The 57,671-nt window shown below is 71.0% G+C and carries 45 protein-coding genes; 25 read left to right on the top strand and 20 right to left on the bottom strand.

What is annotated here, in order from left to right; all coding sequences use genetic code 11:
* Window positions 1-260 precede the first annotated feature (260 nt).
* Window positions 261-1,739: an RICIN domain-containing protein gene (locus ACWDRB_RS26290; protein WP_449897771.1), complete on the top strand. Its 1,479-nt coding sequence runs from the start codon at window positions 261-263 to the stop codon at window positions 1,737-1,739.
* Window positions 1,740-1,804: 65 nt separating this feature from the next.
* Window positions 1,805-3,247, top strand: a complete 1,443-nt coding sequence (locus ACWDRB_RS26285; RefSeq protein ID WP_449897769.1) for a pectinesterase family protein — start codon at window positions 1,805-1,807, stop codon at window positions 3,245-3,247.
* On the opposite strand, the gene ACWDRB_RS26280 is transcribed toward ACWDRB_RS26285, so the two are convergent.
* The 4 genes from ACWDRB_RS26280 to ACWDRB_RS26265 form a co-directional block, all read right to left on the bottom strand.
* Window positions 3,244-3,969, bottom strand: a complete 726-nt coding sequence (locus ACWDRB_RS26280) for a FadR/GntR family transcriptional regulator (protein ID WP_449897767.1) — start codon at window positions 3,967-3,969, stop codon at window positions 3,244-3,246. The two genes, ACWDRB_RS26285 and ACWDRB_RS26280, sit on opposite strands and share 4 nt — an antisense overlap.
* Window positions 3,970-4,017: 48 nt before the next feature.
* On the bottom strand, window positions 4,018-5,217 hold the full coding sequence (locus ACWDRB_RS26275; protein ID WP_449897765.1) for an ROK family transcriptional regulator: 1,200 nt from the start codon (window positions 5,215-5,217) through the stop codon (window positions 4,018-4,020).
* Between the two features lie 73 nt (window positions 5,218-5,290).
* Window positions 5,291-6,634: a cellulase family glycosylhydrolase gene (locus tag ACWDRB_RS26270; RefSeq protein WP_449897762.1), complete on the bottom strand. Its 1,344-nt coding sequence runs from the start codon at window positions 6,632-6,634 to the stop codon at window positions 5,291-5,293.
* Window positions 6,635-6,828: 194 nt separating this feature from the next.
* Window positions 6,829-7,461, bottom strand: a complete 633-nt coding sequence (locus ACWDRB_RS26265) for a TetR/AcrR family transcriptional regulator (RefSeq protein WP_449897759.1) — start codon at window positions 7,459-7,461, stop codon at window positions 6,829-6,831.
* A gap of 85 nt (window positions 7,462-7,546) precedes the next feature.
* Between ACWDRB_RS26265 and ACWDRB_RS26260 the strand changes: the two genes are divergently transcribed.
* On the top strand, window positions 7,547-8,737 hold the full coding sequence (locus ACWDRB_RS26260) for a family 1 glycosylhydrolase (protein WP_449897757.1): 1,191 nt from the start codon (window positions 7,547-7,549) through the stop codon (window positions 8,735-8,737).
* Window positions 8,737-10,497: a beta-glucuronidase gene (gene uidA, locus ACWDRB_RS26255; RefSeq protein WP_449897754.1), complete on the top strand. Its 1,761-nt coding sequence runs from the start codon at window positions 8,737-8,739 to the stop codon at window positions 10,495-10,497. Before ACWDRB_RS26260 ends, uidA begins: the two co-directional genes overlap by 1 nt.
* Window positions 10,498-10,500: 3 nt before the next feature.
* Here the strand turns inward: uidA and ACWDRB_RS26250 are convergent, their stop codons facing one another.
* The 4 genes from ACWDRB_RS26250 to ACWDRB_RS26235 form a co-directional block, all read right to left on the bottom strand.
* On the bottom strand, window positions 10,501-11,739 hold the full coding sequence (locus ACWDRB_RS26250; protein ID WP_449897751.1) for an NAD(P)/FAD-dependent oxidoreductase: 1,239 nt from the start codon (window positions 11,737-11,739) through the stop codon (window positions 10,501-10,503).
* Window positions 11,740-11,803: 64 nt separating this feature from the next.
* Window positions 11,804-13,174: an FAD-dependent oxidoreductase gene (locus ACWDRB_RS26245; protein WP_449897748.1), complete on the bottom strand. Its 1,371-nt coding sequence runs from the start codon at window positions 13,172-13,174 to the stop codon at window positions 11,804-11,806.
* Window positions 13,171-14,601 (bottom strand): FGGY family carbohydrate kinase, encoded by a 1,431-nt coding sequence (locus ACWDRB_RS26240; RefSeq protein WP_449897746.1) that lies wholly within the window; start codon window positions 14,599-14,601, stop codon window positions 13,171-13,173. Before ACWDRB_RS26240 ends, ACWDRB_RS26245 begins: the two co-directional genes overlap by 4 nt.
* 2 nt (window positions 14,602-14,603) lie before the next feature.
* Complete coding sequence (locus ACWDRB_RS26235) at window positions 14,604-16,100, bottom strand: amino acid permease (protein WP_449897743.1); 1,497 nt, start codon at window positions 16,098-16,100, stop codon at window positions 14,604-14,606.
* 74 nt (window positions 16,101-16,174) lie between these two features.
* On the opposite strand from ACWDRB_RS26235, the gene ACWDRB_RS26230 reads away from it, so the two are divergent.
* Entirely contained in the window at window positions 16,175-16,894 is a 720-nt protein-coding gene (locus ACWDRB_RS26230; protein WP_355209846.1) for a GntR family transcriptional regulator, read from the top strand.
* A 7-nt stretch (window positions 16,895-16,901) separates the two neighbouring features.
* Here ACWDRB_RS26230 and ACWDRB_RS26225 read toward each other — a convergent pair whose 3' ends face one another.
* The 3 genes from ACWDRB_RS26225 to ACWDRB_RS26215 are packed head-to-tail and all read right to left on the bottom strand — an operon-like array spanning window position 16,902 to window position 21,661.
* Window positions 16,902-17,723, bottom strand: coding sequence for an SDR family NAD(P)-dependent oxidoreductase (locus ACWDRB_RS26225; RefSeq protein ID WP_449897739.1), 822 nt, complete (start codon window positions 17,721-17,723; stop codon window positions 16,902-16,904).
* A 12-nt stretch (window positions 17,724-17,735) separates the two neighbouring features.
* Window positions 17,736-20,375 carry a family 78 glycoside hydrolase catalytic domain gene (locus ACWDRB_RS26220; RefSeq protein ID WP_449897737.1) on the bottom strand — a complete coding sequence of 880 codons (2,640 nt, stop codon included), beginning with the start codon at window positions 20,373-20,375 and terminating at the stop codon, window positions 17,736-17,738.
* 2 nt (window positions 20,376-20,377) lie between these two features.
* Window positions 20,378-21,661, bottom strand: coding sequence for an MFS transporter (locus ACWDRB_RS26215; RefSeq protein WP_449897734.1), 1,284 nt, complete (start codon window positions 21,659-21,661; stop codon window positions 20,378-20,380).
* A 164-nt stretch (window positions 21,662-21,825) separates the two neighbouring features.
* On the opposite strand from ACWDRB_RS26215, the gene ACWDRB_RS26210 reads away from it, so the two are divergent.
* The 9 genes from ACWDRB_RS26210 (at window position 21,826) to ACWDRB_RS26170 (ending at window position 32,697) form a co-directional block, all read left to right on the top strand.
* Entirely contained in the window at window positions 21,826-22,803 is a 978-nt protein-coding gene (locus ACWDRB_RS26210; RefSeq protein WP_449897732.1) for a LacI family DNA-binding transcriptional regulator, read from the top strand.
* Between the two features lie 133 nt (window positions 22,804-22,936).
* Window positions 22,937-24,397 carry a serine/threonine-protein kinase gene (locus ACWDRB_RS26205; protein ID WP_449897729.1) on the top strand — a complete coding sequence of 487 codons (1,461 nt, stop codon included), beginning with the start codon at window positions 22,937-22,939 and terminating at the stop codon, window positions 24,395-24,397.
* Window positions 24,398-24,560: 163 nt separating this feature from the next.
* On the top strand, window positions 24,561-25,106 hold the full coding sequence (locus tag ACWDRB_RS26200; RefSeq protein ID WP_397375072.1) for a PadR family transcriptional regulator: 546 nt from the start codon (window positions 24,561-24,563) through the stop codon (window positions 25,104-25,106).
* A gap of 30 nt (window positions 25,107-25,136) precedes the next feature.
* Window positions 25,137-26,459, top strand: a complete 1,323-nt coding sequence (locus ACWDRB_RS26195) for an FAD-dependent oxidoreductase (protein WP_449897726.1) — start codon at window positions 25,137-25,139, stop codon at window positions 26,457-26,459.
* 101 nt (window positions 26,460-26,560) lie between these two features.
* Window positions 26,561-28,603, top strand: a complete 2,043-nt coding sequence (locus ACWDRB_RS26190) for a GxGYxYP domain-containing protein (RefSeq protein WP_449897723.1) — start codon at window positions 26,561-26,563, stop codon at window positions 28,601-28,603.
* A 141-nt stretch (window positions 28,604-28,744) separates the two neighbouring features.
* Window positions 28,745-29,827 (top strand): cellulose-binding domain-containing protein, encoded by a 1,083-nt coding sequence (locus ACWDRB_RS26185; RefSeq protein WP_449897721.1) that lies wholly within the window; start codon window positions 28,745-28,747, stop codon window positions 29,825-29,827.
* A gap of 297 nt (window positions 29,828-30,124) precedes the next feature.
* Complete coding sequence (locus ACWDRB_RS26180) at window positions 30,125-30,964, top strand: universal stress protein (RefSeq protein ID WP_449897718.1); 840 nt, start codon at window positions 30,125-30,127, stop codon at window positions 30,962-30,964.
* Window positions 30,965-31,012: 48 nt separating this feature from the next.
* Entirely contained in the window at window positions 31,013-32,110 is a 1,098-nt protein-coding gene (locus ACWDRB_RS26175) for a carboxylate-amine ligase (RefSeq protein ID WP_449897715.1), read from the top strand.
* A 101-nt stretch (window positions 32,111-32,211) separates the two neighbouring features.
* The gene (locus ACWDRB_RS26170) at window positions 32,212-32,697 is read left to right on the top strand and encodes a CBS domain-containing protein (RefSeq protein ID WP_449897712.1); all 486 of its coding nucleotides are present in this window, start codon (window positions 32,212-32,214) and stop codon (window positions 32,695-32,697) included.
* 26 nt (window positions 32,698-32,723) lie between these two features.
* Here ACWDRB_RS26170 and ACWDRB_RS26165 read toward each other — a convergent pair whose 3' ends face one another.
* Window positions 32,724-33,365, bottom strand: coding sequence for a response regulator transcription factor (locus tag ACWDRB_RS26165; RefSeq protein WP_449897710.1), 642 nt, complete (start codon window positions 33,363-33,365; stop codon window positions 32,724-32,726).
* A gap of 96 nt (window positions 33,366-33,461) precedes the next feature.
* Between ACWDRB_RS26165 and ACWDRB_RS26160 the strand changes: the two genes are divergently transcribed.
* Both ACWDRB_RS26160 and ACWDRB_RS26155 read left to right on the top strand, forming a co-directional pair.
* The gene (locus tag ACWDRB_RS26160; RefSeq protein WP_449897706.1) at window positions 33,462-35,132 is read left to right on the top strand and encodes a GAF domain-containing protein; all 1,671 of its coding nucleotides are present in this window, start codon (window positions 33,462-33,464) and stop codon (window positions 35,130-35,132) included.
* 116 nt (window positions 35,133-35,248) lie between these two features.
* Window positions 35,249-35,890, top strand: a complete 642-nt coding sequence (locus ACWDRB_RS26155) for a DUF305 domain-containing protein (protein WP_449897705.1) — start codon at window positions 35,249-35,251, stop codon at window positions 35,888-35,890.
* A 324-nt stretch (window positions 35,891-36,214) separates the two neighbouring features.
* Here the strand turns inward: ACWDRB_RS26155 and ACWDRB_RS26150 are convergent, their stop codons facing one another.
* On the bottom strand, window positions 36,215-36,622 hold the full coding sequence (locus ACWDRB_RS26150) for a pyridoxamine 5'-phosphate oxidase family protein (RefSeq protein WP_350727597.1): 408 nt from the start codon (window positions 36,620-36,622) through the stop codon (window positions 36,215-36,217).
* A gap of 163 nt (window positions 36,623-36,785) precedes the next feature.
* Here ACWDRB_RS26150 and ACWDRB_RS26145 point away from each other — a divergent pair, with 163 nt between their 5' ends.
* The gene (locus tag ACWDRB_RS26145) at window positions 36,786-37,763 is read left to right on the top strand and encodes an Acg family FMN-binding oxidoreductase (RefSeq protein WP_350727598.1); all 978 of its coding nucleotides are present in this window, start codon (window positions 36,786-36,788) and stop codon (window positions 37,761-37,763) included.
* Between the two features lie 3 nt (window positions 37,764-37,766).
* On the opposite strand, the gene ACWDRB_RS26140 is transcribed toward ACWDRB_RS26145, so the two are convergent.
* Window positions 37,767-39,104, bottom strand: coding sequence for an MFS transporter (locus ACWDRB_RS26140; protein ID WP_449897702.1), 1,338 nt, complete (start codon window positions 39,102-39,104; stop codon window positions 37,767-37,769).
* 327 nt (window positions 39,105-39,431) lie between these two features.
* Here ACWDRB_RS26140 and ACWDRB_RS26135 point away from each other — a divergent pair, with 327 nt between their 5' ends.
* The 5 genes from ACWDRB_RS26135 (at window position 39,432) to ACWDRB_RS26115 (ending at window position 46,612) form a co-directional block, all read left to right on the top strand.
* Window positions 39,432-40,496, top strand: coding sequence for a LacI family DNA-binding transcriptional regulator (locus ACWDRB_RS26135; RefSeq protein WP_363984685.1), 1,065 nt, complete (start codon window positions 39,432-39,434; stop codon window positions 40,494-40,496).
* 204 nt (window positions 40,497-40,700) lie between these two features.
* Window positions 40,701-42,758 (top strand): hydantoinase/oxoprolinase family protein, encoded by a 2,058-nt coding sequence (locus tag ACWDRB_RS26130; protein WP_449897698.1) that lies wholly within the window; start codon window positions 40,701-40,703, stop codon window positions 42,756-42,758.
* 14 nt (window positions 42,759-42,772) lie between these two features.
* Window positions 42,773-44,422 (top strand): hydantoinase B/oxoprolinase family protein, encoded by a 1,650-nt coding sequence (locus tag ACWDRB_RS26125; protein WP_449897695.1) that lies wholly within the window; start codon window positions 42,773-42,775, stop codon window positions 44,420-44,422.
* Window positions 44,423-44,429: 7 nt separating this feature from the next.
* Window positions 44,430-45,476: a Gfo/Idh/MocA family protein gene (locus tag ACWDRB_RS26120; protein WP_449897693.1), complete on the top strand. Its 1,047-nt coding sequence runs from the start codon at window positions 44,430-44,432 to the stop codon at window positions 45,474-45,476.
* Between the two features lie 8 nt (window positions 45,477-45,484).
* Window positions 45,485-46,612 (top strand): NAD(P)/FAD-dependent oxidoreductase, encoded by a 1,128-nt coding sequence (locus ACWDRB_RS26115; protein WP_449897691.1) that lies wholly within the window; start codon window positions 45,485-45,487, stop codon window positions 46,610-46,612.
* Window positions 46,613-46,669: 57 nt separating this feature from the next.
* On the opposite strand, the gene ACWDRB_RS26110 is transcribed toward ACWDRB_RS26115, so the two are convergent.
* Window positions 46,670-48,439, bottom strand: coding sequence for a DUF1996 domain-containing protein (locus ACWDRB_RS26110; protein ID WP_449897689.1), 1,770 nt, complete (start codon window positions 48,437-48,439; stop codon window positions 46,670-46,672).
* A gap of 259 nt (window positions 48,440-48,698) precedes the next feature.
* Complete coding sequence (locus ACWDRB_RS26105) at window positions 48,699-49,730, bottom strand: hypothetical protein (protein ID WP_350727601.1); 1,032 nt, start codon at window positions 49,728-49,730, stop codon at window positions 48,699-48,701.
* A gap of 198 nt (window positions 49,731-49,928) precedes the next feature.
* Between ACWDRB_RS26105 and ACWDRB_RS26100 the strand changes: the two genes are divergently transcribed.
* Window positions 49,929-51,002, top strand: a complete 1,074-nt coding sequence (locus ACWDRB_RS26100) for a Gfo/Idh/MocA family protein (RefSeq protein ID WP_449897685.1) — start codon at window positions 49,929-49,931, stop codon at window positions 51,000-51,002.
* Between the two features lie 80 nt (window positions 51,003-51,082).
* Here ACWDRB_RS26100 and ACWDRB_RS26095 read toward each other — a convergent pair whose 3' ends face one another.
* From ACWDRB_RS26095 to ACWDRB_RS26080, 4 genes are read right to left on the bottom strand one after another with little or no spacing between them, the layout of a single operon-like run.
* A complete protein-coding gene (locus ACWDRB_RS26095; RefSeq protein ID WP_449897682.1) occupies window positions 51,083-51,982 on the bottom strand; it encodes a carbohydrate ABC transporter permease in 900 nt (299 codons plus the stop codon).
* An 8-nt stretch (window positions 51,983-51,990) separates the two neighbouring features.
* Window positions 51,991-52,878 (bottom strand): carbohydrate ABC transporter permease, encoded by an 888-nt coding sequence (locus ACWDRB_RS26090; RefSeq protein ID WP_449897680.1) that lies wholly within the window; start codon window positions 52,876-52,878, stop codon window positions 51,991-51,993.
* Between the two features lie 2 nt (window positions 52,879-52,880).
* The gene (locus tag ACWDRB_RS26085; RefSeq protein WP_449897677.1) at window positions 52,881-54,356 is read right to left on the bottom strand and encodes an ABC transporter substrate-binding protein; all 1,476 of its coding nucleotides are present in this window, start codon (window positions 54,354-54,356) and stop codon (window positions 52,881-52,883) included.
* A 24-nt stretch (window positions 54,357-54,380) separates the two neighbouring features.
* On the bottom strand, window positions 54,381-55,637 hold the full coding sequence (locus ACWDRB_RS26080) for an alpha-L-fucosidase (RefSeq protein WP_449897675.1): 1,257 nt from the start codon (window positions 55,635-55,637) through the stop codon (window positions 54,381-54,383).
* Between the two features lie 419 nt (window positions 55,638-56,056).
* On the opposite strand from ACWDRB_RS26080, the gene ACWDRB_RS26075 reads away from it, so the two are divergent.
* Both ACWDRB_RS26075 and deoC read left to right on the top strand, forming a co-directional pair.
* The gene (locus ACWDRB_RS26075) at window positions 56,057-57,097 is read left to right on the top strand and encodes a LacI family DNA-binding transcriptional regulator (RefSeq protein ID WP_350727607.1); all 1,041 of its coding nucleotides are present in this window, start codon (window positions 56,057-56,059) and stop codon (window positions 57,095-57,097) included.
* Window positions 57,094-57,671 (top strand): 2-deoxyribose-5-phosphate aldolase (deoC, locus tag ACWDRB_RS26070; RefSeq protein WP_449897673.1); only part of this gene is annotated, 578 nt, incomplete at its 3' end. The genes ACWDRB_RS26075 and deoC, both read left to right, overlap by 4 nt.

Raw genomic sequence — 57,671 nt, 5'->3', positions numbered from 1 at the left:
AAATTTTTCGGATGACGGCCCGCCGCCTTTCGCCCCGGGTCATGCAATGACCAGCGAAAAACGCCGCAAGGGCGGGCTGACCGGCCGTCAGGGGCTCTGAAAACGGGGGCTCGACCAGCTTCCTCCTGTTTGTTTCATGGATTGACGTAATCAGAAACGCGGTCGTAACCTCAGCGCACTGACGCGGAGGGCGGCGATTTAGTGAAGCGCGCTGATTCGTCCGATGCGGAGATTCCTCTCGACCTTCGAGGATGCGATCAATGAATCTGCTCACAACCATCAAAGGCCGCACCCGATCGATCGGCGTCCCCATGGCCGCCGTCCTGGTCACCGCCACCGCGCTGGTGACGTCCGCGGGACCGGCGCAGGCGGCGGCCCCGGCCGACGGCGCCGTGTACACCCTGGCGTCGGCGTCGAGCGGCAAGTGCGTCGATGTGACGGGCGCCTCGGCCGACAACGGCGCCCTGCTCGTCCAGACCGCCTGCGTCCCCACCGCCGCCGATCAGCAGTTCAAGGCGGTGGCGCGGGGGAGCGCGTTCAATCTGGTCAACAGTGGCAGCACCCGGTGTGTCGACGTGCCGGGCGGGTCCACGGTCTCCGGTACGCAGTTGCAGCAGTGGGGTTGCGGCGACGGCAGCAAGACCAACCAGCAGTGGACCTTCACGCCTTCCTCCGCCGCGTCCGGCAAGTACCTGGTGAAGAGCGTCGCGACCGGCCTGTGCGTGAGCAACAAGGACGGCTCCACGGCGGGCAACAACCCGATCGTGCAGGAGATCTGCTCCGACGTCGCCCGCATGCAGTGGTCCGTCAACTCCACCTCGTCCGGCGACCGGGTCTGGTCCAACAACGCCGACGGGTTCGCCGCCACCAGCGGCAGCGGCCTGTCGACCACCACCGGAGGCGCGGCCGGCGCCACGGTGACCGTCACCACCTATGCCGACCTGGTGAAGTACGCCACCGCCGCCGACCCGTACGTCATCAAGGTCAACGGCGCCATCACCGTCACGCCGTACGGCACCGAGATCAAGGTCGCCTCCAACAAGACCATCGTCGGCGTCGGCACCAGGGGCCACATCGTCAACGGCGGCTTCTTCCTCGGCACCGGCGTCAGCAACGTCATCATCCGGAACCTGACCATCCGCGACACCCGCATGGCCGACGACGACCCCGACGACAAGCTGTACGACTACGACGGCATCCAGATGGACACCGCCCACCACATCTGGATCGACCACAACACGATCACCCGGATGAACGACGGGCTGATCGACAGCCGCAAGGACACCAGCTACCTCACCGTGTCCTGGAACGTCCTGTCGGAGAACAACAAGGCGTTCGGCATCGGCTGGACCGACAACGTCACGGCGCGGATGACGATCCACCACAACTGGATCCACGACAACAACCAGCGCAACCCCAGCACCGACAACGTCGCCTACGCCCACCTGTACAACAACTACCTGCAGAACATCACCGGCTACGGCAACTACTCGCGCGGCGCCACCAAGATGGTCCTCGAGAACAGCTACTACGACAACGTCAAGGACCCCTACTACAGGGACGACGCCGCCGAGCTCCGCCAGAGCGGCAGCATCGTGGTCAACTCGACGGGCCAGCGGGAGACCGGCGGCTCCGCCTTCACGCCGTCCTCCTTCTACTCCTACACGCTGGACCCCGCGGCGCAGGTCCCGGCGCTCCTTCGCACCTACGCGGGCCCGCAGGCCAACATCGGCCTGTGATCGACACCCCGGGCCGGCGCCAGAGCCGGCCCGGGGCACCCCCCCACCTCAGGAAAGGACCGACCATGCGCCACGGCATCCAGGCACCGTCACGCGCCGCGAAGATCGCGGTCGTCCTGGCGATGCCCGTCACCGTTCTGACCCTCTCCACCGGAGTGAGTTCGGCCGCCGCGGCCCCGGCCGACGGCGGCGTCTACACGCTGGCGTCGGGGTCGAGCGGCAAGTGCGTCGATGTGACGGGCGCTTCGGCCGACAACGGCGCCCTGCTCGTCCAGACCGCCTGCGCCGCCTCCGCGCTCGATCAGCAGTTCAGGGCGGTGGGGCGGGGGAGCGCGTTCAATCTGGTCAACGGCGGCAGCGGCCGGTGCGTCGACGTGCCCGGGGCTTCGACGGTCTCCGGCACGCAGTTGCAGCAGTGGGGCTGCGGCGACGGCAGCAAGACCAACCAGCAGTGGACCCTCACGCCCTCGACGGCCGCCTCCGGCAAGTACCTGGTGAAGAGCGTCGCGACCGGCCTGTGCGTGAGCAACAAGGACGGCTCCACCGCGGGCAACAACCCGATCGTCCAGGAGACCTGCTCCGACGTCGCCCGCATGCAGTGGACCTTCAACTCCACCTCCGGATCGGCCACCCCGACGGTGGCGTCCGACGGCACCGGCCGCTACCGGACCGTGCAGGCGGCGATCGACGCGGTGCCGGCCGGCAACAGCAGCCAGGTGGTGATCACCATCAAGCCGGGCACCTACCGGGAGATCGTCGTCGTCAACAAGCCGTACGTGACGCTGCAGGGCCTGGGCTCGTCCCCGTCGGACACCCTCATCGTGAACAACCACTCGGCCTACACCCACGGCACCTCCGGCAGCTACACCGCGCTGATCTCGGCACGTGACGCCGCCGCCACCAACCTGACGATCTCCAACGACCTCGACGAGAGCACCGTCCCCAGCGGCGCGCAGGCCGTCGCGCTGCGGCTGGACGGCGACCGCACCACGCTGACGAACGTCCGCATCCTGGGCGACCAGGACACCTTCCTCGTCAACGACTCGGCCCGCGCGTACGTCAAGAACTCCTACGTGGAAGGGACCGTCGACTTCATCTTCGGCGGCGGCACGATCGTCTTCCACAGCTGCGACATCTACGAGAAGCGAAGCACGGGCGGCCCCGTCACCGCGGCCAGCACGGCGGCGGCCAAGACGTACGGCTTCCTGTTCTACAAGTCGCGCATCACCGGCGCCACGAACAACACGACCACCCTCGGACGGCCGTGGCGGCCCGACGCGCAGGTGCTCTACCGGGAGTCGACGCTGAGCGCGGCGATCGCGACCGCGCAGCCGTGGACGGACATGTCATCGAACTCCTGGAAGAACGCCCGCTTCCTCGAATATCGGAACAACGGCGCCGGCGCGACCACCAACGCCAACCGCCCGCAGCTCAGCGACGCGCAGGCGGCGAACTACACCCCCCAGAAGTACCTGGCCGGCGGCGACGGCTGGAACCCCGCCGGCTAGTGCTGGTGACCGCCCTGTTCGGCGTGGATCTTCTTGGCGATGTCGACGTCCGCGATCGAGCGCTCGATGAGCGCTCGCATCGCGGTCTCGGCCGCCTTCGGTCGCTGCCGGCGGACGGCCAGCAGGACCTCGGCGTGCTTGTCGGCGGACTCGCTGGTGAGGTTCGCGTGCACGAACTGGTCGCGCAGCCGCAACCCGGCCTCGATCGCGGTCGCCATCCGGGCCATCAGCTCGTTGTGCGCCGCGCGCAACATGGCGTGGTGGAAGGCCAGGTCGGCCTCGACCTGGTCGCCGGTAGGCCGGCCGGCGGCCTCGCGCATGGCGGTCAGAGCGTCCTCGAGCGCGGCCAGGTCCCGGTCGGTACGCCGTAGCGCGGCCATGCGCGCCACCGCGGGCTCGATCGTCAGGCGCACTTCGCCCAGCTCGTCGAGGAACACCTCGTCGACCTGGGCGGCGAAGCGCCAGCGCAGCACGTCGGCGTCGAGCAGCGACCACTGCTCGCGCGGCGCGACGAACGTGCCGCGCCGGGGCCGCGCGCCCACCAGACCCTTGGCGGCGAGCACGCGCAGCGCCTCCCGCACCGCCGTCCGGCTCACCCCGAACCGCTCCTGCAGCGCCACCACGTCGAGGTCCTCGTCGGGGGCGATGACGCCGTTGACGATGGCCGTGCCGAGACTGACGACCACGCGGTCGTGGGCGCCGACCCTTCCGATCTCCTCCATGCCGGAATCATGCCATGGCCGGGCCGCCTGCAACAAAAAGTAATCATATTAATGAAGATGAGCCAGCTCCAGGACGGCCAGCTCGCCCTGCAGGACGAGCACGGCCCCGCCGATCGCGGCCGCGTCCGAGCCGCTAACCGAGGAGACCACCCGCACCGGGTGCGCGCGCCGGGCGAAGGTGCGCCGCCGCACCTCCTCCTGGACGACCGACTGGTAGATCGGGCCCGCCGCGGCGAGGCTGGGCCCGGCGAGCACGATCGTGTCGAGGTCGAACAGGCTCGCCATGGTGACGGCGGCGGTGCCCAGGTGGCGGGCGGAGCGCTCGATGAGGGTACGCGCCTCCGGGTCTCCGGCCAGCGCCGCGGTCGCGATGCGGCCGAACGCGGCCATGACGTCGGTGTCGGCGGGGTCGAGCCCCAGCCGCCGGCCGAGGCTGGATGCCTCCAGCGCCTGCCTGATCACCGCGGTGGGGTCGGCGTAGTTGCCGAGGCAGCCGTAGTTGCCGCAGCCGCACGGCCCCCCGTCAAGGTCGACCGTGATGTGGCCGATCTCGACGCCGTTGGAGGAGCTGCCCCGGTACAGCTCGCCGTCCACGACGACGCCCCCGCCGATGCCGCTGGCCATGTAGACGCAGCCGAACGCGGGTGTGTCCACCGCCCCCAGCCAGTACTCCCCGATCGCCGCGGCCGCCGCGTCGTTGTCGAGCAGCACCGGCAGGCCCAGCATCTCCGACAGGCGCGGCGCGACCGGGTATCCGAACCATTCGGCGGTCGGCTGGTGGGTCAGCAGCACGCCCGCCCGCCGGTCCTGCGGCCCGTACGTCGCCAGCCCCACCCCGAGCACCTTCCCGCGATCGACCCCGGCGGTGTCGAGCAGGGCGTTCACGCGCGAGGCCACCAGCGAGAGGCCCTGCCCGGGAGGCAGCAGGGCCGTGCCGGGGAACGAGGTCCGCGCGACGGGCCGGCCCGTCAGGTCGGCGAGGACGACGACGCAGGTGTTGCGTTCGAACAGGACGCCCACCGCGTACCGGGCCCGCGGGTTGAGCTGCAGCAGCGTCCGGGGTTTGCCGCCGGTGGACGCCCCGCGCCCGACCTCCACGACCAGCCCGTGATCCATGAGCTCGCGGACCACCTGGGTGATGGTCGCCGGCGTGACCCCGGACTCGGCGGCGAGCTCGATCCGGCTGATGGTGCGCGCCGCCCGGATGCGGTTGAGCACGATCCCGCGGGTTCTCGGCCTCCCGGCCACTCGGTCTCCCTTACTTCGGGTGCCAAAGAAAGCCGGGCCCGGGCCGGTGCGTCCGGCCCGGGCCGTCGTTCCGTCAGCGGGCGGCGCAGGACGGCGTGGGGACGCTGTTGCTGCCGTTCCACGAGCCCAGGAACCCGAAGGTCGTACTGGCTCCGGCGCCGAGGCTGCCGTTGTAGCTCATGTTGCGGGCGGTCACGTTGGGCCCGCTGTTGCTGACCGTCGCGTTCCAGGCGTTGGTGACGGTCTGGCCGTTGGCGAAGGCCCACGTCACCGTCCAGCCGCTGATCGCCGAGCTGCCCGCGGTGACCCGGACCTCGGCCTGGAAGCCGCCGCCCCACTGGCCGGTCACCTGGTAGGTGGCCGAGCAGGCGCCGGAGGGAGGCGTGGGGGTGGGGGTTGGGGTGGGAGTGGGAGTGGGAGTGGGCGACGGGGTGCCGGACGAGCCGCCGTAGATCGTGGCCTCCTTGGCGGTCGCCTTGATGCCGTTGGCGCCGTTGAAGATCCGCTGGCCCCACGTGGTGAGCTGGCTCGGGTTGAAGCCGGTCGCCATGTCGAGGATCGGGTCGGTGTTGCCGCTCCAGGACCAGCCGAGATAGCCGAGGCCGCGCGACTGCGCCTCGGCCAGGATCGTCTCGTGGTCGACCTCGCTGGAACTGAAGCGCCAGCCGAACTCGCCGATGACCAGCGGCCACCCGTTCGCCTGGAACCGGTTGAGGTAGTCGACGATACTGGCGGCGGTGTTGAAGACGGCGTACATGTGGATCGACAGCACGGTGTTGTGCTGGGTGTCGGCGTTCAGAATCGTCTGGGCGTTGTCGCGCATGACGTACTGCCAGTCCTGGCCCCAGTTGGGGGCGTCGACCATGAGCAGGTGCTCGAAGCCGTTGCTGCGCATCTTCTTGATCGCGTTCGCGGTGGCGGCGGTCCACTGGGCGGCGTTGGTGTTGCCGATCGGCTCGTTGCCGATGTTGATGACGACGTAGTTCTCCTGGCCGACGAGCGCGCTCTTCTGGCTGATCCAGTAGTCGGCCGCCTCGTCGAGCGAGGCGGCGGCGCCCTCCTCGCCGTACCCGGTGGTGTCGTGCACCTCCAGCACGCAGATCAGCTTGTTCTGCTTGCACAGGGAGATGACGTTGGCGACGTCGGTGGACGGGCCCCACCGCTTGCCGCTGCCGAGCACGACGCGCACGGTGTTGGCGCCGAGCGCCTTGATGTTGGCGAACGAGCCGGTCTGGCTGGTGTACCAGACGTGGGGGTGATTGACGCCCCGCATGATGAATTCCCGGCCGTTGGCCTCGACGATCTTCGTGCCGCTGACGTGCAGGCCCGCGGCCGCGGACGCGGACTGGACGTACACCAAGACCGACGCGACGGCCGCGAGTACGGCGGCGCCGAGGGCGAGAAGCCTTCTTCTCATGACCTACCTCGTGGTCGGGCCCCGGCCATCCGGGGCGGGAAGCGCCCCACACGCTATAGAGCCGCCGAAGGCCGGAGAAGCAGGGGAGATCACGCCCGCCCCGCGCGAAGTGCCGATCCACGCCCCTGCCTGCGACGACCGGCTCGGGGGAGGTGAGGGATCACCTGAAAGTTTCAGCCGTTAAATAAGTCTGCTCACGACAGGGCCGCGCGGGGCAGCCCCGGAATGACCGAGAGGAAGAACTCGCGGATGGCGGATTCGACCTTCACGGAGTCGCGGTCGAAGAGCCACTGCGCCTGCAGGCCGTTGATGAGGGAGATGGTCATGGTGGCCAGCGTCTCGGGGTCGATCACCGGGCGCAGCCCGTCGCGTTCGGCCAGGGCGGTGAAGGTGTCGGCGTAGAAGCGGCGCAGATTGCGGTAGCGGTCGGCGTAGTAGGCGTGCGCGGGATGGTCGGGAGAGGTCGCCTCGCCCGACACGACGCAGTGCAGCTCCATGAGCCCCGGCTGGAGCTCGTTGTCGACGATGACGGCGATCATGCCTTTCAGGGTCTCGACGGGGTCGGCGGCCGGGTCCAGCACCTTGGCCGCCTCCAGGAACTCGGTGCCGCGCTCGTCACGCAGCTCCAGCACCCCGAGGAGCAGGTCTTCCTTGCGGGGGAAGTGGTGCAGCAGCCCAGTGTGGCTGATGCCGGCGCGCTTGGCGATGTCCTTCATGGTGGCGCCGTAGAAGCCGGTCTCGCCGAACGCGTCCACGCAGGCCTCGAGGACGCGCCGGCGCACCGCCGCCGTCTTCGCGTACGGGCCGCGGTTGCCGGATGCCATCATGGACGCCCCTCCAAATTAGTATCGCGATTCGGTTTTCATGCTAGCGTGTCGCCGACACCCATGGTCTCGAGCAAGGAACTCCACCATGCCCCAGCTCCCCTCCGGTTTCCTCTGGGGTGCGGCGACCGCGCCGCACCAGGTGGAAGGCAACAACGTCAACAGCGACTGGTGGGCCCTCGAGCGGCAGATGCCGGGCATGCAGCGCAGCGGCGACGCGGTCGACAGCTACCACCGCTTCGCCGAGGACATGCGCCTGCTGGCCGAGGCCGGGCTCAACGCCTACCGCTTCGGCATCGAGTGGGCCCGCATCGAGCCGGTCCCCGGGGAGTTCAGCCGAGCCGAGCTCGCCCACTACCGCCGGATGATCGACACCGCCCTCGACCTGGGTCTCACCCCTGTCATCACCCTGCACCACTTCACGAACCCGCGCTGGTTCAGCTGGCTCGCCGAGGACGCCACCCGGCGTTTCCAGACGTACGTGCGGGAGGCCACGAGCATCCTCGACGGCGTCGAGTGGGTGTGCACGATGAACGAGCCCAACATGCTCGCCCTCATGATCGGGATGGCCCGGGACGCGCAGGCCATCCAGCGGTCGACCGAGGAGTGGATGAGCCCCACCGTCGAGGGCGCCGCGCGGCCGGTGCTCCCCGACCCCGACCCGGAGATCGGCGAGCGGCTGGCCGAGGCGCACCACGCGGCCCGCGCGGTCGTGAAGCAGCACACCGGGGCGGCCGTCGGCTGGACGGTGGCCTGCCAGGCGCTCACCCCGACCCCGGGCAACGAGGACAAACTGCGCGAGGTGCGCCGCGTCCGTGAGGACCTCTACCTGGAGGCCGCCCGCGGCGACGACTTCATCGGCGTGCAGTCCTACTCCAGCCAGGCCGTCGACGAGAACGGCGTCGTCCCGCACCCGCAACACCCGGACAACACGATGACCGGCAACGCCTACCGGCCCGACGCCATCGGCATCGCCGTCCGGCACGCCTGGGAGACGGCCGGCCGCACGCCGATCCTCGTCACCGAGAACGGCATCGCCACCCCGGACGACACGCGGCGGATCGCCTACACCTCCGAGGCGCTCGGTCACCTGTTCGACGCCATGGATGACGGCATCGACGTGCGCGGCTACCTCCACTGGACCGCGCTGGACAACTTCGAGTGGGGCCACTGGGAGCCGACCTTCGGCCTCATCGCCGTCGACCGCACGACGTTCGAGCGCCACCCCAAGCCGAGCCTGGCCTGGCTGGGCGGGGTCGCCCGCCGAGGGGAGATCTGATGCTGAAGCCGCGCTCCACCCCCACCCGCGAGCTGGTCGGTCTCGACGGGCTCTGGCGGTTCGCCCTCGACGGCGGCCCCGGCCCGCTCGACACCACGCTGGAGGCGGCGGTCCCGGCCAGCTACAACGACCTGTTCACCGACAGCGCGATCCGCGACCATGTGGGCTGGGCCTGGTACCAGCGGCAGGTGCGGGTGCCGCGCGGCTGGGCCGGCGAGCGCGTCGTCCTGCGCGTCGACGCCGCCACCCACCAGGGCCGGGTCTACGTCGACGACGTCCTGGTGGCCGAGCACGTGGGCGGCTACACGCCCTTCGAGGCCGACATCACCGAGCACGTACGCGCCGGCCAGGAGTTCCGCCTCACCATCGGGGTCAACAACGAGCTGACCGACACGACGATCCCGCCCGGCACGATCACCGTCACCGCCGACGGGCGGCGCCGGCAGACGTACCTGCACGACTTCTACAACTACGCGGGCCTGGCCCGCTCGGTGTGGCTCTGCAGCCGTCCCGCCGTCCACGTCGAGGACATCACCGTCGTCACCGCCATGGACGGGACGGTGGAGTACACGGTCCGGACCAGCGCGCCCGCCCGGGTCCGCGTCCGCGTCCTGGACGCCACCGGCGCCCAGGTCGCCACGGCCGACGGCGCGAACGGCATCCTGCGCATCGAGGACGTGCGGCTGTGGCGGCCCGGCGCGGCCTACCTCTACGACCTGGTCGCCGAGATCCTGGACGGTGAGCAGGTCGTCGACAGCTACCCCGAGCCGTTCGGCGTGCGGACGGTGGAGGTGCGCGGCACCGAGTTCCTCATCAACGGCGAGCCGTTCTACTTCACCGGCTTCGGCAAGCACGAGGACACGCCGGTGCGCGGCAAGGGCCACGACAACGCCTATCTCGTGCACGACTTCCAGCTCATGGACTGGATCGGCGCCAACTCCTTCCGCACCTCGCACTACCCGTACGCGGAGGAGGTGATGGAGTTCGCCGACCGGCACGGCATCGTCGTCATCGACGAGACCGCCGCCGTGGGCCTCAACCTCGCCGTCGCGTCCGGGCTCACCGGCGCCCCGCCCCGGCCCACCTTCTCGCCGGACACGTTCGGCGAGGCCACCCGCGAGGCGCACGCCCAGGCGATCCGCGAGCTGGTCGCCCGCGACAAGAACCATCCCAGCGTCGTCATGTGGTGCATCGCCAACGAGCCGGCCTCCAACGAGGAGGGCGCGCGCGAGTACTTCGAGCCGCTGGTGGAGCTCACCCGCGAGCTCGACCCCACCCGCCCGGTGAGCTACGCGGCGGTGCTCTTCGCCACGCACGACAACGACCGCATCGCCGACCTCTTCGACGTGCTGTGCGTCAACCGCTACTACGGCTGGTACGTCGCCACCGGCGACCTCGCCACGGCCGAGACCTACCTGGAGCACGACCTGCGCGGCTGGGCCGACAGGTTCGGCAAGCCGATCATGATGAGCGAGTACGGCGCCGACACCATGCCCGGCCTGCACTCGGTGTGGGACACGCCGTGGACCGAGGAGTACCAGCAGGCCTACCTCGAGATGAACCACCGCGTGTTCGACCGGATCGAGGCGTTCGTCGGCGAGCACGTGTGGAACTTCGCCGACTTCCAGACCTCCCACGGCATCCACCGCGTGGACGGCAACAAGAAGGGCGTCTTCACCCGCGACCGCAGGCCCAAGGCCGCCGCCCACGCGCTGCGGGCCCGCTGGAGGTCGCTCGCCGGCCGCAAACCACAGGGATAGCGGTCACTCCAAGGCGAGGCGCACCGGGCCGCCCGCGGGGTCGGCGCTCGCCACCAGGGAGAAGGGGACGCGGAAGACCCGGCCGGGAGCGGCCGGCCACGGGAGCCGGGTACGGCCGAGGACGTGTCCGTCCTGGGTGGCGGTGACCCGCGGAAGCGTCCGGAAGGCGTCCGCCCACAGCAGGAGCCTGCCACGGGAGGGCGGCGGCCCGCCGGGGCGGACGAGCTGCGGCGCGACCCAGCGCAGAGGCGCCTCGGCCACCAGCGGCACCCCGCCGGCGGGGGCGGGGTCCCCGGCCAGGTGCCGCAGGACGGCCGCGGCCACGTGGCGGCCGTCGAGCGCGGCGACGTCGGCCGTGTCGACCGGGTGCAGGAGGTTCCCGGCCGCGAACACCCCGGGCAGGCTCGTCGCCAGGGAGGTGTCCACGCGCGGCCCGAGCGTGGCCGCGTCCATCTCCAGGCCGCCCGTACGGGCCAGCTCGTGGTCGGGGATCCAGTCGCCGGTGGTGATCACCGTGTCGCAGGGGACGCGGCGGCGTCGCCCGGTGCCGAGGTCCTCGATGTCGACCGAGGTCACGCGGCCCTTGCCGTTGACGGCGACGACCCGGGTGCGGGCCCGGACGAGCACGCCGAAGGCCAGCCGTCCCGGGAGGTGGAAGGCCGCGTAGGCTTCGGGCCGGTCGTACTCGCTGGTCATCAGCACCGTGCGGCAGCCCGCCTCGCGCAGGGTCAGGACCGCCGACCAGCTGACCAGCTCGGCGCCGACGACCACGGCGCGCCGCCCGACCTCGCGGTGGTGCAGGTGGACGAGGTTCTGCAGCTGGCCGGTGGTGTAGACGCCGTCGGGACGGTCGCCGGGGATGAGCCGGGCCGGGCGGGGCCGCTCCCGGGCTCCGGTCGCCAGGACCACCGCGTCGGCCCGGACGAGGCGGCGGCCGTTCGGCGAGGTCACCTCCAGGGTCCGCGGTCCGGCCCAGCCGGTGACCATGGCCTCGGTCTCCAGCCGGGCTCCGGCGTCGCGGGCGTGGCGGGTCAGCCGGCGCGCGTACGCGGGGCCGGAGATGAATCTGCGCAGGTCGCGCAGGCCGTAGCCGGGGTGGTCGCTGTGCCGGGGGATGCCGCCGGTCTCCGGCTCGCGTTCCAGGACCAGGACGTCGCCGTCCACGGACGGGGCGAGCGTGGCGGCGGCGGTGAGCCCGGCCGGACCTCCGCCGATCACGGCCACCCGTACGCGCTCGGTCACAGGTCCTCCTTCGTCGGACCTGCGACCAGGTCGCTGTGCTGTCTCGTTCCCTCGCTTCGCTCGGTCACAGTGCTCCCCCTTCGAAGATCTCGCGTACCCGGGCTCCGCAGTAGAAGCCCTGGCAGCGTCCGTTCATGGCTCTGGTGCGGCGGCGCAGGCCTTCCACCCCGGCGGGCGGGATCACCGACGCCAGGGCGTCGCGGATCTCGCCCTTCGTCACCCGCTCGCAGAAGCACACGACCCGGCCGTACTCGGGGTCGGCGGCGATCGCGGCGGCGTCCTGATAGGGGCGTGGGAAGGCCTCGCCCAGGTTGGGCATGTGAGGCGGCGCGGGCAGCGCGGTGCGCTCGGCCAGGTCGAGATGGCTTTTGAGCAGGTCCGCGACGTGCTCGGCGATCGCCATGCCGGCGGTCAGGCCGGTGGAGCGGATGCCGCCGACCAGGAGATAGCGCTGCCCGGCGTCGAGGTCGATCAGGTAGTCGTCGCGTCCGATCGAGGCGCGCAGGCCCGCGTAGGTCGCGGTGACCTCCTCCGCCATCAGCCGGGGCATGAGCTCGGCGCCCTTCTCGCGCAGGAACTCCAGCCCCGCCTCGGAGGTGCCGGTGGCGGCCCGGTCCGTCAGGTCCTCGGCGGTCGGGCCGACCATGACGTTGCCGTAGATGGTGGGGCTGACGAGCACGCCCTTGCCCGCCGACGACGGCACCGGCAGCACGATGCAGGGCGCCAGCGGCCGCGCGAGCTTGTCGAAGACCAGCAGCTCGCCGCGGCGCGGTGTGACGGTGAAGCGGTCGTGGCCGAAGAGGGCGTCGAGCGCGTCGGCGCCCAGCCCGGCGGCGTTGACCACCCAGCGGGCGGAGAGCTCGCCCCCCGTGGTGACCAGCCGGGTGGTGACCAGCCCGGGGTGGACCACGGTGACGCGGTGGCCGCGCAGCAGCGTCACGCCGCGGTTGACGGCGTCGGTGGCCAGGGCGAGGTTCGTGGTCCAGGTGCAGATGATGGACTCGCCGGGCACCGTCAGCCCGCCGAGCGCGCCCGCGCCGAGGGCGGGGACCCTGCGGTAGACCTCGGCGGCGTCGACGATCTCGCAGGCGGTGTAGCCGTTGCGCTCGGCCTTGGCCCGCAGCTCCGGCAGCGCGTCGAGCTGCTCCGGCGTCCAGGCCACGAGCAGCGCCCCGGTGCGCTCGACCGGGATGCCGGTGGCCTCGGCGTACCGGCCGAGCAGGTCGTAGCCGCGGGCGACCAGGCGGGACTCCAGGGTGCCGGGCTTGGCGTCGAAGCCGGTGTGCAGGATGGCGGTGTTGGCCTTGCTGGTGCCGTCGCCCACGTCGTCGCGCGCCTCCACCAGCGCCACCGACAGCGCGGTGCCGCCCAGCAGGCGCGCGATGGCCGCGCCGACGATGCCGCCGCCGATCACAGCCACGTCGTAGGTGTTCACGAATTCTCCTTCGACGACAGAGTGGCCCGGGCGGCGGCCTGCCACCGCTCCAGGTACGCGGCCGCTCGGTCCGCGGGCCAGGCGGGCTCGTAGACGGCCGACGGCCGCCAGCCGCCGACCGCCGCGGCGGCGTCCAGGGCCGGGTCGAGGGCCATCAGCGCGCACGCGGCGGCGCCGAGCGGGGTCGCGTGCGGCGACGGGTAGACCTCCACGGGGAGCTGGGCGAGGTCGGCCTGCGTCTGCATGAGGACGCGCGAGCGGGTCAGGCCGCCGTCCACGCGCAGCCGGGACAGCGGCGCGCCGAGATCCGCCCCCACCAGCGCGGTCAGCTCGGCGACCTGCGCGGCGATCCCTTCCAGCAGCGCCCGTACGAGGTGCCCGCGGCCGGTGCTGAGCGTCATGCCGGTGAACGAGGCGGTGGCGCCGGCGTCCCACCACGGCGCGGCCAGCCCGGCGAGCGCGGGCACGCACAGCACCCCGTCGCCGGAGGGCGCCGCGACGGCGTCGAGCTGGTCCGCGCCGGAGACGAGGCCGAGGTCGGCGAGCCAGCGCACGGCCGAGGCCGCCGTGTAGACCTGGCCGTCCACGCAGTAGCGCGTCTCGCCGCGCAGCCGCCAGGCGATCGACGTGGCCAGACCCGACGCCGAGCGCGCCGGGGACGTCCCGAGCTGGGCGAGCAGGAAGGCGCCCGTGCCGTACGTGCACTTGGCGGTGCCCGCCTCCAGGCACGCCTCGGCCAGCAGCGCGGCCTGCTGATCGACGATCAGCCCGGTCACCGGGACCTCCGGGCCGAAAGCGGTGGTCGTGCCGACGACGGCGTCGCCGGCGACGATCTCGGGGAGCCGTTCGGAGCCGAGCCCGAACAGCTCCAGCAGCTCGCCGTTCCACCGCGCGTCCTCCAGCCCGAGCAGGAGGGAGCGGCTGGCGGTGGAGGCGTCGGTGACGAAAGCGCCGCACAGCCGGTGCACCAGCCAGGTGTCGGTGGTCGTCACGACACCCTCGGTGGTCAGCGCCTCGCGGATCCAGCGCATCTTCGGCGCCGAGAAGTACGGGTCGAGCACGAGGCCGGTCAGCGCGGCCACCCGGCCGGCATGCCCGGCCCGCGCGGCGCACAGCGGCTCGGCACGGCGGTCCTGCCAGACGATGGCGGGCGTGAGCGGTTCGCCGGTGACGGGATCCCAGGCCAGCACGGTCTCGCCCTGGTTGGCCAGGGCGACCGCGTCCAGCGGCACGCCCGCCGCGGCGGCCGCGCGCCGCCCGGCGGTCAGAACGGAGTCGAGCAGGGCACACGGGTCCTGCTCGACGCCGCCGCCCTCCAGGTAACGCGGGCGCAGGGCCTCCTCGGCGATCGCCAGGACGGCGCCACCGGCGTCCACGACGATGGCCTTGGTCCCTGAAGTGCCCTGGTCGATCGCGAGGACGTGCATCGTCAGATCTGCTCCTTCTGCGCGAAAGCGCCGTCGATCGAGTGCATGTCGGGCATGTCCAGCGCCCGGCGGCCACGGGTCGCCAGCAGCGTCACGAGGTAGGCGGCGCCGATCACGACCATCACCAGAACGTAGAGCCAAGCGTCGCGGAAGGAGGCATCGCGGAAGAGCGACAGCTCGAACACCAGCCACACGACCGACACCGCCAGGACGGGCTTCTCCCAGGCGCCGAGGTCGAACTTGCCGTTGGCCGGCAGGTGCCGCCGCTTGGCGAGGTAGAGCGCGACGGTCGCGGCGTAGATGACGGCGGGCAGCAGCGTGGCCGCGCCGAACAGGGTGAACAGCGCGTCCTCCGAGAAGGCCGAGAACAGGCCCAGGATCACCTCGGCGAGCGCCACGTAGAACACCGTCGCCCGCAGCGGGGTGCCGAAGCGCGGCGAGACCCGCTGCCAGTGCCGCCAGCCCGGGAACCGCTCGTCGCGGGACATCGCCCAGGTCAGGCGGGTGCCGGTCATCATGATGACCAGGCCGCAGGCGAAGATCGCCAGCACGACCAGCAGCAGCAGGAGCGTGGCGACGACCGGCCCGAGGGTCTGCTTGATGACGTCGGCGATCGGGGTGCCGGACGCGGCGAGCGCCACCGGGTCACCGGCCGCGAGCGTGACCGCGACCAGGAACAGGAAGCCCAGGACGCCGGAGGCCAGGACCGCCTGCCACATGGCCCGCGGGACCACCCGCTCGGGGTCGGTGGTCTCCTCGGCGAGGTTGGCCGCCGACTCGAACCCGACGATGGTGAACGCGCCGAGCAGGAAGCCCAGCACCCACGGCCCGGCCGAGGTCAGGTCGCCGAAGCTCCAGTATCCCTCGGCGGGCACGGCGCCCCTGCTCCACAGGTTGCCGAAGTCCATGTCGTTGCGGACCGCGGCCACGACGAGCAGCAGCACGGTCAGCAGCACCATGCCGGCGAGCTCGGCCGACACGGCGGTGTTGTTGACCTTCTCGGACCACCGGGTGGAGCCGCCGACGAGCGCGGCCTGACCGAGCAGGATCACCGCGGTGACCGCCCAGGTGATGCCGCCGCTCGCCGTGTAGTCCAGCAGCACGGGCAGGACCGTCGAGGCCACCGTGTAGTCCACGGCCACGACGACGACGGCCAGGAACATGAACGAGATCCAGCCGATGATCCACCCGAGCACCGGGTTGGCCAGGCGGGAGGTCCACTGGTAGGCGTACCCGGTCACCGGGATCCGGGAGGCCAGCGAGCCGATGACGAACGCCACCGCGAGCTGGCCGACCACCGCGATCGGCCAGGTCCAGATGCCGAGCGGCCCGGAGGAGCCCAGCACCGACCCGTAGGTGGTGAAGATGCCGGTCGCGATCGAGACGAACGCGAAGGCCACGGCGAACGAGGCGAACCTGCCGGTCCGCCGCTCGAAGGACTGTTCGTAGCCGAACCGGGCCAGCTCGTCGCTGTCGGTACGCGCTGTGTGGTTTCTCATCGCAACCTCCCTCTTGGTATATACCATGTGGTGTAGACCGCAAGGTATCGTCCAAGTGGGCTAAGGTGTCAAGCATGGGTTCACCCCGTTACGTGACGATCGCCGCGGAGCTGCGCGACCGGATCACCGGCGAGAAGCTCGGCCCGCACACCCTCATGCCGTCGGAACGGGAGCTCAGCGAGACCTTCGGCGTCAGCCGGATGACCGCCCGGCAGGCCCTGGCGCTGCTGGAGAAGGAGGGATACGTCTACCGGCGGCCGCCGCGGGGCACGTTCGTGGCCGAGCCGCGGGTGCCGTTCCACATCGGCAGCTTCTCCGACGAGATCATCCTGGCCGGGCGGCGGCCGTCGGCGCAGCTCATCTGGGCCGAGGAGCGCCCCCCGACCCCTTCGGCCCGGGAGGCGCTCGACCTGGCCGGTGACGAGACCGTGCACGCCCTGCACCGGCTGCGCTTCGCCGACGACGAGCCGATCGCGCTGGAGACCACCTACTTCCCCAGCGCGATCACGCCCGGCCTGCTGGAGCGGCCCCTCACCGGCTCGCTCTGGCACATCCTGCGCGCCCACTATCGCGTCGTGCCGGCCGACGCCTCCGCCGTCATCGAGTCCATCGTCATCGACGACGCCTCCTGCGCCCGGCTGCGGGTCCGCAGCGCCTCCAGCGGGATCCTCCTGACCCGCCGCACCTACACGGCCGAGGGGCGCTGCATCGAGTTCGCGCGCGACGTGTACCGGGCCGATCGCGCGTCGTTCAAGGTGGAGGCGCGGATCCCGGTACCCGTCGAAGGCGGCTGAACGCGCGTCAGGCGGTGTCGCCGCCGTCGGCCAGCAGCGTGCTGCCCGTCATGAAGGCCGACAGGTCCGACGCGCAGAACAGGACGACGCGCGCGATGTCGTCGGGGACGCCGATCCGGCCGATCGGGCCGTTCAGCATGAGGTCGGTCGGCGGGAGGTCGCCGGCCGGCACGGTGGCGGGCATGGTGGCCGCCGCCATCATGTTGCCCTCCGTGGGGACGTAGCTCGGCGCCACCCCGAGCACGCGGATGCCCAGCGGCGCGAGTTCGAGGGCCAGCTCGCGCGTGAGACCGCGAGCGGCGTGCTTGGAACCGACGTAGGCGGCCAGGCCGGGCGCGCTCGCGCGGAAACCCGCGGTCGAGATGATGTTCACGATGGCACCGCCGGTACCGGCCGCCGCCATCCGCCGCGCCGCCTCACGCGCGCCGACGAAGACGCCGCGGGCGTTGACCGCGAACACCTGGTCCCAGGTCTCCTCGCTCATCTCCAGCAGCGGGACACTCGGGAAGATCCCGGCATTGTTCACCCAGATCTCCAGGCCGCCGAGCTCGGCGACCGCGATATCGGCCACCGCGGCCACGGACGCCGCGTCGGTGACGTCCATGGCGGCGCCCACCGCGCGTACCCCGTGGCGCTCGGCGAGCTGCTTGGCGGCGGTCACGGCGAGCTCTTCGTCGATGTCGCCGATCAACAGGTCGGCGCCGGCCTCGGCCAGGCGCAGCGCGATCGCCCTGCCCAGCCCGCGACCGCCGCCGGTCACGACCGCGCGCCGCCCTCGCAGGGAGACGAGCTCGGCCAGGGACTTGCCCGACACATCGGCAATGGACATGAATGAACTCCTTCAGTTGATGGGACGTCGTTGGGAGAAACTCCCCGGGCCGGTGTGGAACGTGCTGCCGTCCGGGAAGCGGATCCGCGCCTCGGAGCCCCCGGGCACGTCGACTGCGATGGTCAGGTGGCCGTCCTCGACGCGCCAGCCGACGGCGATCCGCCCCCGCGGGCCGTCGAAGGTGCCCGTGGCCCAGGTGATCGCCTCGTCGAGCACCGGCGCGACCTCGAAGGACTCCCAGCCGGCCGAGCCCGGCGCCTGCCGAAGTCCGAGGGTGTGGGTGTGCAGGAAGCCGATGACCGCGCCCTTGCTGTAGTGGTTGAGCGACGCCGTGGCCGTGCCGTCCCCGGACACCCCGTCCCAGTCCTCCCAGATGGTCGTCGCGCCCCGGTCGAGCATGCCCAGCCACGAGGGGGACGAGCGCTGGTACAGCACCCGGTAGGCGACGCCGGGGTGGCCGGAGTCGGCCAGGACGGGCAGCAGGTCCGCCGTCGAGAGGAAGCCCGTGCCGAGGTGGCCGCCGGCCGCGTCGATCAGGCCGACGAGGTGTCGGGCCGCCCGCTCGCGCAGCTCCTCGGGCACGAGCTCGAAGGCCAGGGCACGTACGTAGCTCGCCTGCGTGCCGGCCTTCGTCCGGCCCTCGGTGTCCAGGAACTCCGTCTGCCAGGCCCGGCGTACCCGCTCCGCCGTCTCGCGGTAGCGGGCCGCGTCGCCGGCGTGCCCCAGCACCTGCGCCACGTCGGCGAGGGTACGGACGGAGCGGAACAGGTACGCGGTGCCCACCTCGCCCTTGTCCGCCAGGTACCACGCCATGGGATCGCTCATCACGGGATCGACGAGGGACCCGTCTGCCGCGCGTTTCTTCGGCTCCAGCCATTCCCCCCAGTGGAAGGAGCCGTCCCAGACGAACTCCTCGTGCGCGAGCGGCTCGGCCGAGCGTTCGACGCGGGAGGGATGCCGGGCGTCGCGCGCGGTCGCCAGCGCCCATTCGACCCACCGGCGCATCGCCGGCCAGTTCTCGGCGAGGGCGGCCGTGTCCCCGTAGGTCGTGTAGAGCACCCACGGGACCAGGACGATCGCGTCGCCCCATCCCGCCGAGCCGGTGATCCCGTTCGCCATGGGCTCGTCGTGGACCTTCAGCCGGTTGGCGTCGGGTGAGGAGTTCACCACGCGGCCGTCGTCGAGCTGGTCGTCGCGGACGGAGCGCAGCCACTTGCGGCTGAAGCCATCGACGTCGTACAGGCGCGCGGCGGTCGGCGCGAAGATCTGGTAGTCGCCCGTCCAGCCCAGGCGCTCGCGCGTGGGGCAGTCCGTCGGGAGGTCCACGGCGTTGCCGCGGAAGCTCCAGCGCGCCACCTCGTGCAGCCGGTTGAGATCGTCGTCGCTGCAGGCGAACGTCGCCGTCGGGCGCAGATCGGTGTGCACGACCCGCATGACGATGCTCGCCGGGTCCACGGCGCGGGAGACGCGCGCGTACCGGAAGCCGTGCACGGTGTGCCGGGGCTCGAACACCTCGCCGGGCCGTCCTGCGGAGACGACCTCGTCGCGCTGCACGAACGGGATCGCGGCTTCGCCCGGCCGCCGGCTGTCCAGATGCGTCGTCGTCAGGTCCCCGGTCGCGTCCAGGTGCTCGCCGTAGTCGATCACGGTACGGGTGCCGGCCGGGCCCAGGTCGGCGAGGGCGATCCAGCCGGAGGCGTTCTGGCCGAAGTCCACGATCCACGTGCCGTCGCCGTGCCGGGTCACCGAACGCGGGGCGATCCGCTCCACCCGGCGCACCGGCGGGGCCGGTGACCAGCTGATCGGCGGCGCGGTGACCGCGTCCACCAGGACGGGCCGGGCGGCGCCGGGCGGAGACGTGAAGTCGGTCGTCTGGCCGTTCATCAGGTCGGCCGCGAGGACGGCGCCGCGGCGCGAGGTCCAGTCCGCGCCCGTGACGGCGACCGCCTCGGTGCCGTCGGCGTAGCGGACGTGGAGCTGGAGCCGCGCCGCGGTGGTCGTGCCCCACGAGTCGCGCTTGCGCCAGGTGCCGGCGCTGCCCCGGTACCAGCCGTCCGACAGCAGGATCTCCAGGTCGTTGCCGCCGCCGCGCAGCAGCGCCGTGACGTCCGCGGCCTGGGCGTACAGCGTGTCCCCGTACGAGGTGGAGCCAGGCGACAGCTCCGCCGTCCCCACCCGCGTGCCGTTGACGAACGCCTCGTAGACGCCGAGCGCGGTGGCGTAGAGCCGGGCCTGGGCGATGTCGCCGCGCAGGTCCACGCTGCCGGCCAGGACGTAGGCCGGACGGGAGCCGTCGCCGTCCTCCTGCGGGGAGATCCAGCGCGCCGACCAGTCCCGGTCCAGCAGGCCCGACTCGAACGCGTGCCAGGATGACCAGCCCGAGGACCGCCCGCCGCGACGCGTTCGGACCCGCCAGGCCACGGACTGCCGGCTGCGCAGCGGCGGCAGCGGCCACTCGACGAAGAGGTGCCGGGCGGAGACGACGTTCTCCACGCTCCGCTCGACGCCGTCGACGCGGAGCTGGAGGTCGTAGCCGTCCTGCCCGCTCCAGGTCAGCGGCGGCTTCCAGGACAGCGCCGGCCGCTCCTCGGCGACCGGAAACCGATCACCGCCACTGGCGATCCGCAGGTCGTACGGCGTGTGCTCGCTCATCCTCATCGCACCGACCGCACCCGCGTGAACACCAGCGACCCGCCGACGAGCGCCAGCACCGCGCCGGTGAGGTAGAGCAGCGTGTAGTTCTTGTCGCCGCCGCTCGCGCCGATGCCGATGACGAACGGGGCGATGAGCGGCGCGATCGCGCTCGGGAGCTTGTGGGCGAACGACACCACGGCCATGTACCGCCCGGCCTCCTCCCGGCTCGGCAGCACCGCGAGCACGATCGCCTGGTCGACCGCGCTGAAGAACGCGATCGCGAGCTGCATCAGCACGGACCCGATCATCAGCACCGGGAAGGAGTACGCGAAGGCCTCCACCAGCGCGCCCGCCACGAAGAACAGCGCGCCGACGAGGGCGAACAGTTTGCGCCGCCGCAGCTTGTCCGACAGGAAGCCGCCGCCGATCGCGCCGAGGGCCGCCGCGGCGACGCCGAGGACCCCGATGACGGCCGCCGCCCCGGCGACCTCCCGCACCGGCAGGTCCAGGCGCTGGGCGTAGAAGAACGTGGTGAACGTCGTGTTGCAGTACAGCCCCATGAAGAACATCAGGCGCCCCAGCCAGTTCCAGCCGAAGTCCGGGTACTTGCGGGGGTTGAACACGTAGCTGGACGCCAGCGTCCGCACCGACACCGGGGTCGTGTGTACGGCGCCGCGCGTGTCGTCCTCCTTGCCCACGACGAGGAAGACCCCGAGCAGCACCGCGCCGACGACGCCGGGCAGGACGAAGACGAGGAACGTGTTGCCCGTCACGGCGGTGGTGATCCCGATGCCGACGATGGGGGCGATCTGGCCGGTCAGCCCGGTGAGGCCGCCGATCTTGCCGCGCTGGGCCTCGGGGATGCGGTCGGCCTGCACGTTGAGGATCGCCTGCGAGGCGGTCGCCCAGCCCAGCATCGCGAGGATCCAGCCGGCTCCCACGAGCAGCAGGCTCGGCGCGACCGCGATGCCGACCAGCGCCGCCAGGCCCAGGACCAGGCCGGCGAGCAGGAAGGGGCGGCGGCGGCCGAGGCGGCTGCGGGTCCGGTCGCTCCAGACACCGAGCAGGGGACTGAGCACGAGATAGATGGTCTGGGCGGTGCCCGTGACGTACCCGAGCACCTCCTCGTGTCCGGGGGCGAGCTCGTCGATCCGCACCGCCAGCGAGAACGACAGCGGGACCACGAAGGCCATGGAGATGCCGAAGTTGGCGGCCATCATCCAGAAGATGTAGCTCGCCCTCGCCCTCGGCAGATCGTCGGGGGTCCGGGTTTCGAGCGGTCCGAGGGAGGGGGGAGTGGCCATGGACACCGTTCCCAAGCAGTAAGGGCCAAAAAGTGCAGCTCATTACTTAAGCGCATCAGTAACCTACCGTTGACCGCCGCACGGCTCGCAAGACGTCTCCCCGTAACAAGTACGCAACGGAGGCGCCCGTCACACAGGTGGCCGGAATCTCCTACGATGCCGACATGAGACGCCAAGCGAAGCGGGTCACCAGCGCCGATGTCGCCCGAGCAGCCGGCGTCTCCGCCGCGACCGTGAGCTACGTGCTCAACGACACCCCGGGGCAGTCGATCCCGGAGGAGACCAGGCGCCGCGTCCTGGACGCGGTCAAGCAGCTCGACTACCGCCCGCGCGGCTCGGCCCGCTCCCTGGCCGCGGGACGCAGCGACGTCGTGCTGCTGTCCATCCCGCACCTGTCGATCGGCCCCGGCATCAACCGCTTCGTCGAGCAGTTCGCCGCCTCCCTGGCCGATTCCGGCCTGACCCTGGTCACCCACCTGGCCGGAGCGCCGGGGCGGCCGCTGCCCGACGTCTGCGCGGCGATCGACGCCTCGGTGGTCGCCAGCCTCGACCCGCTCGACGACGAGACCGCGCAGGCCCTGCGCCGGGCGGGCGCGGACCTCGTCTTCACCACCGAGGTCGAGGCCCACCCCACCATGCGGCTCATGGGCCGCCTCCAGGCCGGGCACCTCATCGACCTGGGCCATCGCCGCCTCGGCTACGCCATGCCCGAGCACCCGCTGCTCCGCAGGATCGCCGACGACCGGCTGGCCGGGGTCGCAGAGGCCTGCGCGCACGCCGGCATCGACCCGCCGACGGCGCTCGACACCAAGCTCGACGGCGCCGCCATGGCCCGCGCCGCCAGGCGCTGGCGGCGAGAGTCCGTGACCGCCGTGTGCGCCTACAACGACGAGGTCGCGATCGCCCTCCTCATGGGCATGCGCCGCGCCGGGCTCACCGCCCCCGGCGATCTGGCGGTCATCGGCACCGACGACATTCCTCTCGCCCAGGCGGCCGACCCGCCGCTCAGCACGATCGCCTTCGACCTGGAGAAGGTGGGCCGCTCCCTGGCCGACGCGGTCGTGGCCAACCTGTCGGGCCGCAAGCCGCGCCTGACGCCGGCCTCGTTGTCCCCGCACGTCATTCACCGCGCCTCCACCTGAAACCTCCGGGAGCACCGCGCTCGGGCCGATCTTCGCTTACTGTGCATCTCGGGGGAAACGCTGCGGGAGAATGGCCGGGCCAGCGCGCACGGAAGCGCGGCGTACCGGGGGAAAACGGAGGATGACGTCGGGAATGAGCACGCAGACGCACGAGCATCTCGGCCCATACCGGGTGATCGGGAAGATCGGCGAGGGCGGCATGGGGGTGGCCCACCTCGGTCTGGACGGCGCGGGCCGCGAGGTCGCGATCAAGGTGCTGCACCCGCACGTGGCCGCCGACCTCAAGTCGCGCGACCGGCTGCTCCGCGAGGTGGAGACGATGCGGCGGGTGCGCAGCCGCTACGTGGCCGAGGTGATCGACGCCGAGCTGGCGGGCAACCGGCCCTACGTGGTGACCCGCTTCGCCGCGGGCCGCACGCTGGAGGACACCGTGCTCACCGACGGCCCGCTGGAGGCGCGCGAGGTCGTCAAGCTCGCCCATGGGCTGTGCCAGGCGCTGGTGGACATCCACGCGGCCGACGTGATCCATCGTGACCTCAAGCCGTCCAACGTCATGCTGGTCGACGGCGAGCCGCTGGTCATCGACTTCGGCATCGCGCATCTGGTGGACGCGGCCCGGCTGACGCAGACCGGGATGTTCGTCGGCACGCCGGGCTACCTGGCGCCGGAGATCATCCGTGACTCGCAGATCACCCAGGCGGCCGACGTGCACGCGCTGGCCTCGACGGTGTTCTTCGCGGCCACGGGGCTGCCGCCGTTCGGGACGGGGACGTTCGAGGCGATCTGCTTCAACACCATGGAAGGGCGGGCGCAGATCGACAAGGCGCCGGCGTGGCTGCGGGGCTGGCTGAGCCGGGCGATGCAGGTCGATCCGGCGGCGCGGCCCGGCGCGGGGGAGCTGCTGCGGCTGGCCAGGGCGCTCGATCCGGCGGCCCGCCCGGACCGGACCAAGCGGATCGCGAGCGGCACGCTCACCATGGACATCGTCGCCGACCTGCTCCCGCCGGTCGAATACGCCCCGAGCCGCCAGGAGGAGCGGCCGCCGCCCTACGTGCCCGCCCCGGCTCCGACCGTCCACGACGACCGGCCGCGGGAGCCCCGCCCGGCCCCGCCTCCCGCGGAGCCCTTCGAGCTCAAGCGGTTCCTGGCCGGCAGCGGGTTCGTCGGGGTGCTGGTGCTCGTGACGCTGGTGGCGGCGACCGTCGTCATGCCTGTCGCCGTGGGTCTGGTGGCGGCGGCCCTCTCGCTGGCGTTGCGCGCCGGCGATCACTTCTTCGCCGAGACCCGGCCGCCGTTCGGCAGGGCCGCGCTCGTCGCGGTGGGCCACCTGTTCCTGTCGCTGGCGTTCGGCACCGTCGTCGCGACCCTCCTGCACCTGTCCGGCCGGTTGGGCACCAGCCACGCGGAGTCCCTGGCCGCCGGCGCGTTCACGCTGGGACTGTTCGTGCTGCCCGGCGCGGGCGTGGTGCGGCAGGTCGCCGCGCGCACCCTCGCCCGCCTGCTGCCCGGCCGCAACGCGACCGTGGTGACGGTGGCCGTGATGGGACCGGTCGCGCTGACCTCGGTGATCGTGGCCCTGGTCCAGGGGCTGTAAGGACAGACCGCCCGGTCAGTGGCGGTCGCAGAGGGGCGCGGGCGATCAGGTCGCCCGCCGCCTTCGGGCTCGCGCCCGCCGTCACCCTCGCCTGCGAGTCGGGCCTCCTCGACCGTCGCTGACCGACTTGCGTCGCAATGGGTGCTCGTGTTTGAGTACTCATATGCGAGCAACACGCCTTTTCATTCTCGGCGCCCTGGCCGACGGCGGCCCCATGCACGGGCACAAGATCCGGGCCGCCGCTCAGCTGGACCGGGTGGAGCTGTGGGCGGACGTCAAGCCCGGCTCGTTGTACGGCGCGCTGCGCCGGATGGCGGACGAAGGCGTCGTCGAGGTGGTCCGCACCGAGCAGGAAGGCAACCTGCCCGCCCGCACGGTCTACGGCATCACCGGCAAGGGCCGGACCGAGCTGGTCTCGCTGATCAGGTCCGTCCTCGAGGACACGAAGTTCCGGCCGGACGCGATCCAGCTGGTGCTCCTGCACAGCGGCGAGATCGGCCCCGACGAGCTGCGCACGGCCGTCCAGCGACGCCGTGACGCCTTCGCCGCGCAGCTCGACTTCTGGCGCAACCTGCGCGCCGAGGCCGACCCGCACCTGACCAGGCTGGAGGCCGTCGCCTTCGACTACACCCTGATGCAGCTCGAGATGGAGCTGACCTGGCACGACCGCCTGCTCGCGGAGCTCGCGAACCCCGCCGGGCAGCCCTGACGCGCCCGCTACCAGAAAGGTGAGAAACTCATGCCTCCTCGGCGTTTGCACGTCGCCGTCATCGGCGGCGGGATCGGCGGGCTCTGCCTGGCGCAGGGCCTGAAGCGAGCCGGCGTGGACGTCACCGTGTACGAACGGGACCGCACGGCCGACTCGCGCCTCCAGGGCTTCCGCCTGAACATCGATCCGGCCGGGAGCGTCGCCCTGCACGCCTGCCTGCCGCCCGCCCTGTGGGAGGTGCTGGTGGCCACCGCGGGCGACCCGGGGCCAGGGATCGGCTTCCTCGACGAACGGATGCGCACGCTCGTCCGCATCGGCCAGGACGGCCGGGACCGCGACCCGCTGGACCCCGCGACTGGCCGGCACGCGGTCAGCCGCATCACCCTGCGCAAGCTGCTGCTGGCCGGACTGGACGACGTCGTCCGCTTCGGCAAGGAGTTCACCGGCTTCGCCCGGGCGGACGGCGGGACGGTCACGGCGAAGTTCGCCGACGGCACCACCGCGACCGCCGACGTGCTCGTCGCGGCCGACGGCGTCAACTCCCGGGTGTGGGCGCAGCTCCATCCGGCGGCCGGCCGCACCACGCTGCCGGCGACGGCCGTCGCCGGCAAGCTCTTCCTCACGGAGGACAACCGGCGATGGCTGCCGGAGCGGCTGCTCGCCGGCATGAACGTCTTCTGGCCACGCCGGGACTTCCTGTTCACCGCGATCTTCCGCAGGCGCGAGGACCCTGCGGCGATCACCGCCAGGCTCGGCGACCGGGTACGCGCGCTCGGGCTGGAGCCGGAGCGGCTGCTGGCGGACGCGCACGACGACGACTACGTGCTGTGGGCGTTCATCGCGCACCGGGACTCCCTCCCGGCGGACTTCACGCCGCAGGCCCAGGCCGACCCGGCCGCGGTGCGGGAGATGCTGGCCCGGCGGACCGCCGGCTGGCATCCCGACCTGCGCCGGCTGCTCGCCGACTCGACCCCGGACACCCTCTACCAGACCGAGTTCAGCGCCGCCGAGCCGCTCCGACCGTGGGAGACGGGCAACGTCACCGGGCTCGGGGACGCCGTCCACCACATGCCCCCGGTCGGCGGGCTCGGCGGCAACGCGGCGCTGCGCGACGCGCACCGGCTCTGCGCCGCGCTCACCGCGGCCGACCGCGGCGAGCAGCCGTTGCCGCAGGCGTTGCGCGCCTACGAGGCGGACATGCTGCGCCACGGGTTCGACACCGTCCGCGAGGTCGTCCGCAACACCGACGCCGCGCTCGAGCGCAGCCCGCTGAAGCGGTCGGCGACCCGGTGGTTCTTCCGCGCCTGCGGAGCCGTCCCGCCGCTCGGGCGGGCGGTGTTCGGGGAGCGCTGAGGTGGTTTACACCATGGACAACATCACGTCACGTTGTTACGTTCGAGGGCAGTTGACAGCGGTGTCAATCCTTGTCCCCCCACGAGGAGCGGAGATCGTTGATGGTGTCACGACGCAGTTTCCTGCGGGCGAACGGCGTGGTCCTGGCGGCCGGCGGCCTCGGCCTCACCTTCCAGGACCCCGCCGCCGCGCGAACCCTCCCCACCGTCCAGGGCCCCGCCGCGGCGCGAACCCTCCCCGCCTTCCTGCCGAACTTCGGCCGTCCCACCCACCTCGACTTCGCCGACCTCACCACCCTCCACGGAGACGACCAGCTGCTCCTGACCACCCTCCAGGGCGTCGTCAACCGCCGCCGGCCGCGCCTCTACTTCAACTACGACGCCGCCGGACACGACCAGCGCTGGCTGTCCGGCACCGGCGCGGCGGTCACCCGTCACGACCGCCCCCTCGACCTGGTCGCCCGCTACCGCGCCGAGGTGCGCGGCGCGATCCTGCACGACCCGGACGTCCCCGACTCCGTCAACGTCGCCACCACCTTGGCCGGTCTGGAGGACGCCGTCGCCGCGACCGCCGAGCAGGCCGCCGCGCACGGCCTGCGTACCGTCGTGGACCTGCGCGGCCGCTTCGACCCGGCCGACGTCCTGACCACGTACCGCTGGCAGCTCGACCACCTGTTCCCGCGCTGCACCCACACCCTGCTCGCCGGGCTCCCGCCCACCAGGACCGTGCGGGTGGACGGCGTGCGGTGGCGCGAGCTCGCGCGGGAGACCGAGCGCGTCCGCGACTCCTCCAACCGGGCGGTGCGCACGTTCGACCTGAGCCAGGAGCTGCCGACCGCCCAGGACGGCGTCTACCTGCGCTTCCAGGACTCGCTCGGTGACGACGGCTGGGGCGCGTCCGTGGGCTCGGTGAAGGTGACCGCGGACGGGACGCAGATCGCGGCGTTCACGCCCGGCACGGAGGCCGAGGCCCCCTACCTCTTCGACGGCCTCAACTCCGCCATCGGCGGCGACGACAACCGCTTCGCCGACGGCGGCAACTACTTCATCTACCGCTTCACCGCCCCGCCCGGCGCCCGGCAACTGCTGGTCGAGGTGGACCTGTGGAACCAGTACCTGGTCACTGCCGCGACGACCGCGCCCACCCGGGTCGAGCCGTTCCCCTACTTCCGCGACTACGCGGTGGCCACCCGGGCCATGGTCTTCTGGCTGCCGCCCAGCGGCGCCACCGGTGAGCTGCTCGACGAGATCTTCGGCCGGGTGGAGCCCGCCACGCCGTACGCGGGCTGGTTCTCCAACGACGTGGCGGGCGAGTGGGGCGGCGTCGACCGGGCCTCGCAGCACGGCGTCGAGGTGGTCCCCGCCGACTACTACATGAACGCCACCGTCCACGCCGGGGTCTCCGCCAGGATCTCCGACCGGGTACGTCCGCGACCGCCGGCCAGGTTACGCGCTCGCGTCTATCTCACGCTCACGGTCGGCGAGGGCGACAACATCCAGTACTGCCAGCGCCGGATGCGCGAGATCTGGGACGACCCCAAGCGCGGCGGCGTGCCGGTCAACTGGACGGTCAGCCCGCTGCTGGCCGACATCGGGCCCGCGCTGCTGGCGTACTACCAGCGCACGGCCACCGCCAACGACCTGCTCGTGGCCGGCCCGTCCGGCGCCGGCTACACCTACCCGGGGTCCTGGCCGGCGGCGGCGCTGGCCGCGTACACGCGGCTCACCGGCCGATTCCTGCGCCGTACCGGCATGGATCTCGTCTACGCCTACAACCACCGCAAGCCCGAGGGCGACGGCTGGGCGGCCTTCGACGAGCGCATCGTCGCCGCCTACCGGCGCGACACCCCGGTGCGCGGCATCATCCAGTCGTGGGAGACCGGCGACCTGCTGATCCACCCGGCGGGCCTGCCCGTGATCGGGAACTTCTCGCCGCAGGGCAAGGCGCAGGAGTACCGGGACACGCTGGTGCGGCGGATCGAGGGATGGGACGGGGGAGCGCCGCTGTTCATCGCCGGCGCGGTCAACGCCTGGAACTGGACGCCGGCCGACATCGCCGAGCTCGCGGGGCTCCTGGGGGATCCGTTCGAGATCGTCCGCGGCGACACGTTCTTCGCGCTGCTGCGCGAACATCTGTCGGCCTGAAACTTTCAGAGTCCCAAAAGCATTTCCCCACGTCCGTAGCAGCCTTCCGCCGACGTTCATTGACAGCCTCGGTATGGATCATCACCGTACTCGTTGTTAAGGTTCACATTTTTCGGGCTCCCCCTCACACGGAGAAAGCGGATGCACTTACGAGGATTACGCAGGGGCCTCATCGCCGGGGTCCTGGCCGTCTGCATGGCCGGCGCCGCGGTGGCGAGCACGATCACGGCGCACGCGGCCGCGGCCGGCTGCCAGGTCACCTACACCCTGGGCTCGCAGTGGGCCGGCGGCTTCAGCGCCAACGTCGCGATCAAGAACCTCGGTGATCCACTCACGAGCTGGACCCTGCGCTGGAGCTTCGCCGCCTCGCAGACGGTCAGCCAGGCCTGGAACGCCGTCGTGACGCAGAACGGCAGCGCGGTGACCGCCGCCAACGCCGGCTGGAACGGCTCCCTGCCGACGAACGGCAGCGCCTCGTTCGGGTTCAACGGCACGTGGAACAACTCCACCAATCCGGTGCCGGCCAGTTTCACCCTCAACGGCGTCACCTGCACGGGCACCGTGACCCCCACCCCCACCCCCACCCCCACCGTGACTCCCACGGTGACCCCGACCGTGACCCCGACGTCGGGCCCGCCGCCGTCGCGGACCGTGCGGGTCTACTGGCTCAAGCCTTCGGACGTGGCCTACGACCAGCGCTACCCGGACGGCATCGCGAAGGTCATGCAGGAGGCGCAGCGCTTCTTCAAGCAGCAGCTGGGCAAGACGTTCACGCTGAACAACCCGGTCGTCGAGGTCGTCAACGGCGACCAGCCGCGGACCTGGTACGAGAACACGCCGAACTGCGGCGAGAAGTACTGGTGGACGGTGTGCAACATGCAGGCCGAGCTGCGCCGTAAGCTCGGTCTCGGCGCGCCGGACAACCGCTGGGTCAACGTCGGCGAGATCAGCGCCGAAGGCGACGGCGCCGGTGGCGGCGGCGGCAACGGTTGGGTGATCCTCAGCGGACACGACGCCGACGGCGCCGCGGGGATCAACGGCGCGATGAACCGGTGGTACGGCGGAATGGTGCACGAGCTGGGGCACGCGTTCGGCCTGCCCGACGCCACCTCCACCGACGGGACGTGCATGTCGGCGACCTTCTACTCCTACCCGAACTGCATCTTCAACCAGACACAGAAGAACGCCATGCTGAACGGCCCCTACGGCAGCTTCCTCACCTGACCGGCGATGGGCGGCGTGATCAGCGATCACGCCGCCCATCGGCGCGCTCCGATCGCCGGCCTGGTCGTACGAGGCCGACGATCGCGGCCGTGGTCGTCGCGCTGCCCGTCCTCGCCGCCGCTCTCGGCGGGCTCTTCGCGCGCGAGCCGGCCGGCAGCGCGCCAGGCCCCTAAAAGGCCCCTTGACGAGCCCTTTCACGGCCGTCGGACACCGGGTCGTTGGCCCTGCCCATGAGGGACTTATGGCCCTGGGGCGGCGAGGTGGCGTGCGGTGCGATGGGGGGAGAGGGGGGACAACATGATCATTGCAGGTGTCGACGGATCGCGGGCGTCGTGCGCGGCGGTGGCCTGGGCGGTGGATGACGCGAAGCGCAGGCACGAGCCGCTGCGCGTCGTGCACGCCGTGAACCGCGATTCGTACCGGTTTTCGAGGTTCCACGCCGCTCCCGAGCCGGACGTGCTCGACCGCATGGCGCAGACGATGGTGACCGAGGCGGCCGAGCTGGCGGGGGAGCGCCAGCTGGACGTCGAGGTGTCGACCGAGGTCGTCGAGGGGCCCGCGGCGGTGGCCCTGCGGGAGCAGGCCAAGGACGCGACCGAGATCGTCATCGGCAGCCGGGGGCTGGGCGGGTTCGAGGGGGCCCTGCTCGGCTCCGTGAGCTTGCACGTGGCCGGTCAGGCGCACTGCCCGGTGGTCGTGGTGCGGCCCGAGCAGGAGTCCGTACGCGGTGAGGTGGTGGTCGGCGTCGACGATTCGCCGGAGTGCGAGCCCGCGCTCGAGTTCGCCTTCCGCCAGGCCGAGCTGCGCGGCAGCCCGCTGCGCGCGCTCCACGCCTGGCAGCCGCCGGTGCAGTTGTACGCGCCACAGGTCAACTACGACCCCGACGACGTCACCGCGGCCGCCAACCAGGTCGTCGCCGCCCGGATCGCCCGATTCCGGGAGGCGTACCCGGGGGTGGAGGTGGTCGAGGACGTGCGGCGCGCCCACCCGGTCGACGCTCTGGTGACCGCTTCGGCCAAGGCCGCGCTGGTGGTGATCGGCTCGCACGGGCGCGGAGTCATCCGCTCGGCGCTGCTGGGCTCGGTCAGCCACGCGATGCTGCACCACGCCCGCTGCGCCGTCGCCGTGGTGCGGTAGGGAAGGGATCGATCGCCCCGTACGCAGGTTGCTTCCGGGGAGGCTGCGATGAGAGCGGATGGCACCGCCACCCCTGTGGTCCGGATGCTGACGGTGGGCGTGGAGGAGGAGTTCCTGCTGCTGGATCATGCCGAAGGCGGCCCGGCCCTGGCCGCGCCGGCGGTCCTGGCGCTGCTCGGCGGCGATCCGCACGTCAAAGCCGAGGCCATGCGCTACCAGCTCGAAACGGTCACCGGCGTGTGCACGGACCTGGCGCAGGTGGCCGAGGAACTGTCCCGCCACCGGACGCTCGCCGCACGCGCGGCGCGGGAACTGGGCTGCCATCTCGTCGCGTGCGGGATTCCCCCGCGAAACATGCCCGGTCTGTCCGCTCTCACGGCCGACGACCGTTATCGGGCGCTGGCGGCCCGCCATGGAGCCCTGGTCGCGGGCTCGGGCACCTGCGGCTGCCACGTACACGTCGGCATCTCCTCCCGCGAGCTGGGAGTGCAGATCCTGACCCGGCTCCGGCCCTATCTGGCCACGCTGCTGGCGCTCAGCGCCAATTCTCCGATCGCCGGCGGCGGGGACACGGGCTGGGCCAGCCGCCGCTACCGGCAGTGGAGCCGCTGGCCGACGGCGGCGCCTCCCCTGGCGTGGCGGTCGGCGGCCGACTACGACGCCACCGTGTGCCACCTGATCCGCCGCGGCCGGGCCCTGGACGAACGGAGCGTGTACTTCCACGCCCGGCTGTCACCGCGCTACCCGACCGTGGAGCTGCGGGTCATGGACACCTGCCTCTCGGTCGAGGACACCGTGCTGCTGGCCGCCATGGCGCGGGCGCTCGTCGCCCTGGCCATCGCCGACATGACAAGAAATGTGCCGATCAAGGCGCTGAGTGACCGGCAGATCGTCGCCGAGCTGGCCGCCGCCGCCCGCCTCGGCCTGGACGCGCTGGCCCTCGATCCGTACACGTCGCGGGCTCTGACCCACCGCGACCTGCTGGAGCTCCTCCTGCCGCGCCTGCCCGAGCCCGAACCGATCGCCCTGCTGCTCCACCGGCTGGCCAGCCGGGGGACGGGTGCGGCCCGGCAGCGGACGATGTGGTCCCAGGCCGGCACTCCCCGTCGATTCGCCCAGCTGCTCGCCGACGCGACACTCGCCTGAATGACGCGAGATGGGGACCAATGTCACCCCCATTCGGGACTTCGTCCCCGGGCGCGGCGGGCTCGCCGTCGCGAAGGTGGAGGTGGGAGAAAGGAGGGGTCATGACCGTCGAAATGCTGGCCGCCGAGCAGGTGATGAGCCGGGTCCTGGTGGCGGTCAAGCCGGACGAGTCGCCGTTGATGGCTTGGGAGCTGATGCGCCGCGCCGACGTTCACCACCTGCCGGTCGTCGAAGGGCGGCACGTGTTCGGCATCCTGACGCGTGAGCAGGTGGCGGCGTCCTGGTCGGGCGGTCCGGAGGAGCAGTCCAGCCGTCAGGTACGGATGTTGCTCGGGTGCGAGCGCAGGCCGGTGGTCCGCTCGGACACCCCGCTGACCCGGGTCGCGGCGGCGATGCTGGACGCCGGGTGCGACGCCGTGCCGGTGGTCGACGGCGGCGGGCTGATCGGCCTGGTCACGGCTCATGACGTGCTGCTGGCCGTCGCCGGACGTCTCCGCCCCGCCGAAGGGTCCCATGAGGTGGTCACCGGGATGTTCCACCTCGAACCCGTCCTTCCCCCGGCCTCCACCGTGGGAGACGCGCCCTGAACGCTGTCCCCCCGGCCGCCGGCGGGTTATTCGGGACGGCCGTCCCGCAGGCGCGCCGCCAGCGCGGCGGCCTGGGTGCGGCGCTGCATGTTGAGCTTGGCCAGCAGGTTGGACACGTAGTTCTTGACCGTCTTCTCCGCCAGGAACAACTGCTCGCCGATCTGCCGGTTGGTCAGCCCCTCGCCGATCAGGTCGAGGATGTGCCGTTCCTGCTCCGACAGCGCGGCGAGGGGATCCTTCCTGGCGGCCTGGTCACGCAGGCGCTGCAGCATGGCGGCGGTGGTCTGCGGGTCGAGCAGCGATTGCCCCGCGGCGACCGTGCGTACGGCGCCGACCAGGTCGGAGCCGTGGATCTGCTTGAGCACGTAGCCGGCCGCCCCGGCCATCACCGCCTCGAACAGCGCGTCGTCATCGGCGAACGACGTCAGCATCAGGCACGCCAGCCCCGGCACCCTCGAACGCACCTCGCGGCACACGTCCACGCCGCTGCCGTCCGGCAGCCGTACGTCCAGCACCGCCACGTCGGGCTTCAGCGCGGCGATGCGGGCGATCGCGGACTCGGCCGTGCCGGCCTCTCCGATGACCTCGATGTCGTCCTCGGATCCCAGCAATGCGGCCACGCCCCGCCGGACGACCTCGTGATCGTCGACGAGGAACACACGAATCACATATACGACGCTATCCGATGCCGGGAGCACCGCGAGAGACACCGCCGCCGGCCTGGTGCGACACTTGAAGATGTGGAGAGCGAGCATCATCCGGTGATGCCGCAGGTTCGGCTCGACGAGCTGCTGGCCGAGCTGCAGGTACGGCTCAATGCCGTGCTGGCCACCCGGGATCGGGTGCACGTACTGCTCGAGGCCGTGGTGTCGGTGGGCAGCGAGCTCGATCTGGAGACCGTGCTGCGCCGCATCGTGGAGACCGCGACCAAGCTCGTGGACGCCAGCTACGGCGCGCTGGGCGTGGTCGGCCACGAGAACACGCTCATCCAGTTCATCCCGGTGGGGCTGACCGAGGAGGAGATCGCCAGGATCGAGCACTGGCCGCACGGCCTGGGCCTGCTGGGCCTGCTGATCAAGGACGCGCGGCCGCTCAGGCTGGGCCGCATCGCCGACCACCCGGAGTCGTACGGCTTCCCGCTGGGGCATCCGCCGATGGGCACCTTCCTCGGCGTCCCGATCCGGGTGCGCGAGGAAGTTTTCGGAAACCTTTACCTGACCGAGAAGCGCGGCGGCGGCGAGTTCGACGATGAGGACGAGACCGTCGTCGTGGCGCTGGCCACCGCGGCGGGCGTCGCCGTGGACAACGCCCGCCTGTACGAGGAGTCCCGGCGGCGGGAAACCTGGCTGCAGGCGTCGGCCGAGGTGACCACGCGCCTGCTGTCCGGTGCCGACCCGCATCAGGTGCTGAGCCTGGTGGCCGACTCCGCCCTCGCGATGACCGATGCGGACCTGGTCGAGGTGCTCATGCCGGAGCCGTCGAGGGAGTCGCTGATCGTGGAGTTCGCGGAGGGCGAGGGCGAGCAGGAGCTGCTGGGCGCCGTCTTCGTGGTGTCGGAGACGCTCGCGGGCGACGTGTTCGTCCAGGGCGAGGCGATGTCCGACCCGGACATGCAGAGCAGCCCCCGCCCTGGCTCGCCGCTGCGGCGGCTGGGTTACGGGCCGGTGATGATGGTGCCGCTCGGCGCCGCGCCGAACATACGCGGGGTGCTGGTGCTGGCCAAGCGGACCGGGCGGTTGCCGTTCAGCGGGGCGGACGAGCAGGTGCTGCAGGCGTTCGCCGGTCAGGCGGCGATCGCGCTGGAGCTGGCCGAGGCGCGCAGGGACGCCGAACGGCTCGGCCTGCTGGAAGATCGCGATCGCATCGCCAAAGATCTGCACGATGTGGTCATCCAGCGGCTGTTCGCCACCGCGATGACGTTGATGAGCACGATCCGGCTGGTGGAGCGGCCGGAGGCGGCCAAGCGGGTCCAGCACGCGATCGACGAGCTGGACGGGACGATCCGGCAGATCCGCTCGTCCATCTTCGCGCTGCAGGGCTCCGGCGAGCAGCCCGTTCCCAGCCTGCGGGGCCGGATCGTGGAGCTGGTGGAGGGGGCCGCGGGCCACCTGGGCTTCATGCCGGGCCTGCGCATGGAAGGGCAGATCGACGCGCTGGTGCCCGAGCCGGTCGCCGATCATCTGCTGGCCGTGTTGCGCGAGGCCCTGTCCAACGTGGTCCGCCACTCCCGCGCGACGAGCGTCGATGTCCTCGTCGAGGCCGCGGGCGGCGGGCTCGTGCTCGTGGTCACGGACAACGGCGTCGGCCTGGGGGAGCCGGGACGCCGCAGCGGCCTGCGCAACATCGAGGAACGCGCCACCCGGCTGGGCGGCAGCGCGGAGCTCACGACGCCCGAAGCGGGCGGGACACGGCTGTGCTGGCGGATCCCCCTGTGAGATCGGCTCCGCTGGAAGGACGTTGGTCCTGATCGTATGGGGCGTAAGGCCCTGTCGGACGCGGTGAGCCACCCCGGAGCATGGAGAGGAAGGGGAATCGAACACGGGGAGCCGAGATGAAACGTTCGGCAGTGGCGGGGATCGCGGCCGGTTCCGCGCTGGCGGCCGTCGCGGTTACCGGCCTTGCCGCAACGGCCACCGGCATCGCCCAGCAGGCCATCGTCGAGCAGCGCAACGCCACACCGACGGAGCGGAGCCTGACCGGGCCGTACGGGTCCACGCGCAGCATGAACGTCACCGACGAGGCCGGCTATCTGGCCCGTATGGTGGCTCACGATCAAGAAGCCGTGACGGCGGCCCGGCAACTACGGCGCTCGGACCGGCCGCAGATGCGCGCTCTCGGAGCCTCGATCATCGCCCGGCAGAGCGCCGACATCGCCACGATGAGGGCCTGGCTGGACAAGTGGTATCCAGGGCGTTCGGGGACGGTGACCGGCTACCAGCCGATGATCCGCGATCTTTCCGAGCTGTCGGGCGACGCGCTGGACAATGCGTTCCTGCTCGACATGATTCCGCATCACATGGCCGCGGTCTCGATGTCCCAGCAACTGCTGATGTCCGGGCGGGCAACGCACGCCGAGACCGCCGGCTTCGCCGTCAGGATGCGCGACACCCGGCATGCCGAGATGTTCCGGATGCAGCGGTACCTGGCCCACTGGTTCAAGGGCTGGAGCATGCCGTGCGGGATGCGGAAGTGACGGCCTTCCCGCAGCCCGCGACCTTCCCACAACTCGCGACCTTCCCGCAGTCCGCGACGCGAACTGCGGGACTTCGGGGTCCTGGCCCCAGGTCCGCCTAGCGGGCTTTGGCCGAACGCGAGTCGCCTCGAAGGACCGCCAGGCCCGCCATCGTCAGCGCGGCAGCGGCGGCCACGGCCACAGTCAGAATGATCACTTTGCGCATTACTTCACCCCGATTACAGACAGTGATGTTGCTATTACTGTTGCCTGATGGCTTGCTATGAATCCCGCGCTTTTTCCTGGATTCGTCAAACGCGCGAACAGCAGCGCCCTCAAGCGCCCTCAGGGGGTGATGCGCCGGCCGGACACCTCCTGGGCGTCGACCACGATGTAGTGGTCCCGGTTCCCCGGCACCCAGGTGGTCAACGGCAGCGCCGCCAGCCGGTGGATCTCGTCCGGGTCCGTCACTGCCCGCGCCTGCCCGACCGCAGTGACGGACCAGCCCGTACGCAGCTCGGAATCGAACTCGTCGGCCTCGAAGGCCACCACGGCGTGCCGCGTGGCGGCCGCCAGTTTCGACCCGATCGAGGTCCGGATCACGATGGAGCGGCCGTCGAGGTGGAAGTTGACCGGCTGCACGGCCGGCAGGGCATGTTCGGTGAACACGATCCGGCCGATGGGGGTCGTGGACAGCAGGCCGAGACACTCCTCGCGGGAGAGCACCTGAAGTCCGGACGAATCGAGCTGCATACCCTTAACTTCCCTGCTGGTGCCACCTCCGCGTTAGAGGCGAAAGTCCCTTCGTCACCGCCGATAGAGGGCCTGACGGCCCTGGCGGCCGGGGACCTTCGGCCCTGACCCGGAAGTGGAGGGTGTGATGGGCTGGACAGAGGGCCCGACGGAGGTGGAAGCCATGGCTGTCCTATCGGCGAAGCACGCGATCGACACCGCGCTGGAGGCCGCGCGCTGGGCGCCGTCCATACACAACACGCAGCCCTGGATCTTCACGACCTCGGGGGAGGAGATCAGCCTGCGGGCGGACCCGGACAGAAAACTGCGCGTCAGCGACACCTCCGGCCGCGAGCTGCTGATCAGCTGCGGCGCTGCGCTCTACACCCTCCGTACGGCCATGCGCTGCGAAGGCTGGGAGCCCGTGGTGCGTACGCTGCCGGACCCGGACCGCCCCTCGCTGCTCGCCAGGCTCCGGCCGGGCGCCGAAATGGCCCCCGACGAGTCCCTCAAGACTCTCGGCAAGGAGATCGAGCGGCGCCGCACCCACCGCGCCGGCTTCGCCGACGTGCCGGTGCCCGACAGGCTGATCGAACGGCTGACCCGCGCGGCCATGGAGGAGGGCGCCAGGCTGACCCCCGTCCGTTCCCCGGACGCGGTCAGGGTCATCGCAGCCCTCACCCAGGCCGCGCAGGGCATCCAGGCGCAGGACCGCCGCTTCGGCCTGGAGGTGGTCCGCTGGGCCCGGCCGCCGGGCAGCGCCCGCAAGGACGGGGTGCCCGCCGAGGGCTACCCCCGCCAGGCGGTACGCACGGACCCGGACTTCCCCCAGCGCGACTACTCCTGGGGGCACGACTGGGGCAGCCAGGCCGACCAGCGGACCGAGACGTGTGCCGGAGTCGTGGCGCTGCTCACCACGCGGGGCGACGGCCGCCAGGAGTGGATCGATGCCGGGCAGGCGCTGCAGCACGTCCTGCTGGAGGCCGCGGCCTACGGTGTCAGCGCCGCCTTCCACACGCAGGCGCTGGAGATGGATCTGCTGCGCGAGTTCCTGCGCCACGAGCTCTGCTCGGACGAGTACCCGCAGATGATCATGAGGTTGGGCGTCACCTCCGACGACAAGGGGTCGGTCCGCCGCTCGGTGTCGGAGGCGACGATGTAGCGGTCACCTCCGCTCGGCCAGGAGGTTCGTGGGGAGCTCGCGGCGGGCGCCGGTCGGCAGCGCGAAGATGGCGATCAGGAAGGACAGCAGGCAGAACGCGGTCATGTACCAGCCGAAGGTCACGTCGCTCTGGGTGATGTCGTGCAGCCAGACGGCGACGAGACCGGCGGTGGAGCCGATGAGCGAGGTCGCGACGTTGAAGTTCAGGGCCGCCGCGCTGGAGCGGACCTCCGGGGGGAAGCTGAGTATGGCGGCCGCCATCATCGGCGCCGAGATGATGTTGTTGATGATCGTGAAGCCCACGACCGCCAGCACGGCGATGAGGATGGAGCCGCTGCCGATGCCGATGAACGTGGGCACCGTCAGCACGATGAACAGCCCGTAGCCGATGAGCAGGGGCACGCGGGCGCCGTACTTGTCGGCGAGGTAGCCGCCGTAGATGCTCGGCACGGGGCCGACCACGTACGTGATCATCGACGCGAGCAGGGCGAGCGAGGTGGGGAAGCCGGCGCTGATCAGCGCGGTGACGAAGTACGCCTGGATGACGAACGACCCGATCCGCTGGCCCGCGCTCAGCCCGATCGAGCGCAGCATGTCGGGCCAGTAGTAGCGCACCGCCGTCCGCAGCGGGGTCTGGGGGACCTTCTGCTGCTCGGTGAGGCGCTGCACCGCCTCGAACTCGGGGCTCTCGCTCAGCCGCTTGCGGATGTAGACCGCCACCGCGGACAGGGGGATCGCCAGCAGGAACGGGATCCGCCAGCCCCAGCTCGCGAAGGCCTCCGTCGACATGGTCTGGGTCAGGAGGAACGCCACCCCGGCCGCGAGGAACGACCCGATCGACGCGGTGGAGTTCAGGGTGCCCAGCACGTAGTTGCGGCGCCGCCGGTCCTCGTGCTCCAGCAGGAAGTTCGCCGCGGTGGTGAACTCCACGCTGGCCCCGAGGCCCTGCACGACCCGCGCGGTCAGCAGCAGGACCGGCGCCACGACCCCGGCGGCCGCGTACGTGGGCAGCAACCCGATGCCCGCCGTGCCGACCGTCATCAGCACGATCGTGAGGACGAGGACGGGCCGCCTGCCCTTCAGGTCCGCCAGCGGGCCGAGGACCATCGCGCCGATGGGCCGGATGAAGTAGGACAGCGCCACTCCCACGTACGCCGCCAGCAGGGCGGCCGTGGTCTCACCCTCCGGGAAGAAGTGGGAGGCGATGACCGCGGCGAGCGTCCCGTACAGCGTGAAGTCGTAGTACTCGACGGCGTTGCCGATCATGGTGGAGGCGAACAGGCGCCGGCGAGCCCGTGGTGTGTGGACGACGTCCGGGTCGTTGGCTACGGGGGTGCTCATGGGGTCTCCTCGTGGAACGGTGGATGCGGCGGCGACGTAAAAGGTGGTCGAGGGCCCGCCGCCGGCGCGGACGAGCTGGTCGGCGCGGGTAGTCTTCGCTGGTGAAAGCCTGGCGCGGCGGGCGCGGGTCGTCGTGGCGGGTGCCGCGTCCGGGCGGTGGCGGACCGCGCATGGGTGGTACGGTCGGGAGAACGTTCTCCCATGAAGCTAGAATCAGGCGTGACGATGTGTCAAGCACTCGTCACCTAGTATTCAAGTGCGGGCCGCTACGATGATCGTCGAGGCCGTGGACGGGCCGCCACCATCGGAGCGGGGGAGGCGCTGTACGTGGCCGCTGGGCGACCGACGATCATCGATGTCGCACGTGACGCCGGAGTGTCGCCCGCCACGGCCGGCCGGGTGCTGGGCGGCTACGGCACCCCGTCGCCGGAGCTGGTGCGGCGGGTGCAGGACTCGGCCAGACGGCTGGGCTACCGGGCCAACGACGTGGCGCGCAGCATCGTGACCGGCTCGACCCGCGTCATCGGCGTGGTCGTGAGCGACATCGAAAACCCCTTCTTCGCCCGCGCGGTCAACGGGATCTCCGACCGCGCGCGGGCCGCCGGCTACGAGATGTTGCTGGTCAGCACCAGGATGGAGCTGGCGCGGGAGCGCTCGGCGGTGGAGGCGCTGATGGCCAAGCGCGTCGACGGCATGATCGTCGCCTCGGCCAGCGTCTCCGAGGGCGGCCACCTGCGTCGGGTCCGCGAGGCGGGCGTTCCGCTGGTGCTGCTCGACCGCCGCAACGACGGCGCCGGGCCCGTCGACTCGGTGCTGCTCGACAACCGGGCCGCCGCGCAACGGGCCGTGGGCCACCTCCTGGGCCTGGGGCATCGCGCGGTCGCGGTGGTGACCTCGGCCACGCCCGGCGACGGCCCCTCCTCCCGGCGGCGCAGGAGCGCGGCGGAGTTCCCCAGCTCGCTGCGGTTCAAGGGCTACCTGGACGCGCTCGACGAGGCGGGCGTCACCTGCGACCCGGGATGGGTCCTGCGCTGCGACGACGCCGACGCGGCGTGCGAGCGGGTGCGCGACCTGCTCGTCACCAGGCCGGACGTGACGGCCGTCTTCGCGACGACCAACGTCATGACCGGGGGAGCCTTCCGCGCCATCATGGACGGCGACCGGCGCTGCCCGGAGGACATCAGCCTGATGGGCTTCGACGACCACGAGTGGAGCACCCTGGTGCGCCCGCAGCTGTCGGTGGTCGCGCAGCCGGCGTACGACCTCGGCGCCGCGGCCGGCACGGTCCTCCTCGGCCGGCTGGCCGGCCCGGGCCCGCGCAGCGCCCCCAGCGAGACGATCCTGCAGTCGTCCCTGATCGTCCGCGGCTCGGTCGCGGCACCCCCCGCCTGACACACCGGCCCGCCCGCTGCCGCGGCCCCCAGGCCCCCGCTCGCTCCGCGCGTACGAAGGGGACGCGCGGCCTCGCGGGTTCGGCGAAACCCGGCGTGGGGCGATCGCCGCCTTGACGGTGCCGCGCATCGGTGGCTACGTTCAGAGAACGTTCTCCCGAAGAACGTCGCAACTGCCGAACTCCGGCGAGAGGAAACGAAGGCGATGGCCCTTCGCATCGGTGTCGACACCGGCGGCACCTTCACCGACATCTGTCTCTACGACACAGAACGCAACGAACTACGCGTCTTCAAGGTCTCCAGCACCCCGGAGGACCCCGGCAAAGCGATCATCGACGGCGTTTCCGAGCTGCTCCGCATCGCCGGCGACGGCGGATTCGCCGACATCTCCTACTTCGCGCACGGCACGACCGTCGGCACCAACGCGCTCCTGACCGAGACCGGCGCGCGGGCCGGCCTGCTGACCACCCGCGGCTTCCGCGACCTGCTGGAGCTGGCCCGCGGTCGCCGCCCCAGGCTGTACGACCTCCAGGCCGACAAGCCCGCCCCTCTCGTGCCGCGCGACCTGCGCCTCGAGGTCACCGAACGGGTCAGGCACGACGGCACCGTGCGTACCCCGCTCGACGAGGACGAGGTCCGCGAGCAGATCCGCCGGCTGCGCGACCAGGGGGTCGAAGCCGTCGCCGTGTGCCTGTTGTACAGCTATGTCCTCCCCGACCACGAGCGGCACCTCGCGCGGTGGATCGAAGAGGAGTTCCCCGGCGCCTACGTCTCCCTGTCGTCCGAGGTGCTGCCGGAGTTCCGCGAGTACGAGCGGCTGTCGACCGTCGTCGCCAACGCCTACCTCGGCCCGAAGGTCTCCGGCTACCTGGCGCGGCTGCGGGAAAGACTGGGCGAAAAGGGGCTCGCGGTGCGGCCGTACGTCACCCAGAGCAACGGCGGCGTGGTGTCCTTCGCCGAGGCCGAGAAGTACCCCGTCCGCATGGTCCTGTCGGGCCCGAGCACGGGAGTCGTCGGCGCGGCGCGCCTCGCGAGCGCCGCCGGGCATCCGGACATCATCACCTTCGACATGGGCGGCACGTCCACCGACGTCTCCCTCGTCCAGCGCGGCGCGCCCAGGACCAGCTCCGGCCTGGACCTGGACGGACGCGCGATCCGTACGGCCATGCTCGACATCCACACCGTCGGCGCCGGCGGCGGCTCGGTGGCGCGCCTGGACAGCGGCGGCCTGCTCAAGGTGGGCCCGCAGAGCGCCGGAGCCTTCCCCGGCCCCGCCTGCTACGGCCACGGGGACCTGCCCACGGTCACCGACGCGAACGTCGTCCTGCAGGTCCTCAACCCGGAGTACTTTCTCGGCGGGCGCATGAAGATCGACCCGGAGGCGTCGCGCCGGGCGGTGGGCACGCTGGCCGCCGAGCTCGGCATGAGCATCGAGGACACGGCGCAGGGGATCATCAGGGTGGTCACCGCCAACATGGCCCGGGCGATCCGCGTCATCTCCGTCCAGCGCGGCCACGATCCGCGCGACTACGTCATGGTGCCCTTCGGCGGGGCCGGCCCGTTGCACGCCTCCCGGCTGGCGGCGGAGCTCGGCATGACGACCATCCTCGTGCCCGAGTCGCCGGGGGCGCTGTCGGCGCTCGGCCTGCTGCTCACCGACGTCAGGAGTGACTTCTCGCGTACCGCGGTCATGCCGATGGCACTCGGCGCGGCGGACCCGTCAGCAGGCGACGTCGCGGCCGTCTTCGCCGAGCTGGACGCCCAGGCGGAGCGGTGGTTCGAGGCGAGCGACATCGAAGAGCGGGCCCGCGGCACGCGCCGCCAGGTGGATCTCCGCTACGCGGGCCAGAACCACGAGCTGACCGTCGCCTTCCCCGCCGGGCCGGTCACCGCGGAGAGCGTGGCGGCCGCGCTCGACGACTTCGCCGCGGCGCACGAGCGGGCCTACGGCTATGCCAACCCCGGCAGCCCCGTCCAGGCCGTGACGTTCCGCGTACAGGCCTGGGGTGAGATCGACGCGCGGCCGTCGTCGAGCCCGGTCGTCGGCGGGCGTCCCGAGGGGGAGCAGCCCCGCAAGCGCGCCGTCTACCTGCCCGAGCTGGGCGGCTTCCACGAGTGCCTGGTCCACGACCGGGCGGAGCTCGCGCCCGGGACGGTCGTCGAGGGCCCCGCGATCGTCGAGCAGATGGACACCACCACCCTCGTCCTGCCCGGCTCCACCGCGGAGGTCGACGCCCATCGCAACCTCGTCATCCACCTGTGAGCACCCGGAGCGTCATGAACACCACCGACACGACCCCGCTGGACCCGATCTCCGTTGAGGTCATCGGAGCGGCCCTCGCCTCCATCGTGGAGGAGATGGTCGAGACCATGGTGCGGGCCGCGTACAGCACGAACATCAAGGAACGCCGCGACTGCACCGCCGGGTTCTTCGACGCCGAGGGCCGGCTGATCGCGCAGGGCGAGCACAACCCGGCGCACCTCGGCGTCCTCATGGGCGTGGTCGGGAAGATCGTGGAGCGCTACGCCGTCGATGAGATCGCCGACGGGGACACGTTCGTCGCCAACGACCCCCACAGCGGCGGCGGAACCCACATCCCCGACATCGTGCTCGCCTGCCCGATCTTCGCCGACGGCCGGCTGGTGGCCTGGGCGGCGAACCTGGCCCACCACGCCGACTTCGGCGACCGCGGGCACGCGCACATCTTCCAGGAGGGCCTGCGCATCCCGCCGGTACGCCTGCTGCGCGCGGGGGAGCTGCAGACGGACCTGTTCGACCTGATCCTGCTGAACTGCCAGGTGCCCGACGAGCGCCGGTCCGACTTCCAGGCCCAGCTGGCGGCCAACCGGGCGGCGGTCATCCGCTACCGGGAGCTGTGCGCGCGGCACTCGATCCCGACGATGGCCGCCGCCGCGCAGGCGCTGCTCGACCACGCCGACCGCCAGACCAGGGCCGCCATCCGGGAGGTCCCGGACGGCGTCTACACGTTCGAGGACCGTTTCGACTGCCCCGAGCTCGACGAGGAGCTCACGCTCCGCGTGGTGATCGCCGTGCGCGACGACGAGCTCTTCTTCGACTTCTCCGGCAACCCGCCGCAGGTCAGGGCCAGCGTCAACATGGTGTACGGCGCGCTCGAAAGCACCGTGTACTACGCCGTGAAGACGCTCATCGATCCCGACATCACGCCGAACGCCGGCGTCATCCGGTCGATCCACATCGACGCGCCGCGCGGCAGCATCCTGAACGCCGTCGCCCCCGCCGCGGTCAACGCCCGTACCGAGACCTGCCAGCGGGTCGTGGACCTCATCCACGGCGCCCTCGCCCCCGCGCTGCCCGACCGGGTCACGGCCGCGCACAACGGCTCGAACACCGGCTTCCACTTCGACGGGCTCGACCCGCGGACCGGCAAGTACTTCGTGTACCTGGAGACCATCGGCGGCGGGTCCGGCGCCCGCGCCACCAAGGACGGTCTCGACGGTGTGCAGGTGCACGTCACCAACACCAGCAACCTGCCGGTCGAGAGCCTCGAACAGGAATATCCGCTGACCGTGGAGGCCTACGAGCTGGTCGACGGCTCCGGCGGCGTCGGCGAGTTCCGGGGCGGCATGGCCATCAGGCGCGTGGTGCGGGTCGAGGCCGACGGCATCGGGTTCTGGCTGGACGGCACCCGCTACCGGTCCCGGCCGTGGGGGTTGTTCGGCGGCGGGTCCGGCGCGAGCGGCGGCTGGGCGGTCAGCCAGGGGGCCCGGCCCATTGACCACGGGCACACGGTGCTCAACACCGGCGACGTCGTCACGATCACCACCCCGGGCGCCGGCGGGTACGGCCCACCGGTGGGCCGGGCGCCCGAGCTGGTCGAGAAGGACCTGCGCGAGGGCGTCATCTCGGCCGAGACCGCCCGCGACGCCTACGGGCTGGAGGGCTGAGGAAGACATGCGCAACGAGTCCCCGATTCGCGTCGCCGTCATCGGCTTCGGCACGGCCGGCCGCTTCTTCCACGCGCCGTTCCTCGCCACCGACCCGGCGTACGACCTGCGGCTCATCGTCACGGGCCATCCCGACCGGCAGGCGGCGGCGCGCGCGGCCCACCCGTCCGCCACGGTGGCGGCGACCGCTGACGCCGTCGTCGCCCACGCGGCCGACCTGGACCTCGTCGTCGTGGGTACGCCGCCGCAGACGCACGTCGAGCTGGCCGGGAACGCCCTGCGGGCGGGGCTGGACGTCGTCGTCGACAAGCCCTTCACGCCGACCGCCGCCGAAGGACGCAAGCTGATCGCGCTGGCGGCCGAGCTGGGACGGCGCCTCACGGTGTTCCAGAACCGCCGCTGGGACGCCGACTTCCGCACCCTGCGGCGCCTGATCGAAGACGGGCGGCTGGGCACGGTCCATGCCTTCGAGTCCCGCTTCGAGTGGTGGCGCCCGGACGGGCTCGGCGGGTGGAAGGGCGAGACCGGCGTCGCCGACGGCGGCGGCATCCTCTACGACCTGGGCACCCATCTGATCGACCAGGCCCTGCAGCTGTTCGGCCCGGTGACGGAGGTCCTGGCCGACGTCAACCGCCGTGACCCGCGCCCCGGCTGCGACGCCGACGACGACACGGTCGTGGTCCTCCGGCACGCCTGCGGCGTGAGCTCGCGCCTGACGATGAGCAGCGTCGCGGCCCTGCCCGGTCCCCGGTTCCGGGTGCTGGGCTCGCGGAACGGCTACGTCAAGCACGGGCTGGACAGCCAGGAGGCCGCGCTGAAGGCCGGGACGAGCCCGGCCGACCCGGCGTTCGGACGGGAGCCCGAGGACAGTTGGGGCCTGCTGGGTCACGGCGGCGAGACGACGCCCGTCGAGCCCGAGCGCGGGAACTACGCCGAGTTCTACCGCCTGCTCGCCCTCGCCCTGCGCGACGGCGCGGACCTGCCCGTAGATCCCGGCGACGCGGTCGACGTCCTGGACGTCATCGAGCGCGCGCACACCAACGCGAAGAAGTGAGGAGTCACGTGACAGATCCCACCGCGCCCGCGCGCGTCGTCGTCCTCGGGGGCGGCATCCTCGGCGTGTCCACCGCCGCGCACCTCGTGCGGGGCGGCGCCGAGGTCGTCCTGGTCACCGAGGCGGAGCTGGCCAGCGGGGCGTCGGGTCGCTCGTTGTCCTGGCTCAACTCGGCGGGCGCGCGGTCCGGCCCGTACCATCTCCTGCGCCTGCTCGGCATCGACCGCTACCGCACGCGGTTCGCCGCCGACCCGGCCCTGGAGTGGCTGCGGTTCGACGGCGGCCTGTGGTGGACGACCCCCGACGGCGGCGAGCGGACCCGCGCCCGGCACGAGCAGGAGATCGACCGCGGCTACGAGTCCCACCTCCTCGACCGGGCGGACGTCGGCGGGCGGGTGGCCGGGGTGCGGCCGGGTCCGCGCGGCGGGGTCGCGATCCACAACCCGGGTGAGGGCTGGGTCTCCCTGCCGCACCTGATCCAGGAGCTCGCGGACGAGCTGGTCCGGCGCGGGGGACGGCTCGTCACCGGCGCGGGCCGCTGCTCGGTGACGGTGGAGGACGGCCGGGCACGCGGCGTACGCACCGCCGACGGCAGGTCCTGGAGCGGTGACGCCGTCGTCGTCGCCTGCGGCGCGCAGACCTCTTCCGTGCTCGCGGAGCTCGGCGTGAACCTCCCGGACGCGTCCCCGCTGTCCATGCTCGTCGTCACGGAGCCGGTCGAGACCGAGGCCGTGACGGTGCTGAACACCCCACGTGCCGCGATGCGCCCCCATCCCGGCTCGACGTTCGCGATCGACCACTCCTGGTACGAGGAGCACATCGTCGAGCACGAGGACGGCTCCTGCTCGATCGACGAGGCGTACGTCAAGGAACTTCTCGCCGAGGCGTCCGCCCTGCTCCAGGGGGAGGTCTCCCTCCAGGCGGCGTCGTGGCGGCTCGGCCGCAAACCCATTCCGGGGGACGGCGAGCCGGTGTTCGGCGAGCTGGAGGCGGTGCCGGGGTGCCATGTGGCGTTCACCCACTCGGGGGCGACGCTGGGACTCATCGCCGGCGAGCTCACCGCGTACGAGGTGCTCACCGGCGCCAGGCATCCGCTCCTGAAGGACTTCCGCCCCGAGCGCTTCGCCACCGGATGATCAGAGCCGAACGGCCGGACCGTCCCCGGGAAGGGGATGGTCCGGCCGGGTGTCAGATCAGCAACGGCGGCCCCGGTTGATGCAGTCGACGACGACGCGCATCAGGTTGTCGGGCATGACGTTGGCGAAGTCGGCATGGTCGGTGATCGGGTTGTGCTTCTGCTCAGGGAAGGCGTCCACGGCGAACGACTGACCCTGCGGCACCGAGTAGGCGAGGGTCATGCGCAGCTGGGGAACCGCCTGGGTGCCCTGGGGGCAGGCGCCGTTCTGGCCGGGGAAGACCACGTGCGTGCGGTGGTTGGCGCTGTCGATGTTCTGGCCGTCCCAGCAGCTCGGGAAGTCCAGGATCCGGACGACCTGGCTGCCGCGCGGGCACAGCGGGTACTTGTCGGTGATCCGGTTCTGGAATCCCGTGCAGGTCCACGCGGCGCGGGCGTTGCCCCCGCCGTTCGTCGCGGCCTTGGCGTCACCGGTGATCAGCCTGAGGAACCTCGGCATGGCCGTGACCTGGGAGCTCGCGTTGCCGCGGAACTGGAGCTGAACGGAGCGGGCCGTCAGCACCCGGCCGATGTTGCCGTGCTCGTCGTCGGCGTTCTCGTTCGACGTGCGGTCCCTGAGCACGGGCCAGAAGTACGCGGACTTGTCGCCCCGCTGGCAGGTCGTACCGCCCGCGGCCAGGCTCTCGTCGGTGGAGAACCCGTCCGTCGTCAGGTTGCCCACGTAGTCGTGAAGGTGGTGCGCCCCGTCGCTCACGCCGGGCGTGACGATGAAGTTGTCCGAGTTGTTGTGGCGGTTCTCGTTCCTTCCGCACTGGGCGACGAAGGTGCCGCGGGAGCCGTTCCTGCCGGCCCCGAATTCGGCGAGGTTGGACTGGCCCGGCTGAACCTGCCGGATGTCGACGAAGTCCTGGGCGAACGGCCCGACGCCGTTGGCGGGGTCCTCACCGTTGCCGTTGCCTTGGCCACCGGTCGGGCTGGGGCTGGGCGAGCCGTTGCCGCCGTTCCCCCCATTCCCGCCGTTGCCCCCGTTGCCGCCATTCCCACCGTTGCCGTTGTTACCGTTGTTACCGCCGTTGCCGAGTGTGCAGGTGGCCAGGTTGCCGAGGCCGGTGGGGCGTTGGCCGGTGCGGCCGATGGAGATGGCGATGCGGTCGAGGGTGGCGGCGCGCTTGTCGGCCAGCGGGCCGAGGATGGCGTTCTGGACGAAGTTGGGGCCTCCTTCTCCGGCTGAGCGGGCGAGTCGGTTGTTGGCCTCCTGGATCTGGGTTTCCAGGAGGGCCAGGTTTCTGTCGACTTCGGCCCTGGCGGCGGCGGGAACTTCGGGGAGCTTGTCCGCGACGCTGGGGCAGACGATGGTCTGCCCGGATCCCGACCCTGTTCCCTGGGTCGGCCTCACCGTGTTCCCGGGGTTCGGCGCCTGGGTCGAGCCGTTGCCGCCGTTCCCCTCGTTACCTCCGTTGCCGCCATTACCTCCGTTCCCGCCGTTACCCCCGTTGCCGTTATCGCCGTTGTTGCCGCCATCGGCAGTGCCGGTGAGTCTGCAGGTGGCCAGGTTGTTGAGGCCGGTGGGGCGCTGGCCGGTGCGGCCGATGGAGATGGCGATGCGGTCGAGGGTGGCGGCGCGCTTGTCGGCCAGCGGGCCGAGGATGGCGTTCTGGACGAAGTTGGGGCCTCCTTCTCCGGCTGAGCGGGCGAGTCGGTTGTTGGCCTCCTGGATCTGGGTTTCCAGGAGGGCCAGGTTTCTGTCGACTTCGGCCCTGGCGGCCGCCGGTATTTCAGGGAGCTTGTCCGCCACGCTGGGGCAGACGATGGTCTGCGCCGCCGCCATCGTGCCCGCCTGCGCGGACAGTGAGGAGCCGGTCAGGACAAGTGCGATGCTTCCCCCTAAGGAAGCGACTGCTCGCCATGACCTGAGTCGGCTCCCCCCGAGCGGATTCCGCATGTGTTGCTCCTTCAAGTCTCATGACCCGGGTGGAAGTCCGGTCTCCGGGAGATACGCGAGGCCATACGGGAGCAGTTCGACTATTTACCGAGAATCGTGGTTGACAAATCCGTGACCCGGGACAGTCAGGAGCGGCGCGCCTACGTCAGCGGAAGTCGGAGATGCGGAACACGGCCATCATGTCCTTGGACCTGGACCCGTTGTAGAACGAGGCCTCGGCGCCGACCCAGCCGCGGAAGGCTCCGCTGTCGTCGATGATCTGCAACAGCGGTTTGATGTGCGAGTTGCCCGAATAGCAGAACGTCTTGCTCTCCATGGCCAGGCAGGTGCACCAGTGCCACAGGGTGTCACGGCGATCGTTGTTGGAGATCTTGGTGAGGTAGTACTGGATGGAGCTGACGTTCGCCTTGGTGCCGCCGCCGAAGTTGGGGCAGCCGCCGGCCTTCTGGCAGGCGCCGGGGGAGGAGGGCTGCAGGTAGGTCAGGCACCAGGTCGTGGTGGCGCAGCTGCGGAAGGATGACTGCTTGAAGACCTGGCCGTCGGACTTCACGATGGTGTTGCGCGACCAGGAGACCAGGTCCTGCTTGAGGGCTCCGGCGAAGGCCCGCACGGAGCTCATCGCCCGGCGGGTGGTGAGCGAGGCGTTGCTGCCGTAGCCGTACCCGTTGGTGGCCAGGCTGCTGTCGGCGAGCTGCAGTTGCGCGAGCTTGCGGTCAGGCGACAGCTGCACCCGCCACTTCTCGGTCCAGGTCTGGGCGATCTTCCACCTGATGCTCACCACGTTGCCGGCCACGGTGTACGTCCCCGTGCGGGCCTCGTCCGGGGAGCCGGGGAAGCCGGGAGCGGTCAGCACGTCGCAGGCGCGTACCCGGGTGCTGGAGCCGCCCGCCTTGGTCGAGCAGCTGGAGTCGGGGACGACACCGGTGGCCTGCCTGCCCTCGGGGTTGCGCTGCCACCAGAGGTAGGTGTTCGCGCTGACGGTGCCGTTGGCCTTGAACTGGTACGTCCCCAGACGCACCCAGTTCTGAGTGGACGAGGCACGCAGGAAGCCCTGCGTGACCACGAAGTTGGCCTTTCCGCCGGGCAAGGACGATCGGGATGAAGCGGCTCCGGCCGAACCGGCCCCGGTGGCCAACAGGATGAGCGTCGCGAGCACGGCGGTGAGAACGGCGCGCACAGGGAAAACCTCCTCGATTACGGTCTCCACCGATTCTGGCCTAAGGGGTCGTTCGCTGACAGCCCGTTCGGAAATGTTCACCGTCGGTTGTTCTCGCCGAGCGGCCGCCCGTACGGGGCGAGACAGAGCCTGCCGAGTATGTTGTTCCGGAGTCGATCCGGCACGAGATCGCTCCGGCTCCCGAGGAGGCCCGGTTTCATGACCACGACGTTCGGCGCGATCGGCAGCGGGCGGCGGACCCGGTTCTTCCTGCGGCTGGCGGCCGCGATGCCGGACCGGCTACGGGTCGGCGGCGTCGTGACCCGAAGCGCGGAGCGCGGCGACGAGGTCACCGCCGAATGGGGCGTACCGGCCTTCCGCTCGATCGACGAGCTGCTGCGGCACGAGCGGCCCGACTACCTCGCCGCGGCGGTGCCGTGGGCCGCGATGCCGGACGCGATCCGCGAGGTGGCCGGGCACGGGATTCCGGTCCTCGCCGAGACGCCGCCCGCGCCGGACCTGGCCGGGCTGCGCTCGTTGTGGCGGGACGTGGGCGCCACCGGCCTGGTCCAGGTGGCCGAGCAGTATCTGCTGATGCCCGGGCACGCGGCGCGGCTGGCGCTCGTCCGGGAGGGCGTGATCGGCGAGCCGACCTCGGTTCAGATTTCCTCGACCCACCTCTACCACGCGGTGTCGCTGATCCGCGGCCTGCTGGGCGTCGGGTTCGACGCGGTCGAGGTGCGCGCCGGCGCCTTCGAGGCTCCGCTCGCCGACCCGCTGGGGTTCGGCGGGTGGACCGGCGACGACACGCCGCAGCGGCTGACCACGACCATCGCCACCCTCGACTTCGGCGGCAGGATGGGCCTGTACGACTTCACCGACAACCAGTGGTGGAACCCCCTGCGGATGCGGCGCGTCGTGGTGCGGGGCTCGATCGGCGAGCTGGTCGACGACCGGGTGATCCGGCTGGTCGACCCCACGACGCCGGTGGAGTCCGCGCTGATCCGGCGGGACACCGGCGTCGACCTCAGCCTGGAGCTGCGCGATCTCAAGCACATCAGCTTCGACGGGCGGGTGGTCTACCGCAACCCGTTCGAGGGCACGTCCCGGTCGGACGACGACATCGCGGTCGCGGACCTCCTCGAACGCACGGGCGCCTGGGCGCGCCAGGAGGGCCCGCCGCCGTACCCGCTGGCCGAGGCCTGCCAGGACCACCTGATCGGCCTCGCCGTCCAGGAGTCGGCGAAGACCGGCGGCCCGGTCACCACCGGCAAGGAGGCGTGGGCGGGCTGACGGATGCCTTCTCAGCGACGGCGGCACGGCGCGGGGCCCGCGCCTTTCGCTATGTTTCGAAAGGCGCGGGCGGAGACTTCCTACCTCCCCGCCATGCCGGTGAGCATGATGCCCCTGATGAAGTACTTCTGCGCCGCCAGGAACACCACGATGACCGGCACCAGGGCGAGGATGGACACCGACATCATGAGGTTGTAGTCGTCGGAGTACTGGCCGCGGAACAGCGAGATGCCGAGCGGGATCGTGTAGTTCTCCGTCGAGCGCAGGTAGATCAGCGGATCGATGTACTCGCCCCAGGCCCCGACGAACGACAGCAGCGTCACAGTCGCGATCGCCGGTTTGGACAGCGGGATCATGATCCGCCAGAGGATCCGCAGTTCCCCCGCGCCGTCGATGCGCGCCGCCTCCACCAGCTCCTGCGGGATCGTGGTGAAGAACTGCCTGAGCAGGAAGATGTACAGCGCGGTGCCGAAGAAGTTGGGCAGGAACAGCGGCCAGAAGGTGTCGACCAGGTCCAGCTTGGAGAACAGGAGGAACCTCGGCACGATGACCACCTGCCCGGGGATCATCATCGTGCCCAGCATCAGTGCGAAGGCCATGCCACGCATTCGCGAGCGCAGCCGCGCGAAGGCATAGGCGGGCAGGATGCAGGAGACGAGATTGCCCACGATCGACAGCGTGGTCACCACGATGCTGTTGACCAGGAAGGTGCTGAAGGGCAGGCTCGTCCACGCGTCGGGGAAGTTGGACCAGGTGAAGACCTCGGGGAGGAACCTCGGCGGAAACTCCAGCACGGCTCCGGCCGGTTTGAGCGCGGTGGTGAGCATCCACAGCAGCGGGAGCAGGCTCGCCGCCGAGGCCAGGACGAGGAGCGCGTAGGCCGTCAGGCGCTGGATCCGACGGATCCGCTCGGCCTGGGCGGGGGCCACAGGTCGTTTCTCCACCGGGCGGGCCTGTGCGGGCAGGACCTTGATTGCCATCTGGTGACCTACTTGACCTCGTAGTGGACCCAGCGGCGCGCGAGCCCGAACTGGATCAGGGTGAACACGATGACGAGGAAGAACAGCGCCCAGGCGATCGTCGAGGCGTAGCCCATCTCGAAGTACTTGAAGGCGTAGCGGTAGACGTACAGGCCCAGGACCAGGGTGGAGTTGGCCGGCCCTCCGTCGGTCATGAACAGGATGAGCTGGTAGGCCTGCAGGCTGCCGATGAAGCCCACGACCAGGTTGAAGAAGATGACCGGCGACATCATCGGGATCGTCACGTGCCTGAACCTGCTCCACCAGCCGGCGCCGTCGATGTGCGCGGCCTCGTACAGCGAGACGGGCACGCCCTGCAGCCCGGCCAGGAAGATGATCATCGCGTTCCCGGTGGTCCAGGTCGTCATGATGACCAGGCCGGGGATCGCCCAGCTCGCGTCGGTCAACCACCCGGGCCCCTGGATGCCCACCAGGCCGATCAGGTAATTGACCAGGCCGTAGTCGGGATGGAGCACGTGGATCCAGAGGAGGGCGGTGGCGATGCCGGAGATCACCGACGGCATGTAGATGATCGTCCGGAAGATCGCCTGCCCGCGCACCTTGATGTTGAGCAGCAGCGCCGCGGCGAGGCTGTAGACGACACCGGCCGCGGCGGAGGCGGCGCCGAAGTACACCGTGTTCTTCGTCGCCATCCAGAAGTCGGGGTCGCGCAGCAGCTGGGCGTAGTTGTCCAGGCCCACCCACTGCGGGGACGACAGCAGCTCGTAGCGGGTGAAGCTGAGCACCAGTGACACGACGATGGGCCCGCCGGTGAAGAAGACGAAGCCGATGCTCCACGGCAGGGCGAACAGGTGGAACCGGCGGGCCTCGCGCCGGACGAGCGGGGAGGCGGACATGGTCAGGCGTTCTCCGCCAGCATCGGGGTGACGCGCTCGGTGACCTGCTTGAGCCCCTCGTCCACCGACAGCGACCCCGACATGACCCGTTCCCAGATCGGTTTGGTCAGGTCTTCAAGCTTGGGCGTCGCGGGCAGCCTCAGCACGCCGTCGCTGGTGCCGTACTTGTGCAGCGAGTCCTTGGTGGTGTCGATCACCTCCTTGTCGAGCTTGAGGTCCTGGAGGTTCTCCTCGAACGCCGACAGCCGCGACGGCGGGGTGTCGAGGAAGAAGCGGTGGCCGGCGTAGGAGCGCAGGGAGTTGAGCACGATCCACGCCGCCTCGGGGTTGCGCGTCCTGCTGGTGATGCCGAAGGCGCTGCCCAGGACCGGGGTGAAGCGGCCCTCGGGGCCGCTGGGCACGTGCGTCAGGCTCCACTCGAACTGCTGCTCGGCGGGCAGGGTGAGCAGGGTGACGATGTTCCACGCGCCGCCGACGTACAGGGCGCCCCGGCCCAGCGTGAACGGCTCCACCTTCGCCGTCGCCTGCGTCTCGGCCAGGTCGGGCATCGCCTTGTCCTTGATCAGCAGGTCGATCCAGCGCTTGAGCACGTCGCGGCTGGCCGGCTCCTGGATCACGCACTTGGTCTCGTCGGCCGTCAGGTAACGGCCGCCGTGGGCGAGCAGGAACGTCGCGGTGAGGTCGCTGGTGGGTTTGGGCACCGGCGTGAACCCGAAGATCTTCTGCGCGCCCGTGCCCGAGACCAGCCCGCGGGCCGCCTCCATGAGCTTGTCCCAGGTCCAGGAGGCGTCAGGCGCCTTGGCGCCCGCCTTGTCGAGGATCTCCTTGTTGTAGAAGAGCAGCTTGGGCGCCGAGTCGGTGCCCAGCGCGTAGAGCTTGCCGTCACGCTCCCAGTAGCTGAGCGCCGCCTTGGAGAAGTCCGCGCGGTTGAATTCGGGCGTGGCCGCGATGTAGTCGTCCAGCGGCAGGTACAGGTTGTTCTTGATGAAGCTCTGCCCCCACTGGAACTGCGAGTACATGATGTCGGGCAGCACGCCGCTGGCGGCGCCCGTCAGGTACTTGGTGCGGAAGTCGTCGAACGGCGTGACCTCCACCTTGATCTCGATGTTCGGATGCCGCTTCTTGATGAACTTGGCGAACTGCGCGTGCCGCACCTCGTGCCGCTGACCCGGGATGATCGCGACGGTGACGGTGACCTTGGACGTGGGCTCCGGCACGTTGGTCTTGGGCCAGGGCAGCGAGTCGAAGAGCTTCTCCGCCTCGGCGTAGGGGAACAGCGCGCTCTCCGGCCTGTCCGGGTTGATCACCGCGGAGTTGCCGGACGCGGAGGCGGTCGAGGAGGCCGGGCCGGCCTGGCGGGTGCGCTCGCCGCTCCCGCAGGCGGTGAGGGGTACGGCCGCCGCCGCCATCGCGGCGAGGCTGAGAACCTGGCGCCGGTTCAGGCCGGTGGTGTTCAGACCGCGCAGGGGGTTGTCCATGGGGGGTATCGCCTTTCAGCCTGTTCAGAGGAAGAGCTCGATCACCGGGACGGCCACGTCCGGCGGCTCCACGGGAAGCTCGAGGGTGAGGGTGCCCTCGGGGATCGTGAAGAAGTTGACGTTCCCGTTGTCGACCTTGGGGTCGGGCGCCCACATGCGGATCTCCGACCTGTCGTTGAGCAACTGCGCGTAGCGGACCTTGCCCGCCAGCCCCGGCAGGTGCAGGTGCCGGTACGGCCAGGAGAAGAGGTGCACGTAGAGCCGGTCGCCGCGCTGGGTGTAGCGGCAGTGCTCGGGAGCCTGGAACTCGCTCGTCCCCGCGCCGTGGATCGACTGGCCGTGCAGCCGCATCCAGTCGCCGATCTCCCGCAGCGTGTCGAGCGCCCGGGGCTCGAACTCGCCGCGGCCGTTGGGCCCCACGTTGAGCAGCAGGTTGCCGTCCTTGGAGACCGAGTCGATCAGCATGCGGATCAGCAGGCCGGGCGACTTCCACGCGTTGTTGTCCCGGTCGTAGCCCCAGCTTCCGTTCAGCGTCTGGCAGGCCTCCCAGACCGTCGACAGCGGGCCAGGGGGCTGGAACTGCTCCGGCGTGGTGAAGTCGCCCGGCAGCTCCAGACGGTTGTTGATCAGGATGTCCGGCTGGATGCGGCGGATCTTGTCGACCAGTTCCTCCGAGCGCCACTCGGCCTTGCCCTTGCCGCCGTAGACCGGCTTGCCCTGCTTGACCCGGCCGGCGTAGGAGAAGTCGAACCACAGCGTGTCGATGGGGCCGTAGCGGGTGAGCAACTCCTCGACCTGCCCATGCAGGTAATCCGCATATTTCGTGACATCGCGGTCGGGGAACGTGCCGCCCTCGACGTACGACGAGTGCAGCCCGTCGATCGGGAAGTCCGGGTGATGCCAGTCCAGCAGCGAGTAGTAGAACCCGACCCCGAGGCCCCTGCCCCTGAACGCCTGCACGAACGGGCCGATCAGGTCCTTGCCGTACGGCGTGCCGCTCACGCAGTAGTCGGTCAGGGCCGAATCCCACAGGCAGAAGCCGTCGTGGTGCTTGGAGGTCAGCACGGTGTAGCGCATCCCCGCGCGCTGCGCGGCCTCCGCCCACGCGTCGGGGTCGTACAGATCGGGGTCGAAGCGCTCGAAGTACCGCTGGTACTGCTCGTCGGACATGTGCTCGCGCTGCTTGACCCACTCGTGGCGGGCCGCCAGCGCGTAGAGCCCCCAATGGATGAACAGGCCGAACCTGCGCTGCCGGAATTCGTCGATACGGGAATCGGACATCCGTGACACCCTCTGTCGTGTTGGCGCTGTGCGAAAAATTTCGCAACTCTCGACTTGCGGGTAACGTAGGCGAAACATCGGATGTGGTCAAGGGTTTCCTGAGTTGCGAATCAGTCGCGCACCCTGGCCTGCATCCGCTGTCTCAGCCCAGGCCCTGGCCACTGAGCCGGTATCGGGCGGGAGCGTTGGGCGGGGACTCCGGGGGATCTGCTGCCGCGCGGATGAGTGCTACTACATCCGATGTTTCCTCTACGCCCGTTCTACTGATAACGGTTTCAGTAAGTCCAGGAGAAGAGCGGCCGGACGAGGCCCTGAGTTGGGCAAATGTCCGTGGAAGTAACGACTTGGAAACATGCCATTGACACTCCGTGGCCGGATCCTGCCATCATCACTGACATCGATTTCAGTTTGGAGCTCACTTGGTCACCATCCATGACGTAGCAGCTCGCGCGGGGGTCTCTCCCGCCACGGTCTCGCGCTTTCTGCGGGGCCAGCGGGTGCGCTCGTACGAGGCGATCCAGGCCGCCATCGACGAGCTGGGCTACTGGCCGAGTGCCGCGGCGCAGTCGCTGAAGTCCGGGCGTACCAACACGATCGGCGTCGTCGTCCCGGACATCACGAACCCGTACTTCGCCGCGGTGGTCAAGGGCATGGAGTCCGTCACGCGTACGGAGCCGTACCGCATCCTGCTCGCCAACAGCGACGAGAGCGGCGAGCAGGAGGACGACGTGCTGGCGGACCTGGTGCGCAGGGTCGACGGCATCATCCTCGCCCCCGCCACCGAGCAGGACCAGACGCCGCTGCACGTGCGCGACGCCGACGTGCCCCTGGTGTTCGTGGACCGCGACCTGGCCGGCGGCGAACGGTTCGACGCCGTGCTGGTCGACAACGACGGCGGCGGCAAGCAGGCGGCCGAGCACCTGCTGGCCCTCGGGCACACCAAGGTGGCCGCGATCAGCGGCACCCTGGACACCACCCCCGGGCGGCTGCGGCGCGAGGGGTTCGTCGGGACACTCGCCAAGGCGGGCATCGAGGTGCCGCCCGAGTACGACCTGGTCGGCGATTTCAAGGAGCACAGCGGCTACCAGCTCACGCTGTCCCTGCTGTCGCTGCCCGAGCCGCCCACCGCCATCTTCGCCGCCAACAACCTCATGACGCTGGGCGTGCTCAAGGCGCTGCACGACATGCGGATCGACATCCCCGGCCAGATCAGCCTGATCGGCTTCGACGACCTGGACACCGGCCCGCTGCTCAGGCCGCCCCTGACCGTCATCGACCGGCCGATGGTCGAGCAGGGCGTGCTCGCCATGCGCCTGCTGCTGCGCCGGCTCGACCCCGACGAGGCCGGCGGCAGCGCCAGCCGCATCGTCCTGGACACCAAGCTGATCGAACGCGCCTCCACCGCCCCGCCGGGCGGCTGGCCGGCCCCCTCACGCACGAGAAAGACCCGATCGCGATGAGCGTAGCGACCACCTCGCTCGCGGACGTGGCCTCTTCGGAGGCGGCGTTGCGAGCTTTCCTGCACGGCCTGCCCGGGGTTGACCGGGTCGGCGCGGACCAGCGGGCGGCGATGCTCGGCACCCGTTCGATCAAGACCACCGCCAAGGCACAGGCCATCGACCTGGCCATCTCCATGGTCGACCTGACCACCCTCGAAGGAGCCGACACGGCCGGCAAGGTGCGGGCGATGTGCACCAAGGCCGTTCACCCCGGCGGCGGCGCCGGCCCGGTGGCGGCCGTGTGCGTCTACCCCGACCTGGTCGAGGTCGCGGTCCGGGCGCTGGCCGGGACCGGGGTCAAGGTGGCCTCGGTGGCCACCGCCTTCCCCAGCGGCCGTTCCTCGCTGGAGGTCAAGGTCAGCGACACCGCGCTGGCGGTGGCGGCGGGCGCCGATGAGATCGACATGGTGATCGACCGGGGCGCGTTCCTGTCCGGCCGTTACCTGAAGGTGTGGGAGGACATCGTCGCGGTCAAGGCGGCCTGCGGCGGCGCGCACCTGAAGGTGATCCTGGAGACCGGGGAGCTGGCCACCTA

The organism is Nonomuraea sp. NPDC003707, assembly GCF_053587055.1.
This window is presented reverse-complemented; position numbering and strand designations above follow the sequence as displayed.

What these genes read in the sequence shown, in the direction of transcription:
- ACWDRB_RS26290 (WP_449897771.1), top strand. Translation starts at nt 261, where the DNA reads ATGAATCTGCTCACAACCATCAAAGGCCGCACCCGATCGATCGGCGTC.
- ACWDRB_RS26285 (WP_449897769.1), top strand. Translation starts at nt 1,805, where the DNA reads ATGCGCCACGGCATCCAGGCACCGTCACGCGCCGCGAAGATCGCGGTC.
- ACWDRB_RS26280 (WP_449897767.1), bottom strand. Translation starts at nt 3,969, where the DNA reads ATGGAGGAGATCGGAAGGGTCGGCGCCCACGACCGCGTGGTCGTCAGT.
- ACWDRB_RS26270 (WP_449897762.1), bottom strand. Translation starts at nt 6,634, where the DNA reads ATGAGAAGAAGGCTTCTCGCCCTCGGCGCCGCCGTACTCGCGGCCGTC.
- ACWDRB_RS26265 (WP_449897759.1), bottom strand. Translation starts at nt 7,461, where the DNA reads ATGATGGCATCCGGCAACCGCGGCCCGTACGCGAAGACGGCGGCGGTG.
- ACWDRB_RS26260 (WP_449897757.1), top strand. Translation starts at nt 7,547, where the DNA reads ATGCCCCAGCTCCCCTCCGGTTTCCTCTGGGGTGCGGCGACCGCGCCG.
- uidA (WP_449897754.1), top strand. Translation starts at nt 8,737, where the DNA reads ATGCTGAAGCCGCGCTCCACCCCCACCCGCGAGCTGGTCGGTCTCGAC.
- ACWDRB_RS26240 (WP_449897746.1), bottom strand. Translation starts at nt 14,601, where the DNA reads ATGCACGTCCTCGCGATCGACCAGGGCACTTCAGGGACCAAGGCCATC.
- ACWDRB_RS26235 (WP_449897743.1), bottom strand. Translation starts at nt 16,100, where the DNA reads ATGAGAAACCACACAGCGCGTACCGACAGCGACGAGCTGGCCCGGTTC.
- ACWDRB_RS26230 (WP_355209846.1), top strand. Translation starts at nt 16,175, where the DNA reads ATGGGTTCACCCCGTTACGTGACGATCGCCGCGGAGCTGCGCGACCGG.
- ACWDRB_RS26225 (WP_449897739.1), bottom strand. Translation starts at nt 17,723, where the DNA reads ATGTCCATTGCCGATGTGTCGGGCAAGTCCCTGGCCGAGCTCGTCTCC.
- ACWDRB_RS26220 (WP_449897737.1), bottom strand. Translation starts at nt 20,375, where the DNA reads ATGAGCGAGCACACGCCGTACGACCTGCGGATCGCCAGTGGCGGTGAT.
- ACWDRB_RS26215 (WP_449897734.1), bottom strand. Translation starts at nt 21,661, where the DNA reads ATGGCCACTCCCCCCTCCCTCGGACCGCTCGAAACCCGGACCCCCGAC.
- ACWDRB_RS26210 (WP_449897732.1), top strand. Translation starts at nt 21,826, where the DNA reads ATGAGACGCCAAGCGAAGCGGGTCACCAGCGCCGATGTCGCCCGAGCA.
- ACWDRB_RS26205 (WP_449897729.1), top strand. Translation starts at nt 22,937, where the DNA reads ATGAGCACGCAGACGCACGAGCATCTCGGCCCATACCGGGTGATCGGG.
- ACWDRB_RS26200 (WP_397375072.1), top strand. Translation starts at nt 24,561, where the DNA reads ATGCGAGCAACACGCCTTTTCATTCTCGGCGCCCTGGCCGACGGCGGC.
- ACWDRB_RS26195 (WP_449897726.1), top strand. Translation starts at nt 25,137, where the DNA reads ATGCCTCCTCGGCGTTTGCACGTCGCCGTCATCGGCGGCGGGATCGGC.
- ACWDRB_RS26190 (WP_449897723.1), top strand. Translation starts at nt 26,561, where the DNA reads ATGGTGTCACGACGCAGTTTCCTGCGGGCGAACGGCGTGGTCCTGGCG.
- ACWDRB_RS26185 (WP_449897721.1), top strand. Translation starts at nt 28,745, where the DNA reads ATGCACTTACGAGGATTACGCAGGGGCCTCATCGCCGGGGTCCTGGCC.
- ACWDRB_RS26180 (WP_449897718.1), top strand. Translation starts at nt 30,125, where the DNA reads ATGATCATTGCAGGTGTCGACGGATCGCGGGCGTCGTGCGCGGCGGTG.
- ACWDRB_RS26175 (WP_449897715.1), top strand. Translation starts at nt 31,013, where the DNA reads ATGAGAGCGGATGGCACCGCCACCCCTGTGGTCCGGATGCTGACGGTG.
- ACWDRB_RS26170 (WP_449897712.1), top strand. Translation starts at nt 32,212, where the DNA reads ATGACCGTCGAAATGCTGGCCGCCGAGCAGGTGATGAGCCGGGTCCTG.
- ACWDRB_RS26160 (WP_449897706.1), top strand. Translation starts at nt 33,462, where the DNA reads ATGCCGCAGGTTCGGCTCGACGAGCTGCTGGCCGAGCTGCAGGTACGG.
- ACWDRB_RS26155 (WP_449897705.1), top strand. Translation starts at nt 35,249, where the DNA reads ATGAAACGTTCGGCAGTGGCGGGGATCGCGGCCGGTTCCGCGCTGGCG.
- ACWDRB_RS26150 (WP_350727597.1), bottom strand. Translation starts at nt 36,622, where the DNA reads ATGCAGCTCGATTCGTCCGGACTTCAGGTGCTCTCCCGCGAGGAGTGT.
- ACWDRB_RS26145 (WP_350727598.1), top strand. Translation starts at nt 36,786, where the DNA reads ATGGCTGTCCTATCGGCGAAGCACGCGATCGACACCGCGCTGGAGGCC.
- ACWDRB_RS26140 (WP_449897702.1), bottom strand. Translation starts at nt 39,104, where the DNA reads ATGAGCACCCCCGTAGCCAACGACCCGGACGTCGTCCACACACCACGG.
- ACWDRB_RS26130 (WP_449897698.1), top strand. Translation starts at nt 40,701, where the DNA reads ATGGCCCTTCGCATCGGTGTCGACACCGGCGGCACCTTCACCGACATC.
- ACWDRB_RS26125 (WP_449897695.1), top strand. Translation starts at nt 42,773, where the DNA reads ATGAACACCACCGACACGACCCCGCTGGACCCGATCTCCGTTGAGGTC.
- ACWDRB_RS26120 (WP_449897693.1), top strand. Translation starts at nt 44,430, where the DNA reads ATGCGCAACGAGTCCCCGATTCGCGTCGCCGTCATCGGCTTCGGCACG.
- ACWDRB_RS26110 (WP_449897689.1), bottom strand. Translation starts at nt 48,439, where the DNA reads ATGGCGGCGGCGCAGACCATCGTCTGCCCCAGCGTGGCGGACAAGCTC.
- ACWDRB_RS26100 (WP_449897685.1), top strand. Translation starts at nt 49,929, where the DNA reads ATGACCACGACGTTCGGCGCGATCGGCAGCGGGCGGCGGACCCGGTTC.
- ACWDRB_RS26095 (WP_449897682.1), bottom strand. Translation starts at nt 51,982, where the DNA reads ATGGCAATCAAGGTCCTGCCCGCACAGGCCCGCCCGGTGGAGAAACGA.
- ACWDRB_RS26090 (WP_449897680.1), bottom strand. Translation starts at nt 52,878, where the DNA reads ATGTCCGCCTCCCCGCTCGTCCGGCGCGAGGCCCGCCGGTTCCACCTG.
- ACWDRB_RS26085 (WP_449897677.1), bottom strand. Translation starts at nt 54,356, where the DNA reads ATGGACAACCCCCTGCGCGGTCTGAACACCACCGGCCTGAACCGGCGC.
- ACWDRB_RS26080 (WP_449897675.1), bottom strand. Translation starts at nt 55,637, where the DNA reads ATGTCCGATTCCCGTATCGACGAATTCCGGCAGCGCAGGTTCGGCCTG.